Origin of the sequence: Paenibacillus nuruki, from assembly GCF_963311185.1 — a bacterium.
Classification (GTDB): domain Bacteria; phylum Bacillota; class Bacilli; order Paenibacillales; family Paenibacillaceae; genus Saccharibacillus; species Saccharibacillus nuruki.
In genome coordinates this window covers 3875857-3933527 of record NZ_OY725677.1, presented here as the reverse complement: position 1 = coordinate 3933527, position 57671 = coordinate 3875857, and the positions used below count along the sequence as shown (strand labels likewise).

Here is a 57671-nt window from a genome sequence, read left to right as displayed (position 1 = left end):
CCCAAGCTTGCACGAATGTTCAAAAATGGGATCAGTAATACATTGACGACGACGCTCAAGCCTTTAGAAGATGGAACTGTATTTGTGATTACAGGGGATATTCCAGCAATGTGGTTGCGGGATTCAGCAGCTCAGGTCAGACCTTATCTGATACTAGCGAATAAAGATGAAGCATTAAGCGATCTCGTTACTAATGTAGTCAAGCGGCAGATACATTATATTCATCTTGATCCGTATGCCAATGCTTTTAACGAAGAAGCTAATAACAATGGACATCAAGAAGACAAGACACAGATGACCGCATGGATCTGGGAACGTAAATATGAGATTGATTCGCTTTGCTACCCGATTCAGTTAGCTTATCTACTCTGGCGCACGACAGGAAGAACCGATCATTTCGATGAACATTTTCAAAAAGCTTGTCATATTATTATGACATTATGGCATACAGAACAGAGGCATAGTGAACAGTCACCCTACACCTTTGAACGTGTAGATTGCCCTGAATCAGATACGCTTCCACATGAAGGTAAAGGTAATCCAGTAGGATTTACAGGCATGACATGGTCAGGTTTTCGTCCAAGTGATGATGCTTGTCAGTACGGATATTTGATTCCTTCGAATATGTTTGCTGTCGTGGTACTCGGTTATATGGAACAGATCGCAAGCGAAGTGTATCAAGATCAGGAATGGGTCGTCAAAGCCTCTTTGTTAAAAGCACAGATTCAAGCAGGTATCGAGCAATATGGGATTGTAGATCATCCAGAATTCGGACGGATGTATGCGTATGAGACAGATGGTCTGGGCAATCACAATCTGATGGATGATGCGAACGTACCTAGCTTACTGTCACTTCCTTATCTAGGATATTGCACACTTGATGATCCACTGTATCAAAATACAAGAAAGTTTATACTCAGTCAGCACAATCCTTATTATTACAGCGGTACAGCTGCTCAAGGGATTGGTAGTCCTCACACTCCTCCTCATTATATATGGCATATTTCATTAGCGATGCAAGCTTTAACATCCCAAGATCAACAAGAAATTCTTTCTTTATTACACACGCTGGAACAGACAGATGCAGGTACTGATTTTTTACACGAAGGATTTCATATGGATCGACCGGAGGAATATACACGTGAATGGTTTTCATGGGCCAATTCGTTATTTAGCGAAGTGATCTTAACCTACTGCGGGTATACGGTGCCGAGCGGTAAAATTCAGTCATCCTAAATTAGATCAGCGATCAGTATCAAGCCATATTTCAAATTACACCTTAGATGTCACATGATGTTGTACCCAGAACCAACGATAAGGGAGCGATAACAATGGCAAAAGGCAAACGCAAATGGATAACAGGTTTATTGGTAAGTCTGACTGTTTTAACAGCAGCCTGTTCGAATAACAGTGCAGGAACGAGTGCTTCAGGTGGAGACTCTTCTAACAAAGTCGTCAAAGTCGCTTATGGAAAATGGAATGAAACGGATAACTGGGGCAAATGGCTAACCAGTGTGAAAACAGAATTTGAGAAAGCACATCCGGGTGTAACCGTTGAACTGCAACCGATTCAAGGAGCCCAATATGCGACTAAAATTCCTTTATTGATGTCTGATCCAAGTAGCGCTCCTGAAGTACTGGCTGAAGATTCTTTTATGATCAATGCAGATAGCGAAGCAGGATATTTGGAACCGCTTAAAGTAGATAGCTGGTCAGATTGGAGTAATTTTAACGAAGCGATCAAAGCCGCAGCGAAAGGAAAAGATGATAAAACGTATGGCGTCCCCTTTTCGACAGATGTACGTGGATTGTATTACAACAAAGAACTATTTAAAAAAGCAGGATTACCCGTACCGTGGGAACCTAAAAACTGGCAAGACATTTTGACAGCTTCCCAGACGATTCATGAGAAATTACCAGATATTATTCCGTTCTGGATGAACTCCGGTAAAGCTGGGCAAGAAGCTACAACGATGCAGACATTTGAAATGTTGTTATACGGTACAGCCAATCCATTATATGAAAATGGTAAATGGATCACACAAAGTCCGGGTATCTTAAGTTCACTTAACTTTATTAACAATATCTATTCCAATGGCTTTGGACCACCACTGTCTCAAGTACTGACTGCACAAGCAGGGCAAGTATTAGAAACGGATCTAATGCCAAATCAAAAAGTAGCTATTGCGCTAAATGGTAACTGGTTAACAGGAACATGGGCAGCTTCAGGAAGCAAACCATGGCCAGAAGCATTAGACGTCTATGATTTTGTAAAAATGCCAACCGAAAATGGACAAGCACCTGGATTCACTTCTATGTCCGGTGGATGGACACTTGCTGTAGGCGCCAAATCTGTTGAAAAAGAATTGGGTTGGGAATTTATCCAATTGGCGATCAATGAAAAGCACAATAAAGAATTTGCGATGTTAGACGGTGCTTTAACACCTCGCCTTGATGTAGCGAAAGACAAAGAGTATAGCGAGCAACCGGGCACATTGTATGCCAAAGCCGCAGATTTCATTACGTATACTCATGTTCGTCCAAGTACCGCTGATTATCCTGTCGTTTCTACAGCTATTCAAGAAATGGTTGAAAAAGTAGTTACCCAAGGAGCTAGCCCTCAAGACGCTATGACTCAATATGCGCAAAGTGTAGAACGTAGTGTAGGCGCAGATAAAACAGAGACCAAATAAAAGTAACCTATCAATTCATCTATCCGCTGGCAGATCAGGTTGAGTAACGGCAGAGTATAGCCGATCAGCCTGATCTGCTCGTGAGGATAGAAGGCTGTGTTTAAAGGAGGAATCCAGATGGAAGCGTCACATCCGCGTGTGTCCAAACCCAAACGCAACGGAGGTGGTGAGCAGTGGCGGGCAGCTTTATTTTTATCGCCTAGCTGGTTACTTTTGTTGCTGTTCTTTTTTGTACCGACGATTTTAACCTTTTATTTTGCATTTACGAATATGGCACTTACAGGTGCAACAGCAGCCAAAACGGAATTTATCGGGTTCGAGAACTTTAAATATATGTTTCAGGATGCTAACTTTCGGACTTCTGTGTGGAATACCCTTATCTTTCTAATCTTTTCCGCAGTGATCGGGCAACAGGTGATGGGCTTTATTATCGCTGTATTGATGAACGGTCGCAAACAGTGGTTCCGCAGTGTGATTGGTTCGATTGTTATTGCTGGTTGGGTCGCTCCCGAAGTGGTATGTGCGTTTGTATGGTTTGCTTTTTTGAACGATACAGGGACAGTCAATGCGGCAATTGAATCGTTAGGGATGAAGCCAGTTGCATGGTTGTATACATTTCCAATGGTATCGGTGATTGTCGCTAATATCTGGCATGGAACAGCCTTTTCTATGATGGTATTCCAAGCGGCATTAGGAGATGTCCCTAAAGAAGTCGAAGAATCAGCTATGATCGATGGTGCTTCGGCATGGCAACGTATGATTCGTATTACGTTACCGATGATTATCGGATCAGTGACTACCAATATGGTACTGGTTACGCTACAGACACTCGGTTCGTTTACATTAATCTATGCGTTGACCGGTGGTGGACCCGGCATGGCGACCGAGACGTTGCCAATCTATATGTATCATCAAGCTTTTGTAAATTATCAATTAGGTTATGGCACAGCAATCTCGCTAATGTTGCTAGTGATCGGGATTGTAGCCAGTCTACTGTACATGAGAATGTTGAAAGTGAAGTTATAAAGGAGGAGAGACCATGAGCAGTCTAAATCTTGGCAAACGGCGCAAAATGAATCGATTTGTGATCGCGCGCACGTTGCCTTATATTATTCTCTCTCTAATTGGTTTGTTATTTCTATTACCATTGTTATGGTTATTGTTTGCATCGCTTGATCAAAATGCAACATTAGCGCTCAAAATTCCAAGTGCATTGACGTTGGATAATTACGTTTCTACTGTTACTAATACCGATAATCAGAAATCATTTGGTAATGGATTAATACTGGCAGTAGGTCAAGCTTTGTTGGTTGTGGTGGTGGCTGGACTGGCTTCGTATCCATTGTCTCGCTATCAATTGAAGTACAAACGTTCATTTATGTATATTATTCTGTTCGCTACAGGTTTGCCGATTACAGCGGTAATGGTTCCTGTGTATCAATTTTTTATCTATTTTAGAATGCAGGATTCGCTCTTTTTTACCGTCTTATTTTTGACAGCATCGGCGCTTCCGTATTCGATCTGGATGATGAAGAATTTTATGGACTCTGTGCCTCTTGAACTGGAAGAAGCGGCATGGGTCGATGGAGCTTCAATCTGGACTACACTTCGGCTGGTTGTTGTACCGTTAATGTTACCCGGTATTTTTACCGTAGGTATTTTCGCTTTTGCAGGAAGCTGGGGAAATTTCCTTGTTCCGTTTATTTTATTGCAAAGTCCAGAAAAATTACCTGCCGCAGTTACGATTTATCAATACTTCGGGCAAAATGGTCTGGTACAATATGGTACGCTTGCTTCGTTCTCGATCATTTATACGATTCCAGCCGTAGCTTTATACATCATTGGACAGCGTTATATGTCTCAAGGATTTAGCTTTGGTGGGGCGAATAAAGGTTGATTATACGCATACGAAAAGTAGACAAAACATCTTCTATTTAGAAATAGAAGATGTTTTTTTATTAAGCTAATGTTTCCATCATAGTATAGAAATATTTATTGTCGCCTGTAGTGAAATAGGTATACCATGCTTCTAACGTTTGCTTTTTAAATACATCTAGCAAGGCAATCACTTCACGTGCTAACAAAATACCACCTGCGGCACTCGTAGTAATAAGATTACCATCTACAACGATTTTTTCGTCTCTATAATGGGCAGCTCCTCTATAATCAGGACAGAACATAGTCAAATACTCCAACCCGTTGCTTGTGTGTGCACGATCATCTAATAGACCTGAATCGGCAAGCGCTGTGGTCGCTCCACATATTGCAGCAACATTGCCACCTTTATCTAGCAATTGTTTTGCTTTTTCGATCATCGGTAAGTGTATGGGGTCTTTCCATGTATCTGCTCCAGGTAGAAGTAGTATGGCTGAAGTATCATGTGTGATATCTTCTACAAGTAGATCAGGAACAATAGTCATCCCTCCTTTTGTCTTGATCGAATGTTTGGAGGCTCCTACCAATTTAACAGGAATACGACTTCCTTTATCTTTAAAATATTGACCTGAGTTAAGTTCAGCTATCACATAACCAAGTTCCCAATCTGCCATCGAATCGAGTATATAAGCATAAGCGTATTTCATTTTTTCCTCCTAGTAATCTATGTTTTCTTAATTCATCATAGCTTTCTAATACTGACAACAGTATGTCAGTGATTTTTGTATGTATTCATTAGATTCTAAAAGATTGTTAGAGTGTTTACATAAAATTTACTGAAATCACTTGGTACAACAGGATCAGGTATTGTATGATGTAGGTTGTGAAATCATCCTAATACTTATGAATGGACAAGGTGAATAAATACAATGAAACCAATAGATTTGCAATATAAGATGCCTGCGGAATGGGAACAACATGAACGTACATTATTATCATGGCCGATTTTGGATTCGATGGTCTATCCTGATGATTATGCTACAGTCTGTGATGGATATGAAGAATTAGTCAGTGCTATCGCTGAATTTGAGCCTGTTACACTGGTTGTTAATCCAGATGATCTAGAAAAAGTAAGTCAACGTTTTGAAGGTCAAGCGGTAGACTTTTTGCCACTTGAACATAATGATGCTTGGTTACGTGATAATGGACCTACGATTGTAGTGAATGATAAAGGTGAACGTGCAGGGGTAAATTGGCACTTTAACGCTTGGGGTGGCAAATACGAGCCGTGGGATCTGGACGATGCAGTGGCTCCAGCGATTCTCAAACATCTTAATATTCGTCAATTCGATGCACCACTTGTGCTTGAAGGCGGTTCAATTCACGTCGATGGTGAAGGAACAATGTTAACGACAGAAGAATGTCTGCTGAATACGAACCGTAACCCTGATCTAACGCGCGCAGAAATTGAACAACATGTTAAAGATTTTACGAATGTGGAGCAAATCATCTGGCTTAATCGCGGACTTGCTGGAGATGAGACAGACGGACATGTAGATAATGTGGCTTGTTTTGCAGCTCCGGGTAAAGTGATTATTCAAGTGTGTCATGATCCTGCCGATGATAATTATGAGATTACGCAAGAAAATCTACGTATCTTAAATGATGCTGTCGATGCTCAAGGGCGCAAATTAGAAATTATCGAAATTCAACAACCACCAATGGTTATGCATGGTGAACAGCGTTTGACACTAAGCTATTTGAATTTCTATTTCGTCAATGGTGGTATTATTCTACCAGTATTCGGGGGCACAGCAGAAGAAGCAGATCAACATGCGATGAATGTATTACAAGCGACATTCCCGGATCGTAAGATTCGTGCGATTAATGGTATGGCTGTTATTCGTGAAGGCGGTAATGTTCACTGTACAACGCAACAAATTCCAGCTCAAGCTTAATAGCATAATCAATAACCTTATTATAGAAAGGATGACTACAATATCATGAGAAATGTAAAAGTAGCAGCTACTCAAATGAGCTGTACTTGGGATATCGATGACAACATCCGCAAAGCAGACAAATTGGTTCGTGAAGCGGCAGCACAAGGTGCACAGATTATTTTGCTACAAGAATTGTTCGAGACTCCATATTTCTGCCAGAAAGAAAAAGCAGAATATTATCAATATGCGACTGAACTTGAGCAAAACAAAGCGATCAACCATTTCCGTCTAGTGGCTAAAGAGTTAGATGTCGTTTTACCAATTAGCTTTTATGAAAAGAAAAATTATGCTCGTTATAATTCACTTGCTGTGATCGATGCAGATGGTGAGATTCTTGGTAAATATCGTAAAAGTCATATTCCAGATGGCCCAGGATATGAAGAGAAATTTTACTTCAACCCGGGAGATACTGGATTCCAAGTATGGGATACCAAATATGCCAAAATCGGCGTAGGTATTTGCTGGGATCAATGGTACCCTGAAGCGGCACGCTGTATGGCATTGATGGGTGCAGAATTATTATTTTACCCGACAGCTATCGGTTCTGAGCCACAAGATACATCGATCGATTCCAAAGATCACTGGCAAGCATGTATGCTAGGCCATGCAGGAGCGAACTTGATTCCTGTGATCGCATCGAACCGAATCGGTAAAGAAGAAGACGAAGATTCTTCAATCAACTTCTATGGTTCTTCCTTTATTGCAGGAGCACAAGGGAACAAAATTCAAGAAGCAGATCGTAACAGCGAAGGCGTATTGGTTGCTGAATTTGATCTGGATCAATTGGAAACACAACGTCTGGAATGGGGTATTTTCCGTGATCGTCGTCCTGAATTGTACGGTATTATCGGTACGTACGATGGCGAGAAAAAACTGTAATTCACTTATAGATGTAATGATGTAAAGCAATTTAAAGTATTAGCTGATACTAGCACCTTGTGATCTTTGTAGATCACAAGGTGTTTTTTTGTGCTATCCAGACTTTGATATGGGGCATAACTCTTTTTATAATAGATGCCAAGTCAATGAATTGTTCTTAATACCTCAATAACGGTTAATAATAAATTAAAGTGAACAGACTGCTAAGGAGGATTACAGATGACCCACAAACGACAAATTACACTTAAAGATGGAACCGTTCTACCTGCAATCGGACAAGGCACATGGAATATGGGCGATGATTCTTCTCGCAGACAAGAAGAGATCGACGCGTTGAAATATGGTGTAGAGTTAGGCATGACGGTGATCGACACCGCAGAAATGTATGGTGAAGGACGTTCCGAGTTGTTAGTCGGTGAAGCGATTCAAGGGATAAGAGATCAAGTATTTCTAGTATCCAAAGTCTATCCTCACAATGCAGGGGGAGATTCTCTGATTCGTAGCTGTGAACAAAGCTTGAATCGACTGGGTACCGATGTTCTAGACTTGTATCTATTGCACTGGCGTGGACGTATTCCTCTGGAAGATACGATTCAAGGAATGGAAAAGCTAGTGCAAGATGGTAAGATTCGCCGTTGGGGTGTATCTAATCTAGACACGAAAGAAATGCAGGAACTGATCAAATTACCTAATGGAGATCATTGTGCTACCAATCAGGTATTGTATCATTTGGGATCACGAGGTATTGAAGTAGATTTGTTACCGTGGCAACAAGAGCAAGGAATGCCTGTTATGGCGTATTCTCCATTAGCTCAAGCAGGATCATTACGAAGTGAACTGACGACCGATGCTACGGTACAACAGATTGCAGAACAACATGGAGTTCACCCTTTCCAAGTGTTACTATCATGGTGTATTCGCGATGGCAATGTACTGGCGATTCCCAAAGCATCTAGTCGTAGTCATGTGGAAAGCAATGCGCAAGCAGCAGAGTTGATGTTAAGTGAAGATGAGATCAACCAGTTGAATCAAGCTTTCCCGGCTCCAGATCACAAAGTTTCTTTGGATATTATTTAAGAATATGCTCTTTAACTACGTCAGGTTTTTGATCCATCAGCTCCAATAATCTTGAAGCAGAACCATTAGGGCTATTGGTGCCTTTTTCCCAAGCTTCAATTGTTTTGACAGATACTCCAATAGTTTGAGCAAATGTTTTTTGAGTGAGTGTCATATTTAAGCGAATACGTTTGATATCTTCTTTACTATAAGATTCTAAAGGTTTAACACTAATGGTTTGTTGACGGGCTGATTTCGTATTTCCTTGTTCATATTCTATAGCTTGTTCCAAACCTAATTTAATTTCATCAAAAAATGAAAGATTTTGTTTAGTCATAATTACACCACCTTATAAATAGATTACAGATATATACTTTTTAGTTGAGCTACTAAAGATTTAAGTATGTTTTTTTCTTGTTGTGTAAGATTAGCTTGTTCATTTTTACCAAATACAGCGATTAGAATGATTTTTGACTGGGAAGGCATATCTAAATAAAGAATACGAGCATCGCCACTTTTGCCTCTTCCTTCGCGAGCGTATCTTAATTTACGGAGTCCGCCAGTCCCCTAAATCACATCGCCTTTGGAGGGAGAAGTCAACAAATCATTTTGTAAAGCTTTAAGGTCTGTATCATATAGATCAAGACTTGCAAACTTTTTATCAAACTGAGCGGTCATTATAAATATTCTTTGCATAGAGGCCTCTCTTATATAGAGCATGAATGATTAAACAAATTATAGAAAGTATAACTTTATAATACCCTATTGAATAGGGTACTTCAATGATATAAATAATATATTTCTTCTAAATATGATGGGAGATAACTTATGTACCACTATCGGTTTACCAGTAGCTGGAAGATGGAGACGCCAAGAGCAAAATTATGGGAACTTGTAGATCATTTCGAAGATATCGATTTCTGGCAAGGCGTCACTTTTGCTAAAGTAAAGCAAACCGATGATGCACAGGGAATAGGGGATGAGTACGAATGTACTTTTCGGACTAAAATGCTATTCAAGCTCAAAATTTTTCTGAAAGTCGTGGATAAAAGTAAACCAACTACGTTTAAATTAAGGGTTGAAGGCCCTCTGGCTGGAGAAGGTACCTGTTATTTGGAAGAATTAGATGATGGACGTGCGACATTGATTCGTTGTATCTGGGAAGTACGTCTGGATCATTCGATGTTACGAGTGACCAATCCTGTGATGCGCCCTGTCTATGTATGGAGTCATAATAAAGTAATGGATGAAGGAGTAGCAGGAGTAGGTCGCCATTTACAAGCCCATGTATCTGAAGCTTCTCATACAACCAAAATCTATCGTTGATTATGTAATCATTTTTGCACACAGGGGGCATCACTATGGGGAAATACCAATTTACAGAAAGCTGGTTATTGGAAGCGAGTAGACACGAAGTGTGGAATTTGATTAAAGACTTTGAACAACTTCGTTGCTGGCAAGGGGTCTCCTTTCAACGTTTACAAGAAGGCACAAACAAAAATGGAATAGGCGATAAATACAGAATGAATATGAGAACCAAGCTATGGTACACTATTTCGCTTGATTTCGTTGTGACTGAAAAGCAAGAAGAGACACTGATTTGTCTGGAAGCGTATGGCGATTTGAGCGGACAGGGCGTATTTCGTTTGCAAGAAAGCGGAGCATACACTCGCTTACATTACAACTGGCAAGTACACACCAACAAACCATGGATGCAACGTTGGGAACCGTTGTTGCGTCCTCTCTTTATCTGGAATCATAATCGTGTTATGGGGGAAGCTGTGCGCGGTATATCTAATCAATTGGGCGCGCGTCTGATATAAATAAAGTCTGTAAATCATTATATTTAGATTTGCAGATTGTACATATCTAAAAAGAAGTCCTGTTATGTCAGTTGTTGAATAACTTTTTTAAGATAAATTCAACTTTAATTATTTATTCTTTAATCCTTGCTTATATAAGGTTTAACTTAGAAACAAGCGGGTAAGTTGTAGATAAGCAATACACACAAGGAATCAAATGAAATTAACGTATATATTGAATAGAATGAAGGAGGAAATGAAAATGACTGGAAGAAAAGCGTTATGGAGTGCAATCGGAATGGGTGCAGCTTATCTGATGCGTAATAAAAGTGCACGTGATAAAGTAATTTCTCAAGTGCGTCGTGTAGCAACATCAATGCGCGACAAAAAATCAGGTAATTCATCCAATACAACAAATAACAATTACTAAGATATCATTGAAATAAATAGAACTGAAACGCCGATGACGTATGCTACATACGAGGTTGGCGTTTTTTTATTGACAAATACCAAGTTATCGGATAGGATTTAAAAATAAACCGACTGACGAGTCAATCAAGGGGTTGATCGTATCGATAATACAACATTAAGTGCTCGTGAACAGGATGCTATCGAGAAGCGAGAAAAGTTAATGCAGATTGCGCTCAAGCAATTTGTAGAGTCTGGTTATCATGCTACAAAAGTTTCAGATATTGTAGCTGAAGCAGGCGTTGCGCAAGGAACGTTTTACTGGTATTTCAAAAGCAAAGAAAGTGTTGCGCTCGAAATTGTAGAGCAAGGTAGACAACAATTATTAGAAGTAATCGGTGTTGGTTATCGCACACATTCTGGTACAGCCGATGATATGGTACAAGCTTCTGAGAAATTACTATATCAATTATTTCAATTTGCAGAACAACATACTCATTTGATGCGGATGTTGTTAGATGGTACAGGATTTAGTGAAGCTGTACGTGAGCAGATTATGCTCACTCGTTCACAGATGGAGCAAGGATTTGTACACAATATTCAGCGGGCGGTAGAGTTAGAGATGTTACCAGCACAGACAGAACCTTCTGTACGTGCAGCTTTTCTAATGAGTCTGATCGAAGGTGTTGTTGTCCGTTGGTTGTTTAGCACCGCTAATGGTTCATCTTCTGGTCTGGTGAATCATAGTGCTGAACAATTGGCCAAAGAAACAGCACGTTTTGAATTTTATGGTCTGCTAGGCAGAACCGATTAAAGGAGAATAATAGAATGAAATTATTGCGTCGTACGTCTACACCGATGGCTTTGGCTATGTTGCTTATGGTTGTACTGGTATTGAGTGCTTGTGGTAATGCCACTCCACGTTCAGCAGATACGAATACAGCAAGTAATACCACTTCAGAAAGCACAGCAACAACAGCTTCAGGAAATGAACTCGAAAATATTAAATCTGCCGGTGTACTTAAAGTCGGTCTGATGGGTACGTATGCACCTTATAACTTTTTGAATGCAAACAAAGAAGTCGACGGATTCGATGCAGACATCGCCAAAGAAGTTGCCAAACGTCTAGGGGTAAAAGCTGAATTTACAACACAAGCATTCTCCGGTCTAATTCCAAGTCTACAAGCAGGCAAATTCGATGCGATTATCAGTCAGGTTACAATTACAGATGAGCGTAAGCAACAACTGGATTTCTCTGATCCTTATATTACCAATCAGGTGAAAATCATCGTCAACGAAAATAATAACGAGATTACCAAGCTAGCTGATTTTAAAGATAAAAATATCGGTGTAGGTCTTGGAACGAATGATGAAACGTATCTTCGTACCGAAGTATTGCCACAAGTCGGTAACTTCAATATCAAAACATATAATGATGTGATTACTTCATTACAAGATTTGAATGTAGGACGTATTGATGCCACGATCAACAATATTTATGCACTCCAACCGATCGTTGAAGAAAATGGATTCAAAATCAAAGCTGTCGGTGATGCGATCAAATCCGACCAAGCTGGTATAGCTATTCGTAAAGACAATCCTGAACTATTAGAAGCATTGAATAAAGCAGTAACTGATATGAAAGCAGACGGCACGTATGAGACTATTTTTGTCAAATGGTTTGGCGAAAAGCCTGCTGCTGAATAATAGTAAAGATGAAAGCTTGATCAGGACTGCGTTCACTACGGTGCGCAGTCTTCTGTTTTACCGTGATCAAGAAGGGAGATTATACGTATGCAATTAGTATGGGATAACCTACCTTTTCTTTTAAAAGGTGCAGGTTATACATTGTTGATTACGATCATATCTATGTTTTTTGGATTGATTATCGGTGTGATTGTCGCGATTGCACGTATGCAAGGCAATCGTCCGATTCGCTGGATTGCGAGATTCTATGTCTCTATTATTCGAGGGACACCTGTTCTCGTTCAACTGGTTATCGTGTATTACGGACTGACCGATTATGGCATTACACTGGATGCTATTCCAGCGGCTTGTATCGCATTAAGTATTAATATTGGTGCATATTTATCAGAGACCTTTCGTGGAGCGATTTTGTCGATTCCCAAAGGTCAGACAGAAGCAGCCTATGCAACAGGGATGACTTCAGCGCAGACGATGTGGCGTATTGTTTTACCACAAGCAGCACGTACCGCTATTCCACCGATGGGCAATACCTTTATCGGCATGCTTAAAGAAACATCGTTGGTATCTGTCATTACAGTAACCGATCTATTGCGATCGGCTGATTTGTTGATTGCTCAATATTATGTTTATATGCCTTTTTATATCGGAATTGCGATTATGTACTGGATCATGAGTACGATTTTTTCAACGATATTAGAACGTATCGAACGACGATTGGCTAAAGCATACTAAAACGAATGTGAGGGAAGTATTATGATCCAAACTCGTGGATTGTCCAAAACATTTGGCACACATACCGTATTACATGAGATTGATCTGAATATACAAGCAGGCGAGATTGTGGTATTGCTAGGTCCCAGTGGTTCAGGGAAAAGTACATTGTTACGTTGCTTGAACGGATTAGAAGATCTGAGTGCAGGTTCTATCGAAGTGAACAGTATCGAAGTAACAAGCACTATGAAGCTGAAAGAACGTCAACAACGTATGCTTCAAATTCGCAGACAGACCGGTATGGTTTTTCAACAATTTAATTTGTATCCGCACAAAACGGCTTTGGGCAATGTCACGGAATCGTTGCGTATGGTCAAAAAGTTAGAACGTACACATGCTCGTCATGTTGGCGAACGAATGCTGAGCCGTGTAGGGTTATTGGAGAAGAAAGATCAGTATCCTTCTCGTCTATCTGGTGGACAACAGCAACGTGTAGGTATAGCACGTGCACTGGCGATGGAGCCTGAAATTATTTTATTTGACGAACCGACATCTGCACTTGATCCTGAATTGGTCGGTGAAGTGTTGGATGTGATGAAATCGCTGGCGCAAGAAGGGATGACAATGATTGTAGTCACCCATGAGATGAAATTTGCCCGTCAGGTGGCGAATAAAGTTATTTTTATGGATGAAGGACGTATTATAGAACAGTCTGATCCAGAATCCTTTTTTGAACGACCAGCGACAGAAAGAGCCCAACGTTTTCTTAGTAAAGTGATGGATTATTAATTTCAAATAAACGAATGAGAGCAGGTAGACATAATGAATGTAACAACAGTATGGAATGGTAAAAGAGCTTTTGAAGCTGTAGGGCCTTCGGGTTATCCGATCGGGATGGATGCTACGGCTGCGTATGGCGGAGATGGCAAAGGCGCAACACCAATGGAGTTATTACTTGCAGGTCTAGCAGGTTGTATCGGTATTGATATAACAATGATTTTGGATACATTTTTGCATAATATTCATAAGATTGAAATTGAGACAGAAGGAACGCGCAGAGAAGCTATGCCTAAAGGGTTCACAGCGATCGATCTTATTTTCAAAGTCGATGGTGATATTCCAGATTACCGTGTATGGAAAGCAATCCAGATGGGAAAAGAAAAATACTGTGCCGTATCCGATTCATTGAGTGCAGATATTCATTATCGACTCATTCTGAACGGCGAAGAAGTTATACAACCTGCTTAATTAGAAAGAGATATCTTGTTCATTAGACAAGATATCTCTTTTTTGATATCAACAGAATAATTTCAAAGGAATATACGTGAAAAATTATACATAATAAAGATCGCCAATGCCTATTCGTTAAACGTATTAAAGGGTAGTTTATAGATATAGAAGATTTCCAATTCGAAATCGTGAGAGTGTGTACGGCAACATGGAGGGGAATACAGTGATTAACCATTCAGAACAAAACCAAATTATTTACGAACATATATATCGTATGTCTCCTTTCGGGATTGCTGTGATTTCACCAAGCGATGGAGCATGGCTACAGGTGAATCCTGCTTTTTGCAACATGCTGGGGTACTCTGAAGAAGAAATGTGCCGCATGCGTGAAGAGAATATTACCCGTTTAGAAGATCAATTCCAAGCAGGATATCAAAGTATATATACACAAATGAAAGAAAGTTCATCGGAATTGTATCATACAGAACATCGTTATTTACATCATAAAGGTCATTTGATCTGGACATCTGTTGATGTGTCTTTGATTCGAGATGTGGATCAGCAACCTTTATATTATATTGCTCAATTCCAGGATATTACGTCCCAGAAAGAGCATGAAATGATTATTGCTGAGAATGAAGATTTGTATAATTTAATTACAGAGAATGCACGGGATTTAATTTCATATAGTACGCCAGAGGGAATACTACGCTATGTCTCGGATTCATTTTATACGGTACTCGGGTATCATCCTGAGGAAATGATCGGACAAGATCGGATGCAATATTACCATCCTGATGATGCATTACAAATGAAAAATAGCGGTAACACCTATCTGGAATGGGGTACAATGACCCGCCGTCTCAAGCATAAAAAAGGGCATTATTTATGGTTTGAGATTTTATTTCAAGTGGTGCGTAATGAGCAAGGTGAGATTGAGAAGGTATTAGGTGTTGGACGGGATGTACATGAACGCAAAAAGAATGAAGATCGCTTAGCTGAAGCACAACGGATTGCTCATATTGGAGCATGGGATTGGGATATTATCAATAAGTCATTTAGCTTTGCTGAAGAGACCAGACGTTTATTCGGATATGTGTTTAAGTCTGAAGAGCCATATAGTGAAGATGTTTTGAAAATGATTCATCCAGAAGACCTGTCTGATTTCCGTAAAGCGATTCGCTATACGTTACTTACAGGTGAAGGCGGAGAGCATGTGTATCGGATCGTGCTAGCCGATGGGACGATGAAATATCTACAATCGCATTGGAGTGCCGCTCTGGATGACCAAGGGCAACCGATTCATCTGATCGGGATGACGCAAGATATTACAGAGCGTACACGTATGGAAGAGCGACTGAAAGATAGCGAGCGTAATTATCGCTTGATCTCTGAGCAGTCACTTGATTTTATTTCACGTAATTCTGTTGAAGATACGACCTATTTATATTGCTCACCTGCGTGTTATTCGATTCTAGGCTATCAACCGGAAGAATTAGAAGGTACACCGGCAATTCATTATATTCATCCAGATGATGTTGATAACGTCAAAGAATATATGACTCTTAATTTGCAAGGGGAACAGCCTCAACCGATCACTTACCGCCAACGTCACAAATCAGGCAGCTATGTATGGATGGAGTTGTCCGGTCGTTATGTATATGATGACCAAGGTCATATTCAAGAAATGGTGTCGATTGCGCGTGATATTAATGAACGCAAACAAGCGGCTTTATTGATCGAAGAAAGTGAACAACGCTACAAGTCATTATTTCAATATAATCCAGCCGGTGTGTTTTCATTTGATGTTAACGGTAGGTATACCACAGTTAATTCCAATATGGAAAAATTGTTAGAACGTACAGAAGCCGAATTGATCGGCATGCCTTTTGAACCGTTAGTGGCTCCTGAAGATATCTATGATACCGCAGAACATTTTGAACTGGCTTTAAAAGGAAAACCGCAGACGTATGAATCTCAAATTATTTTGAAAAATGGGGATCGGCGTGCGATAAGCCTTGTAAATGTACCCATCGTGGTCGACAAGCAAATTGTGGGTGTGTATGGGATTGCTACCGATATCACTGAAATGAGAAGATATATCGAGCAGATTGAGAAATTAAGCAACGAGTATACGCTTATTTTGAATTCAGTATCAGAAGGTATTTTTGGACTGGATAATGAAGGAATTGCTACATTTATTAATCCGGCAGCGACTCGTATGTTAGGGTATCATGCACGTGAATTAATTGGTAAGCATTTATTGGATATGTTCCAGTTGGCTCATCCTGATGGCGGCCCTTATGTCGCTAAGGAGAACCCGATCTATGTAGCACTGCTAGAAGGCTGTTTTCACGAAGAACAGGAAGCTATTTTCTGGCGTAAAGATGGATCAAGCTTTCTGGTGTCTTATCGTATCACACCCATCTGGGATCGTGGCAAACGCAAAGGTGCTGTTATTGTTTTTAATGATATTACGAATGAAAAGCAAATTATTCGTGCCAAAGAACTTGCAGAACGTGCCGATCGTGCGAAATCAGAGTTTTTGGCGATTATGAGTCATGAGATTCGTACACCGATGAATGGGATTATCGGAATGGCTGGATTGCTTGCAGATACACCGCTTGATGAAGAACAACTTAGCTACACCGAAATTATCAAAGATAGCAGTGATGCCTTACTGCATATTCTAAATGAGATTCTCGATTTCAGTAAAATAGAAGCTGGTAAAATGGTACTTGATCATGAACCGATTGATCTGATTGTTCTAGTGGATAGTGTACTTGATCTCTTTACTTCACGGGCAGCCGAAAAAGATATACAGCTGACGTACCATGTGGATCATCGAGTCCCTTCTTCTGTGGTAGGCGATGCATCGAGATTGCGACAGGTATTGGTTAACTTGATTAGTAATGCGATTAAATTCACTGATCAAGGAAGTGTACGTCTATCAATTTCGTTGTTAGATATACGACCTACAGGAGAAAGTATTTTGGAATTTGAGATCAAAGATACCGGAATCGGTATCTCATCCGACAAACAGGATAAATTATTCCAATCGTTCTCTCAACTTCATCCTGCCATTAATCGTAAATATGGCGGTACAGGTCTAGGACTGGCTATTTGCAAAAAGTTGATCGAATTGATGGGTGGTTCTATTGATGTGGATAGTGAAGAAGGACAAGGGGCTACCTTCTGCTTTGTAGTTCCTTTTCAACCTTTTGAAGAATCTATGGATAGAGTGATCCAAATAGGAGCGAGTAGTCATTACAAAGATCACTATCTCACACCTGAATTCAAATATGGTCCTTTACGGATTCTTTTGGCAGAAGATCATCCGGTGAATCAGAGATTAATGGTAGAAATTTTGAAAAAAATCGGCTATCAAGCTGATGTCGCTAATAATGGACGGGAAGCATTATCGGCAGCGATTGCTCATCCGTATGATATTATTTTTATGGATATCCAAATGCCTGAAATGGATGGAATCGAAGCGACTCGTAATATTCGAGCACGTCTGACAGAACAAGAGCAACCTGTGATTATCGCAGTGACTGCTTTTGCTCGTATGGAAGATCGGCAGATGTGTCTGGATGCAGGAATGCAAGATTTTATCAGCAAGCCATTACGTTTCCCTGAGATTGATCGTGCACTACAACAATACGCTAAATACATTCAGTCATCCGAATAAAGGAGGGATCACATGAAGCGCAAACTATTAATAACAGGTGCGAGTGGTGTGATTGGAAGCAGTCTTTATCGAGGCTTACAACAAGAATATGATGTACTAGCAACAGATATTGAAGCCGATGCTGATCAAGGAATCGAATCGTTAGATATTACAAATGCACAGCAGATTAAAGAAAAAACAATCGGGATGGATACGATACTGCATATCGCCTGGCAAAAAGATGAAAATGATTTTCTAGGAGTAGCTTTACCTGTAAATGTAACCGGTGCTTATCACTTATTTGAAGCTGCCAAAGAAAATGGAGTACAACGGATCATTTTCGCAAGTTCAAATCATTCCACAGGCTTCTACAAAGTAGGAGAAGATATTGATGTGAATGATCCTTATCGTCCGGATAGCATTTATGGATTAAGTAAGTGTTATATTGAATTGTTAGGTCGATTGTATAGTGATCAACATCAACTGTCTTCATTTAATATTCGGATTGGTAACTTTCCCGGTGATGATCGTCCTCATTCTGAGCGTGCGACTCATATCTGGATCTCTGAACGCGATCTTGTTCAGTTGGTCAAATGCTGTATCGAAGCGCCAGCCGATCGCAAGTATATGAATCTGTATGGTACATCAGCCAATACAGATAATTATTATAATATTGATTATCTCGCCGAAGAGATCGGATATCGTCCTCAAGATAATGCCGCCGAAGTATTAGCGGCTGAGAATACCCACAAAGAACAGCTTCCTCAAGATGAGACTGCTTTTCAAGGCGGGCAACACGAATAATTTGAACCATCCATAAAAAGCCAGTTATCTCCGAATCCGATCTTAGATCAGAAGCGAAGATGACTGGCTTTTGTCTGGGTTAAAGCGTATCGAATAGAAGCTACTTATACTTTAAATACAGAAGCAGCAATATTCAATTCTTCAGCAAGGTTGGCTAAAGAATGTGAGGTCGCGGCTGTTTCTTCAGAAGCGGCAGCTGATTCTTGACTAGCCGCAGCGATGGATTCAACAGCAAACATCACTTCATTGGCTTGAGCGGCTTCTTCTTCACAAGCGGCAGCAATCTCATTAACTTTAATCGCCGAATCATTCACCACATGAACAATTTTTTGAAAAGCTTCTTCTGTCTGTACCGATTGGGTCACACTTTCAGTAACAGCTTTGACGCTCGTTTGTGTATTTTTTTGCATCACTTTGATAATCGTAGAAATTTGTTTGGTAGCATCTATACTACGTTCAGCCAGTTTGCGGACTTCATCAGCAACGACAGCGAATCCTTTACCTTGATCGCCTGCACGAGCGGCTTCAATAGCTGCATTTAGCGCAAGAAGGTTAGTCTGATTCGCAATATCGTCAATAACGCTAATAATATCACCGATACGTTGAGAATCTTCTTCTAATTTGTTCATGGATTGACTGACTTCATGCATAGATGCTTTAGATTCACTTACAATCTGTCCACCTTGCTGTGCCATATCTACAGTCAGATTAGATAATTCAGCGGCTCCGCTTGCGCTAACGGCTACAGAATCAATTGCAGCAGATAGCTCTTTAAATAATTCAGTAATCATTGAAGCAGATTCTGCTTGTGTATTACTGGTATTTGCAATTTGTTCTGTACTTGCTGATATTTCTTGAGAAGAAGCGGCTACATTTTCAGAAGATACTGTAATGCGTGTAATCAACTGACGTAGGTTATCAGCCATGATATGAACCGATGTAGACAATTGTCCAACTTCGTCTTTGTTATGATTTTCTAAGCTCTGGCTAAGATCGCCTTTGGCATAGTTAGAGATGAGATCTGTAAGCTTACGTAGAGGAGACGAGATACTACGTGAGATAAGAGAACCTAGCAAAATACTAAATAATGTTACTAGAATAAGAGAAACGATAGTGATTTTGACACAAGCTGCATAACTTTGCTCAATTTCCTGACTGGCTTGTAGAGCAAGATTCGAGTTATTATCAATCATACCAGAGATACTATCTGCCACCTGATCGCCAGCAGGCTTAAGGGTATTGTCTTTATATTCGTTAAATGCAGCTAAGTTATTGGCTCTTGCCAAACGAGTAGCTTCTTCATACAGCGTTAAGTAATCGTTATACGCTTGATTAAATTGATCAAATTCTTGCTTTTCATTTGTGGTGGTGATGGAATTACCATACGTTTGAGCCAAAGTTTCCATATTTTTTTGAAAGTCTGTCATTTTAGTAAGTAATGTTTGTTCTTTTTCTGGATTCTGTGCTGTACTCAAATCACGAACAGCTACTCGTAAGCGTTGATAATAGACTTCCACTTCGGACAAATCTTTAACCGCTATAAGATTATGGCTATACATATTTTTAGCCTTAGTATTCAGATCTTTTAGATTTTGCAAACTGTATAATCCGAAAGCAACAAAGATTAAGGTAATAATTAAAAAAGCAGAAATAATTTTGACTGATGTCCTCAAATTCCGAAACCACTGCATACCCAAACCTCCCAAGTGCATAATGTAAACATGATATATATTTCGACACTATTTGATAATTCTTAATAGAAAATTAAAACTTTTGTACCAAAATTTAAAAAAATTAATATTTTGCAAATATTTAGTTAAAATATGCACGATATGGCGTTGATAGCAGACTTGTTTCTGGACTAGTAATAAAGGTGATAAAACAATAAGAGGAAGTAAATCCAAACACATTTGCAGATTCATGCAAAAAAGGAGATTGTACAGATGGAAAAAGTAATCGAGACAGAACAAGGACTTGCTCTACAAATAGATGGAGAAACCAAAGCTGAAATCGGATTTAGTGATTATGATGAGCAATCAATGATTATTGATCATACTTTTGTATCAGAAGAGTTACGTGGTCAGAAAGTAGGGCAAGATCTGGTGAAGCGTGCTGTCGATATCGCACGTGAACAAGGGAAAACAGTTGTGCCTGCTTGTTCCTATGCATTAGCCCTATTCAAACGCAATAAAGATTATCACGATATTTGGCGTAAAGACGTTTAAAATCCAAACAACTTTGAAATGTTCAAACTGTTGTCACCAAAGTGCTTACCCTCAACTCCAATATAAAACTATAATGAGAGTATGAACTTGAAAGATGGGGAGCGTTTGCATGGATAAAAATACACAACCTAATGTGGTAACACCAAAAACGAATAAAAACTTTGCCGGAACGATTATTACAGTATCGGTGATTGCTAACGTTATTATTCTGCTGTTATTTTTCTCACCAGCGATTGGTTACAAAGGGACAGTCGGTTTTGATATTACAATGTTGCCACGGATGAATGCCATTTTTAACAGTTTTACGTTTATTTTTCTAGTTGCAGCATTGATTGCTATTTTGAAAAAGAATATTAAAGTCCATCGTGGATTTATTTTAGCTGCTTTTTCATCGACGTTATTGTTTCTAGTGACGTATCTGACGTTTCACTATTTATCACCAGAAACAGCTAAATTCGGTGGTGTAGGTATTATTCGTCCTATTTATTTCTTTATTCTGATTACTCATAGTTTTCTGGCTGCTATTATTGTTCCACTTGCTCTTTTTGCTCTGGTATGGGGATGGACAATGCAGATTGCCAAACACAAAAAGATTGTACGTTGGACGATGCCTATCTGGTTATATGTAAGTTCTACTGGTGTTATCGTATATCTAATGATGGCGCCGTATTATTGAATCATATAGAATACACAAAAAAACCGCAGCGATCCGGGCTGCGGTTTTTTGATATGAAGCGATAATTAAGTTATCGTAAAAAGCGTATTTTATACGATTCCGTCTTTATAATTGTTCTGCCAGTGTTTGTCACCTTTGTGAGTGAAGTCTTCTACTGTTCTTTCCAATGTTTCTACCAATTGTGCTTTGATCTCAGCGATCGTATCACGGTATACGCGTTCTTCGTTACCATTGATTCTGTCACCATAGATTGCAAGTGAAGCAGTATATTGGCGGTGTTTTTCAACCAATTCATCAATAGATTCTAATGCGTGCTCTACATACCGAGTAATAGATTGTTGGTCTTTTGGAAGCATATCACGAAGTTGTTGTACTTTACTTGTATTTGTCATTTTCGGTCACCTCTTATTATTAATTGTAAATTTACATTAACACTTTTTCACATTAATTACCTTAAATTCGGATTAAATTTTGACGAATTTATGAACAAACTATAACGACAGTCCAATAAAAGTGTTGATACATAAGGGAAAACTATATATATGATCAAGACCTTTGAATTAGATCTAAGGTCATTGTTTACTGAAAAATGATGTGTCCAATGTGTGTCTGTTAATGTCTATACTATCATTTCGGTAGAATTATTTTCAAATGTTATAGCAAATACGACTTTAGTCACAATTTGTCGATAAATAGGAACTATGTCCTACTTATATTCCTAGTCACACTAAGAAAGGTCATTTTCTAGTACTATTCTAGTATAAATTTTTATACACAGTATAAATTTACATATAAATCTATGATATACATTATAACCTCTTTTCCAAATAATCAACCTGTGATACAGTAACCGTCAGATTGTCTATACTTAAAAGCACATCGGAAAAGGGACAATCTCGTTAGTAGAATACATATTCAATATCCGAACAACGGTGTAAAGAAGATTATAATGTCTATGATCAACAGCACATCGAACACATCTTAATAACGAGGACGGTGAATGTATGGAAATACAATCGCTACGACAGGTCGAAAAACTAGCACTCGAAAAAAATCGGATCTACAAACAAAGCAAGCTTCGTTATTTATCGCGTTCGATGCTTGCCAGTATGTTTATCGGGTTTGGCGTTATTGTTGCTTTTAAAACAGGGAACTTCTTTTATGCAGTAGAATCCCCGATGGCGTATCCAATGGCTGCGTTAACGTTCGGAGCGGCGATCATATTGATCTCTTACGGCGGTGGAGATCTATTTACAGGAGATACATTCTATTACTCCTATGCTGCGATACGGCGCAAGCTGAGGTGGTTAGATGTGATACGAATGTGGATTACCAGTTACTTCGGCAATATACTGGGGGCGTGTGCATTTGCGCTACTGATTTTCTTAACCGGCTTATATGCAGATCATTCGGTAAATGCTTTTCTGTTAAATGTCGTTCAGCATAAAATGGAAGCGCCTACGATGCAATTATTTTTCCGTGCGATATTGTGTAATTGGCTCGTCTGTCTCGCCTTCTTTATTCCGATGGGCTTAAAAGGCGACGGCGCCAAACTATTTGCAATGATGTTATTTGTATTCTGTTTCTTTATTTCTGGATATGAACATAGTATTGCTAATATGTGTACTTTTGCGATTGCGTTAGTGGTCGATCATCCAGCGAATATTAATTTTGCGGGTGTTATTCATAATCTTATTCCTGTTACGCTTGGGAATCTGATCGGTGGAGCAGTCTTTATGTCTACCATGTACTACTATGTCAACAAACCGTTTATGGATGAAGAACATGAAGCGTAAAAAGATTAATGTATCTCATAAAAAATAAGCAAAAAAACCAGCCCAGTGATGACTATGGCTGGTTTTTTTGCTTGCCTAGGCTTAAAGAACTAAAAATATTTTTAAATTTTATATAAATGTGTGTTTATTCGACAAAATATTGGTTATAATTATATAGTAGTAAGACTTATTACATGTGTCCAACACAAAGGGAGAGCCAACATGAGTGTTTATCAATTTTCTGCAAAAGCTATGAGTGGTAGAGACGTTTCACTGGAACAATATAAAGATCAGGTAATTTTAGTCGTGAATACAGCCAGTCAATGTGGTTTCACTTTCCAATATGAAGATTTACAAAAGCTATATGATCGTTATAAAGAAAAAGGTTTGGTGATCTTAGGCTTCCCTTGTAATCAATTTGCAGATCAAGAACCTGATGGTAATGACAAAGTAGAAGCATTCTGTATGTTAAATTATGGCGTATCGTTCCCAATGTTCCAAAAAGTAGATGTACGTGATCAAAATGCTCATCCACTATTTAAATATTTAGTAGAAGCGAAGTCATTTGAAGGATTTAATATGAATCACTCGGTATCTAAATTGATGGTACAATTGCTGAACGAGAAACATCCAGAGTATTTGCCAGGCGATTCAATCAAATGGAATTTTACCAAATTCTTGATCGATCGTAATGGAGAAGTGGTTAAACGTTTTGAATCGACAACAGATCCGTTGGATATGGAAGAAGATATCGAAGCATTGTTGTAGAATATAGTCGTCGTCCTATGTATTGATAAAGTCATCCATTTATTGGAGTCGAATATAATAAAAAGCCTGTGAGGAGTTAGTCCTTACAGGCTTTTTGATGTTTCATAAAGATGTATGCTGATAAACCACTTCTATATACATAAAAGTCTATACACATAAAAAAACCGATATCTTCACCTTTGAAGTATCGGCCTTGAGGAACAGATCGTGGTCATAGATTCAACCATTCTAATCTTCCTTATATATAGTATAACAAGATCATCCATATGATCTTTATTCTCAGTAAAAGGGATATATTTTGGTTCTCAACAACTATGCGCGAGTTCTAGAAGGAGTCTGGCTATGTTTCATATATTCTAATTTACGAATAATTTCTTTTTGCCATTTTAGATCGCCAATACGCACGGCAAGATTGAGAAGATCCAGATAATCGTCTGTTTGTAGTGAAGTTTTCTGTGTCATTACGTTCATCGAGATTCCGGCTCCTTTAAAGTCAAAATAGTATATTTTTCAAAAACATTTTTTATATTATCACTTCATTATCAGTTGACTAGGAATGATAATCATTATCATAGTTTTATTGTAAACATTAACGCAGTCAATTGCAAATGAATTATTCAATTTTTCTTAAAAATAAGTATTTATTTCGATATGTTCACATGATGTCCATACGTGAGATATGTCATAATCCTCCACAAACACGTACAATAGTGATCGCAAAGAGCAATTTTTACGTAATTAAAGGAGAGTTATATGTCATATACCAAAATCAAATGGATCATTTTATTTTTACCAACAGTGACGATCGGGTTGTGGGAATATATTCGGCATCAATTTCTAATGCCTTATCTTTCAATGGAAGTGGGTAACTGGTTATCGCCAGTTATTATTTATGTGGTTAGTGTAACGTTACTACGCCAGCTATTTGATATGCTTGAAAATACACGAGCAGCGCTGGATCAAGAGCGTATTGTCAAAGGAAAATTAGAAGAACGCCAATTGCTAGCAGGAGAACTTCATGATGGAGTGGCGCAATCTTTATTTTTGTTAGGGGTAAAGTTAGATCGAGCGAAGCGAATGTATGATGATCCACAAGTCCAAGAAACGCTGAATGATATCAGTCGCACAGTGAGCGAAGCCAATCATGATGTAAGGCAGGCGATCGCTGATCTCAAGCATGTGCCACGGAGCGGAGAAACAGAAGAAGTCTCGCTGGCTTATCGTGTCTGGGAAATGATTCCGCTAGCAGGTGTACAGACTCAATTGGATTGGAAGCTAGACGATCAATATATCCAGCCTGAAGAACAAGCAGAATTATTAGCTTGTATCCGAGAAGGATTATTAAATATTCACAAACATGCGCGTGCAAGTCAGGTATGGATACATAGCGAAGGAAATCCAACAGGGTGGCAGATTGTGATTGAAGATGATGGCGAAGGATTTCATGAACAGTCTTTGCAATTGCCCGGTCGATTTGGATTGAAAATAACAGCCGAACGTGCACAGTGGAGAGGATGGACATTTGCTTTGCAACGTGAACAAGAGCGAACTTTATTTATCATCAAAGGAGGTCAACATGATGAATAGTGTACGTGTCTTAATTGTTGATGATCATGCTCATGCACGCGAAGCGACGCGTGTTATTTTATCAGAAGATCCGATGTTCAATATTGTGGGTACGGCAATGAGTGGTCAAGAAGCGCTAGAGTTCACTGAACAATGGATGCCTGATCTGATTCTGATGGATATCTCGATGAAAGGGATGGATGGCTTAGAAACGACACGCCTCATTAAGCTAAGATTCCCATATATCAAAATTATTATGATGACAGTATCCGATGATGCCGCCCATTTATTTGAAGCAATCAAGCAAGGTGCACAAGGTTATATTCTCAAAAGCTTACCGCCTTCGATGTGGTTGGAGTATTTGCGTAGTGTGGTGCTTGATGAAGCAGGGCTTAGCCAAGAAATTGCATTGCGTATTTTGCAACAATTTCCAGCAACCAAAGCGCATAACGATCCAGTTGCGAATACGCTAACACCGCGTGAACGAGAAATTTTACACTGGGTATCTTCCGGGCTAACTAATCGGGATATCGCAGCAGAACTCAATATTTCAGAACAAACTGTCAAAAATCATCTCAAAAATCTGTTACACAAATTACAATTGGAAAATCGAGTACAATTAACAAGATATGCGATTGAGCATGGATTAGCGTCTGATCAGCTCCATCGTCCATAATTTTTTCAAATTTAAGCCATATTTAGAATAGATATAGCCCTATATAGTCATGTTCAGGATGAAGACACTTCTATAGTATAGAAATTGTGACTGCATACAACAGACTTCATAGAAGGCATCTCACATAAAGTAGGTGGAGCGTATTTATAGTTATTCTCATTTTTTAATCAGAAAGCAGCGTTTTTTGTTACCAGTATTACTGATGATAGTGAGTATCTGTGGCGGATTATTTTTTCCACAAAGTACTTCTGCTCATTCGTATGTTCAAGAATCTTCTCCAGCTCAAAATGAAGTACTAGATAAAGCACCTGATAAAATTACATTGTTATTCAATGAATCGATACAACCTGCTTATTATCAGATTATATTGATGGATTCCTCCGGTAAAAAAATTGATGGAGTCAAAGCTGTTATTGATAGTAAAAATGCGGCTCTGTTAGAAGCAGCTATTCCTGTGAAGCTTCCTGACGATATTTACAATATTTCATGGAAAGCGGTCTCAGGAGATGGACATCCCGTAGAAGGTGGGATTGTATTTCAAGTAGGAGACGGTGCTGGCAAAAAGATGTCTGATGCGGCAACTACAACACCCGATAGTAAATCGGTGAACCCATTATTGATTCTGATGCGCTGGTTGCAATATACCGGTCAATCTTTGGTACTGGGATTACTTGCTTTATCATTATTCTTACTCCCTGCCAAATTACGTACACCTGAGGCGACAACATGGATGCGTCAACGTCGTTATACTCTATTTTTATGGATAGGTATGGCAGTAACTGTGATTGCATTGCTGATTCAATTGCCTTTGCGGATCGCTTGGAATGCAGATATACCGATCATGCAGACCACGACTGAATTCGCTAATACATTCCGTGAAACGACTTTCGGACAGGTATGGTTGATCCAGATTATTACCGCTGTACTGATAGTTATCGTATTGGCTTTATATGCTCATAGCAAACTGTCTTCCTCGGCGAAGCGAACTGTTGGTATCATTGCTGTGGTGCTGATGATTGTACAGTTACTTGCCAAGTCGCTTGATGGACACGCTTATGCAGAACCGTATGCAGGCATAGCGATCGCAGCTGATTTTATTCACTTGGTCTCTGCTCTCGTCTGGAGTGGTGCACTGGTAGCGATGGCTGTGTTTATCCCACGTATTGTGGCTCCGTTTGCAGGAGATGAACGCAAAGTCGTATATTGGAGTATTGTTCGCCGATTCTCATGGTGGGCGATTATATCAGTAGCGGCATTATTAGTAACAGGTATCTATGGAAGTATTATTTATTTGCCTAGTCTCAAAGCACTGTTCAATACCGCTTATGGCTTAACGCTATTATCTAAAATGTTGTTATTCTTGGTTATGGCAGCATTTGGCGCTATGAATTATGTAAAAGGTCGACAGCAAAAAGAAGAACTGGGCAAAGACTTGATGTGGGAAGTATTGACTGGCTTTGTGATCTTGATGCTAGCGGCGGCACTGGTTCATTTATCCCCACAAGCAGGGCCGATCAGTAATGGAGCCACACCGAAGCAGACCGTACAGACACAAGAAGTGGATGGATATGAGATTAAGTTAGAAGTACCTAGCGCACAGATGGGTAGCAATAACTTTATCGTATCGGTCAAAAATAAAAATGAAGCCAAACCTGTAGATGTGGAACAGATCACTTTAACCATGAATCATATGGATATGGCGATGGCACCTACTGAAATCTTACTGACTGCAAGTGATGGAAAAGACGGCGTGTATCAGAAATCAGGTATGGTGAGTATGAATGGGAACTGGAATGTGAAAGTTCATATTTTGACCAAATCTTTGGATACAATCGACACTGAGTTTACATTACGAGTAGGTTCATAACTTGTTCAAAAACAGGTAATTTACTATCTGCCTGTCTTTATATATACATGACAAAGGGGCGTATACAGAATGAAAACAAATTCAGTATTTACCAAAATGATCACAATCGGTTCCGCAGTAATGGTAGCAGGATTCCTTACATTTAGCAGTATTGCTAGTGCTCATGTAACGGTTAAGCCTGCTCAGTCCATGCCTTCCGCATGGGAGACGTATACGATCAAAGTACCTTCTGAAAAAGACTTGCCAACGACTAAAGTAACTTTAAAAGTACCGGAAAATTTATCGTTCAAACAATATCAACCTGTACCGGGTTGGAAAACAACCACTGAGAAAAATGATGCTGATGAGATTACATCGATCACTTGGGAAGCTGAAAGTGGCGGTATCGAAGCAGGTCAATTTCAACAGTTCGTATTTGTAGGTGAAAATCCAGCCAAAGATGGCGAATTGACTTGGGATGCTTATCAATACTATAGTGATGGTAGCGTAGTGGAATGGACAGGCAAAGAAGGCAGCGAACTTCCACACTCGATTACAACGATTACTGAAAATGCAGCTACAGCCACACCAGCAGCGCCAACAACAGATGGACATGATGCAGCCGCAACAGAAGATACTGCAACAGCGACAGATGAAGCGACAGGCACAGATACAACAGCAACAACTCCAGCGACAGGTACAACAACAGATACAGCACCATCGACTGATATGAATACTATGCCAATGGAACAACCAGCGAGCAGTAATGGTCTTCAAGTGACGACATTGATTATTGCTATTATTGCCTTGGTTCTTGGTGGAGTTGCTGTGATGAATTCACGTAAACGCAAATAAATAGTTTATGTATACGTACAATAGAAACGTATGAATCAAATAACGGCAAAAGACCAAGAACGTCATCTTGGTCTTTTGCCGTTTTGTCTGCTTTTGTTGTAGCATTGATCACTTGCTTCTTTTTCACATAGAACTTGATATAATTAGAAAATACGTGGACGAACGAGTATGGATTGAGAATAGAGGAGGAACAAGCTTGGACAAAAAGCTTATTTCATTTAGCAATGGGATCAAATTATATTATATTCTTGTAGCAGCTGTATGGGTGTTCTTGATGATCCGCAAATCCAATCTGATGACACAAGGTGCCAGTACGGCTGATCAACAGTCTCTCTATATAGCTGTTGTTACAGTGGGAATACTTGCTATTGTTCCTGCGCTAATCTTGGCGTGGAGAGGGTTATATCGCTGGATAAGCAAAGCACCAGATGTGAGTGCTTCTATGCGCAATTTTCTTTTAGTAATTAGTATTCCTATGTTATTAGTGATTGGATATATGATCGAACTGGTATTAATTATGATTTTTGTTGGATTAGGCGGATAAATTCAGAAAAAGCTAGTGATGTAGCGGAGATATTGGCTCCTAATCACTAGCTTTTTTGATGTAGATTATTTTTTATTGTAGAGATTCGACTTCAAATACAGGAATAGTTACATTAGCATCCAGATTAGCAGGAGCGTCAGGTGTATCGACTCCATAATCTGGTTCTTGCATTAACCCTGTCTCATCGGTAGGTACTGTGTTTTCTTCTGTAGAAAAGTTATTTTCTGCTGAAGGATCAGTTTCATTGTTACCTGATGAAGATGTGAAAGGTTCAAATTCTCCTCGGAACACACCGGATACGAGGAACGTGCCTGTTGCCCAATTGAGCGCACCACGAAGGCGAATATATTGCTCACCTACTAATGCTATCGCACCCTGATCATCAACCGATACGATATTGGCTTCAAATGAAACAGGTTCATTGAGATAGCTAGTTAATGTAGCTCCATCAATCGAAGTATATTCATTCTGTGTCTCTGTACGTGTATACTCTCCGTCTTCATTACGTGTATAGATCGCTGTCTGTCCTTTAGGAAGATCAGATGGATTTTGCACCTGAATCGTTTGGTTATCACCGATGGTATATCCGTCAGCTTCTACTGAAAGCAGTGCACGAAAACCACTATTTTCTACAGCATAAAAAGAATAAAGAGCTGTACGATCTCCACTCGGCTCCGTTTGAATCTCAATAACAGGTTGATCGGGTGTTCCTAATGTATTCACAATAGCCAGCGTACGAATCTGACCAGCATTCTGTGCAATTTCTCCAGATAGAATACTGGTTGCTCCATCAGCAGTCATGCGACCAATATAGAGATGATTAGCAGAATCGGTTGCCAGTGCATATACATCTGCATTCAGCCCATTGGTGCCTCCGACCACATGTTGATACGTCACTGAAGGATTGGAACTTTGTAAAACATAGAGTGGATCACTAGAAGCCCATGCTAACTTGGTCTGCCCGATCAGCGTAGTCATATCTTGCACAGGTTGTAAGGCTTGATAAATATCAAGAGCTTGCTGATATTGGCCGGCTGTAACCAACGTATTTGCTTCACGAATTAACGAAGCAATCTCATTATTGATCGTTGTCGTTACAGGAGACGAACTTAAGTTCACAGTCGTTACCCATTGATTGAAGCTTTGAGCATGAGTCACAAAGTTACTGATCTGCTGACTTGTAATATCTTTGTTAAGAATCGTCGCTGCATTATTTTGAGCAATAGTCAGTACCCATGTTGCGCTCCAATTATGCTGGTGATACCCTTCCCAAGTGATCCGTGCTTGCTCTAGAAAAGCAGTAAAATCGCCAGCAGCAGCCAATCGTGTTAATTTGGTCTGATCATATGTTTTGAACAGTGTATTCAAGTAAGCTTGACGTGTACCTTTGACCGCTAAATATTTCTCTGGAATCATTAATAGATTCCATTTGTCGGATTCATCGGTATAATTGCGCTTTTGTATATTATGTTGCAGACCGGCTTCAAACAGTTCACGGAATGCTTGGAAATCAGTCTTGAGTTGCTCATTGATCTTCGATTCATTGGTAATCTGTTTATACTGTACGGTGTATCTTTGATCTGCTTGTTGTTGCTCACTGATCCGCTGTTGCCATAATTTATAACCATTCATATAAGCTTGAAATTGCTGGGTGCTAGCGGCAGATTGAAGCTGTTGTTGACTGGAAATTACCGTCTGTTTCCAATCGGTAATAGGTAATAATTGAAGTAACCGATTCGCAATATGTTCATTTTGATAGTGAATCGATGTGTTGGTGTTGGCTTTTTGATAAAAGGTTTCCGCTTCGACCCATTGTTGCTGTGCATAATAACGATCAGCTTCTTGCACCGCATGAATCTTTTGCGAAATCTGAATGCCTTTATAGATCGCTAGTCCAGCTGCAATAGCGCAGGCTACAATTAACAGATTGCGTAATGCAAATAAACGAATAATACTCATGAGATGCCTATTCCGGGAACAGCAGGCTCAAAATCCGAATCACCTTTATACAATTCCTGGCGGATATTCTCTAGATCGACAGCCATCGTACTGTCTTTTTGTGCAGGATCATTTTGGATCATCCGGTATAGACGAAGAAAGCGATCTTTTGGCAAAAAGCGTGCGTAACGGCGAATAAATCCTGGATACATCGTGACATAACGCTTCATTCGTACCGCTGATGACGTAACACTGACCAAAATGTTCATGCCATTTTCCATTTTCAAAATTTGCGGTTCATGGGCAATCACATAGCGGATTGCGCGATCTTTCACCATTTCACGCTTAATCTTAGCGATTTCACCGATATATTCGGCTAATAACGGATCAAAATCATGTACGATCAATGAATCGAGATCTAGATCCATATCACTGCGTAACCGAAAATTTTGTAACAGGGATAATTGAGCTAATCGTAGTCGATCATTATGCACTACAACAGCTGCTTGGCGTAACATATGATATCCTTCTACATCTTCACCACTACGTACAACCGCTACTGCTGTCGATTGATCACGTACAGTACCTTCATAGATCGTTTTGCCTTCTGTTTTGAATAGTCGGGCTAACTGCCTTAATGTTTCTTTGGATAACATGCGACGTTGTACCAGAATTAAGGCGACGATCAATACGACACCTGTAATCACAGAGATTATGATTTCGGTCATCTCTTTAGATACAACAACCGCTATAATAGTAAGAAGAAGAGCAAACAGAATTTCATTGAGCATTTTGCGCTTGGCACGTAGGCTGGCTTGTCGCATCACAGGAACAAGAGCTTGTTTGCCACAATCTGGACAGGCGTCGCCCGGTAGAATAGTAAAGTTTCGACATTTACGACATATCCGTAAAGGATCATACACCCGCCGGGTGCGATGAAGCACAGGTAATTGAATCGATTTTTTAGTGGTTGTCATGGATTAAGATCACTCGCTATACATCGTATTTATAAATAACGTCAGGAGTCAGATAACAAGGAATTGGGCAAATCTGCGCATCCGTTAGCTTCTTTGGTTAATAGTAGATAGTAATTGCTTTTCTAATTCGTCTTCTGTCGGGACACGTTTGCGTTTAAATGCGTACATAGACAATCTTATGATAACAAAAAGAAACAAAACCGCGAGACATACGTATGCAAACATATGACATTCCTTTCTTAATCAGATTTATCGAGTTTAACTTTAATCTAAGGGAGGATCGTGATTGCTCGTTGAATTATAAAATGTTCAACAACCTCACTATACCTATATTTTAGCGCATAATCTATTACAGAATAGCGAAAATGGTGAGCAATATTCAACTTTTAGCCTATAGTCCAGTGGCTTCCCCCGTCTTAAGGTGGGGAAAATATTTGGGAATATGCGTTATAATGGTATCCGGCTTGTTATGATCAAAAGCTCATATGGGTTTGTGATTTATTCTCCAAAATGGAGTAAAATGGATATTGTAATTAGAATAGTATCAAATTTTTCACTTTATGATTTTTAAGGCATGTTAAGGTGAAATTAACCAGCGCTTAATGAAAATGTCGTAAGATGGTGTATCGTAGAGCCATCTATCTATCCAGTGAAGGAGTAGACTTATGTCCCGAAGAAATACAAGTTTTATGTATATCCTGCTGGCTTTGGTTCTGTGCCTGACACAGCTGCCTAGCACGATGTTCGCTGCTTCAGCGACAACGAGCCCCAATAATTCGACTACATCTGTTGATGCCGTATTGGTACTGGATGCAAGTAATTCAATGAAATCCAGTGATCCACAACAGCTTGGTAGTGAGGCGATGAAACTATTTATAGATATGCTACCATCGCAAGGCGATCGCGTAGGAATAGTATCGTATACAGACCGCATTGAACGTGAGAAAGCATTGACTGCTATTCAGTCTGCTGATGATAAAACAGAACTGAAATCGTTTATAGATGGACTTACCCGAGGAGCATATACCGATATCTCGGTAGGGATGAAAGAAGCCGTTACTATTTTACAGGATAATGCTCAACAAGGGCATGAACCGATGATTGTATTGTTCGCGGATGGTAACAATCAGTTGAATAGTAATTCCGGGCGTAGCAATAGCCAAGCCGATACGGATCTGAATACAGCGGTAGAACAAGCGAAAAAAGATGGCTATCCAGTCTATACAATTGGTCTAAATGCAGACGGCAAGCTGAATCAAGAAGCTTTGAAAAAAATTGCCGATGATACAGGTGGTAAATCTTTTGTAACAACTTCAGCAGAAGAATTGCCAGAGATTTTAAGTGAAATTTTTGCAGCTCATCAAGAAGTTAATGTTGTACCTGTCGATTCGATTACAGGTAATGGACAATTTCAAGACGTGAAAATTCATATTCCAAATGCCAACGTAAAAGAAGCGAACATCTCGATTATGTCTTCAGAAGCGGTTGAAGTGAAATTAGTCGATCCATCTGGAAACGCCGTAGCTGTGCCATCGGATAAAGTAAGCATGTCTACTTCTAAAAGTTATTCGCTAGTCAAATTACTATCTCCAGAGCAAGGAGATTGGACATTACAGGTTAAGGGTGTCGATCAAGATAAGATTGATATTAATCTGGTGTTCAATTATAACCTGGAATTAGCACTAGATCCTATTCCGACCAAAGCGTACAGTAAAGGCGATAAGATCGATATCGTTTCTTATTTAACAAGCGGTGGTCAGAAATTAACAGATAATTCGCAAGCTAGTAGTATGAAAGCTGTACTCAATGTGACGGATGTGGATACAGGAACCACCAGTCAAGTTCCTTTAACCACAGATGGTAGTGAATTTAAAGGTACCTTTGAAGTACCAGACAACCATGTCTATCAACTGGTTGCTCGTGCAGAAGAACAAAGCTTTTACCGTGAAACAGCGCCTGTAACGATTGATGCTAAAGGTGGAGTATCAGGTAGTGGTGAACAAGCAGGCTTAGGTTTGATGACATGGATCATTATTGCAGTCGTAGCATTATTGGTACTTGCAGGCTTGTGGTTCTTACTGAGTTTCTTGAAAAAAAGAAATCGTGGATTTGTCGGACAAATGGTTATCGAGATTCGTGATGAAAATACCAGCGAACGCTCATACCCACAATACAAAAAACTGACTACATTCCGTGGCAAGTTCAACCTGCACCAATTAGTCCAACTTGCACCTGAACTTAAAGAAACGGAAAATATCGTATTCACACCAAGCAGTAACGACCGCATTATGATTCGGAACAATGCCGATAATGTGATTGAAAAATCTGCTCGTGCGATCGATGCTTCTAAAGGCTTTGAACTCAAAAGCGGTGACCGCATCACGATTGGATTGCGTCAGGTCGATAAAACGATTTTGCTTGAATATCTAACATAATAGTGTACACAAACTATTCATATGACTGATGTATACTAAAAAATTATATAATTGCTTATTCGTCATCTAGTTCTTCTTTCCAAAATCTCATAATCATTCAGTATAATAGATTATTGAAACCAAAACCCGTACTTTAAAGTATGTATCTCATGACATATATCTTTATATAATCTATTGCTTATTCCATTCTTATAATTTGTAAATTATAACCCAGCACCGGATTGCAAATCCAAGCGCTTCAATCTTTCTTCTTCCTACTCAAGCGCTCCAAAGTGGAAGGATGCACAAGCGAAGGGGATGGAATAGTTCTGAAAGTCGCCTTTAAGACTCGGATATCGACCACTCCGTGGTCAAATCAAGATATCCGATCTTACCAGCGACGGCAAGAACTATCCACCCCGCAGCGCTTGTCCTCACCTCCACCTCACCAACCAACAAAACAAAGAAAATTTAATTCGCCCAAGGGGGATCATTCATGAAACCAATCGTTAGAGAACACATTCAACAACTGGACGTATCACTTGGCGGTGGTATTGTCAGTGATAAAATACGCGTCGACACGATCGACAACCCGATTTTGATTATTGGACTTGGGGGTACTGGTATTGATGCACTATTGCGTCTGAAATACCAGATCAACCGACGCTTTAAGCTTCCAGAAGATCCAATGACTAAGAAAAAGCAAGACAAACCGGATAATGTCGAATTTCTTGCTTTTGAAACGAACGAACAAGATCGCAATAAAAAATATAAAGGTATCGGACTTGATCCAATCAATGAGTTTGTATTGTTATCCAATGCAGAGATTGGTGGATTACTTCAAAACCGTAGCCTATTAGAACCGTATATCACGGAATGGTTATCTCCAGAACTAGGGATTACTGATGGTATGAACGGCGCGGCTGGTGTACGCCAAGCAGGACGATTGCTGTTATTTACCAAGATTAATCAAGTCGTACAAAGTATCGATAAAAAAATCAAAACGTTATCTGTCGGTACGAACAAAAAATTAATGGTCTTTCTACTGACAGGGCTATCGGGCGGTACAGGTAGTGGTTGTTTCTTAGATATTTCGTACATTGTGCGTGGTATTGTAGAACGTGATTATGGCGCAGCAGGAGTAGACCGTCTGAATATGCTAGGTTATCTATTTACACCAGACGTCAACTTATCCAATAAAAGCTTAAGCGAGCATACACGCGAATATATTCGCAAAAATGGATATGCTGCTCTAAAAGAGCTCGATTACTGGATGAATGTAGACAGTCGTGGGGAACGTTTTAAACAGCAATACGGCAGTATACTGAATGTCAATTCGCCACTGGCTCCATTTAATCTATGTCATTTGATCTCAGCGACGAATACTGAAGGTAAATTGCTTGAAAATGCATACGATTATTGTATGAATGTAACTGCTGAGAATATTACCAACTTTATGGCGAGTGAAGAAAAAGCATCTGGTGAAGAGTTTGCGATCCATGATTATATCAGTAATATTCGTACCAATATTGCACAGATGAACCGTGCGTATCCTGCGAACTATGAATATAACATTATCGGTGCATCTTCTGCGGTCTTGCCGATCGAAGAAATGACAACCTATCTTGCATATCGTCTGTTCCAGAAAATGGACAAAATGTTCGATCAAGCGCCAGATCAAGAAGCGGTAGAGAACTTCGCTCGCAAACTAGGTGTAGATGTCGAGACTATGACCAAAACATTCGAATCTCGTGTTCCAGAACCATTGCCTGGATTTGAAAATAGTGAACGTCTCAGCTTCAACAATGTAGTCAAAATGCAAGCTGTGAATATGGATACGGAACTTGAGCAAACATTCTTGATTCGTGCTCGTGAAGAATACATCAAAGCGAAGCAACAATTGCCAGGCGAGATTGTCGGACAATTTTCGGATCAGATTCGCCGTATGTTCTTGCATCCAGAACAAGGTCCTTTCTATGTATCACGTCTGTTGTACTCAGAAAAAGGATTCTCATTACTGAAAATGCTACTTTCGTATATCGAAACCTTGCGTGAAAGTCAGACTCGTATTCCTCGTGATATCGAATCAGCGGCTGATTATGCCAATGAACGTCTAGGCGATGCGAAAAGTGCTTTTGTATCCAAAGACAAAAAGAAAAATGTATATATTGAAGCTAAAATTGATGAATACTGGTTGCGCGCTGATGTAGAACGTACTCAACAAATGATCGAATTTTATGAAGATTTGTATGAAATGTTGAATCGTGAAAATAATCGTATTTATGGTGTATTTACCGAAGTACTGAATGCATTAAGCTCTATTTTCGAGAAAAATGGTGAGTTGTTGACCAATGCGAATGAACAAGAAGATCATCGTGGTAACAAAACGTACTATTGGAATCTAGTCAGCGTACCGGATATCTCTAAAGCGGTAAGCGATATTATGGATAGCAAAGATGGCGATGATCTCATTCGTGATTTCTCTGCACAATTGCTAGAGCATTCCGATCAATGGGTGAAAGAGCAAGAAGTTGATATTGTACGTTCGATCTCTGATTTCTTAAGCGACAAATTCGGTGATCTGATCACACGTTCGATGGAAGATTTCTTAGTGATGAAATACGGTCAAGATGAGCCGATCGAGAAATTTGTAGAACGTACCATTGCTAGTAAATTGGACGATGAAGCTGTACCGGTGTTCCATTTGAGCAATAGTGCAGGTAATCTTCATTTCCCTTCATGGGGATTCGTGTCTGTTCCTGTTCAAGCGCCGAGCATTTTGCGTGGTGTTCGTAACTTCCAGAATAATGCACTGGGTAAATCCCACTTTACGATTAAAGAAAGTAAAGTGAAAAATCGTATATTCTGGTTGAATACTCGTAACGGTGTACCATTGTTCGTGTATACACCACTGAAAGTGTATGAAGAGAACTATGAGCGTACGATTCTTGACCGTGAAGGTATTGGCCGACATTTGGTACAGACGGAGAAAGAAAACTGGACGTACTTGCCTTCACCGATCCCTGAACAATCATGGGGTGAAACGTACACTAATGCTCGTGTACAAAGTTACAATGCTCGTGTGCGTGCAGATTATGCTCGTGCGAAGCAACTAGGCATTATCGTTGAAAAAGATGCAGATCAAAACACCAGCAGTCGTTTTGCGGTTCATTTCACACAATCATTCGATCTACTTGCTGCATTAGCTAGTTATGATATGCGTCTGGATGCAGCTCGTCCGAATCTGGGTGAGGTTAAGCGCGCGCTAGCTGAATTGAGACGCTTAATGACAGAAGGATTGCCACATGAATCGACGAAAGATATTTTCGGTAGCTTTAACGAAGATCTAGCACGTGAAAACTTGATTCGTTCACCAAAAATGATCGAACGTGTACGTGCAGAACTGGCGAAGTATGAAAGTATTCAAGCTAAAATTGCCGAATTAGAAGGTATGTTAAGTCGTTATGAAGGTGAAGAAAAACTGACTGATCAGTTCTTACAAGCCCTTTATACCGATACAATTACCAAAAAAGGTGCATTGTACGTATATGATCGTGATCCAGAAGAAGAAGCATGGGATGCTTTTGCAAATCTGATGAAGAGCCGTAATTTTGTGGAATTTGAAGTGTTTGAACATTTCCGCAATCTCGATCAGAAAAACCGTGCGACATTGATGCGTAAAGCCGATCGCCGAGATAACGAGATGACTTCATCCGAAGATATCGCACCACTTCTTAACAAATTGGATGAATTGTATGAAGCGTATCTAGAAGCTAGAGATCGTCTGGAATACGAACGTGTTGAATTGGCTAATGGGGATGAAGCTTACCAATTTTACAAACAAATGGTTACGAAATTAAGCGATATTCGCCGGAAGTTGAAATAAGATGGACGTTCGGCTGAAACAATTCGCAGATGCATATGCTGCTGACGAGGAGAAAACAGCCGGGCAGGGAGATGGGCGGAGCAGTATTCACTACCCCGCCGTTTTCCTGTTTATCGGGGATCTGATTCAAGATGCTGTACGTCCTGTTATGCAGATTAATGCTCAGAAGTGGGATAATAGTGCTGGTGTCATGTATGTCGAAATTGCTCCTGAACCGACAGGAGAAGAGCAGCAAGCTAGACGTGCTAAAGAAGCTCGTTATGAGCAAGAACATGTTACTTCTATGCGTACAGGTCAGACTACAGATGCTTTAGAAGCGCAAAAAATTACGACTTTTTTATCCCGTCCTACTGTTAATGATCATCACAAAAAAACGCAACGCCCTGATTGGCATCATCATTTTCAAAAAGATGGCAAGCATCTGCTGGAACTGAATCGTACGTTCCGGCAGGCGGCTCGCCGTTTAGCTGAGTTCGGACGTATGTATTCTTCGTTTGATCGATTGCATGTCTCTGTGATTACACGTGTCGATGATCCGATGAATATCCTAGTTCCTGAGATATCATTGTTAGCTCGTTCGATTCTAGGACAGTCTTTCAAGTCTGTACAAATGGATATGTATGCGCTCATATATGAAGGTGATCAAGAAGAACTGTTCGGTTATTCCATTTCAGCAGGTGTTGCTTTTTTAAAAGAATTGGAACATATACAATCAGCAGATTATACACTGACTGCGCCGTTACAACGTACTGAAGACGAATTGGCCGTTATGGTACAACATTCGCCTTCTCCATTATTCGAACTGGCTTATGTATTATCTGATCGTAATGAACGAGGTATCTCGGTCAATGGTGGAATGGAAAGTAGCTACGATATTATTTGTCGGATCAGTCTGCTCAAAAACCGTCAGCGTCTGGAAACAGGTGGCGAATCTTCTGTTTATGGATCAGATTACAATAATAATGCGTTCAAAAATAATGTGCGTAATGGAGACGGCAATCAAGGCTTAGTGTCTGCTGGATTTGCTAGAGTCAGACGACCTGATCGAGCGATTGCTTTGACTGTGTTAGAGCAATTCTTTTACGGCATCATGAAGCGGATGAAGCATTCAACGATTGTGGGTAGCCGTGAGAAGTTCGAATTATTAGGTCTTGATGAACAGCGTATGGATGATCGAATAGATCATTTTGTACCTAATAGCAGTCGTCTAGAAGATATGAATGGTCTTATGACCCGAGCGACAAGCTTTAATCAGCTCAAATCAATGAGTCTTCGTGAAGCAGAACATGCTCTGTTCGAATATGGTGGCGAAAGCTTTTTCCGTGATAATTATGAGCAAGAAATGATTAAGCGGATCGAACAATGGGATGCTGGACGTGAACTGCAAGCGAATATCACAGAGATGCTTCGTCAACATTCTCATATCCATTTCTATCAGTTAGCAGAATGGACCGATGAATCAGGAGAACATAGCATCTGGCAGGATTATCATGCACGTACTCGCGATCTAATGAATACCTTAGAAAATGCACAAGCCGAACTGGATGAATGGTACAACAGTCGTGCAGACGATTTATCATTCCAGCGATTACCTTTTATGGAAAAGCACAATATTCGTGGACTTACCCGTGCATTGATTGATACGATTTATCCACGTAAATTGCATATTTTGCGTTTGCAAACTAGATTACGTTTGTATCGCCGTTTTGAAGAGCATCTGGCTACTGTTCATCGTGACAGTATGCAACAGGTGAAAAGTATGGATACGCTCGGTTCTAATTTACAAGTAGCTGCAACAGATAGTATTCGTACAGCAGATGATTATATCGGGCAAAATATCCATGATTACTACAGTCGTCTAACCGCTGAAGTTATGGATGAAATTGAAGAAAAACGTGGAGATGGTGCCTTTTTCGAAGAGCGAAGTGTAGGCGACGTAACGTTATGGTTACAGCAAGGAGCTTCTACTCTATTGGAACGTCTGATGGACGTGTGCCGTAAAGAATTATTAGCATCCCGAGCATTTACACAGACCTTTGAACAGGAATTATTAAATCGTGCTAATGTTACGATCGCATACGAGAATAAACAAGCGTTATCGCAAGAAGATTTGTTCAAAGAGTTGTATCGTACGCTTGAAGACCGAGCCGTTATTCATATTCGTCTGCTGGATTATACGCACAAACATCGTTATGAAGAAAAATATATGTTTGGTAATGCAAATGGTGAATTTGTACGGTATGCCGCAGGTGTCGATAATACAACTCGTATTTACAAAACAGGATTTGTCCATGAAGATCGCACCAGTGGTGTAGAAAAGCTGAATCTGATGGGTGGATTTACAATTGAAGACTTGATTTACTATCGTAATGGTAAAACATATTATGATACGTATATTGCAAATGGGTATGATTTTCATGTATAGCTTGTACGTTGGTTTGACCGCTTTGGGAAAAGAATCACTCTTGTCGTCGCTGTTCCAAATCGATCGCTTCGCTCTTTCAGAGTGATTCTTTTCCCTCCGCTCAGAGCGGGGAGTACATGCTAAAAATTCAATACAGTAGCATTTGCCTGGCAGGGTGGGGTAAGAAGAAAGAAAAGAACAAGTTACTTGAAAGTTGGTTTCTTGTTTTATTTAAGACACCATGTGATGAGTAAAAAATAAGGGATTTCTAAGCTTTTATATTTTTTAAAACTATGTAGCCACTTACCACGTAACGAAGAGGAAAAGGATCATCTTTTCCTCGAAGTGGTCAAACTTACATCCACTCTCTACATAGCTTTTTTATATCACCACCGCACTTTATTTAAGGTTGAAGTTTAATTCAGAAACTCCAACTACTCAAAGTCTATAAACGAAATTTCACCTACTCCAATGAAAGGGGAGATGCCACATATGCAACGCAAAGTGAATTGGCTTATGCTATTATTCAGTCTGATTGGAGGCGCGATTGGCTTTATTTTGGGAGAATGGTTGATCCATTCTTATTTTGATCGGATGCCGCGTGTGATTCTAATTGGATTATATTTCGGAATAATTAGTTTGTTTATTGGTGGGTTCTGTTTGTTAGCTGAAACGATTTCACCGAAATTAAGTGGGGCTTCATGGCGTCAACGTTATGCAGGGCTTTCCTGGAAACTATTTGTACCTGCTACATTGGTTCTTATGTTTCTGGGAGGTCTTGGAGGCGAAGCGATTTACCAGATCGGATTTAATGGAGTAAAGTCGATTCGTGATGTTGTCGTGGTAATTGATAACTCTGGTAGTATGCTAGAAACAGATGCACAAAATCAACGTTTTCAAGCGGTTAAAAATATGGTCAATTCAATGGATGATGATAAACGTGTAGGTATTATCGGATTCAGTGATCAAGCCAATGTGGTTTTGCCATTGACCGAAATTAATGATGCATCCAAACAGCAGATTACGACTACAATGGATGCAATGAAAACAGATAACGGAGGTACTAATTTTACAGGTGCTTTAGAAACAGCAATGCAACAGATTACAGCTCAAAATGACGACACTCATGGTACCGTAGTGATCATGTTGTCTGATGGATATAGTGCATTGGATTCTTCAGCACTGGCTCCTTATCAAGCTAAAGGAATCTCGATTAATACAGTAGGGTTGAATTTGACAGATGCAGGTGGAACCAATCTACTGACAGATATTGCTAGTCAGACAGGCGGTAACTACTATAATGTATCTGATGCTTCTCAATTACCACAGACGTTCCAACAAATCTACGATACATTAGATAAACGTACACTGGTCACAGAACGTAGTGAACCGTTTTACAGCAATCTCTACTATGTTATTCTACACGTGATCCTTGTTATGTTATTAGGAGCATTAATGGGTGTCGGTATGGGATTAATGTTTGATAACCGTTTTCTGGCACGTAGCTTTGGAATTGGTGGTGGAGTCGCCGGTCTGCTGGCAGGCTGGTTACTGGAATGGGGTATCGGCAAAACGGATTGGACGGATGGAGTCGTACGCTTTTTAGCAGTGATGATTCTAGCGTTTATTATCGCTATATTTACACTGGTGGTACCTATTGGTGAAAATAGCAAACGAATGATCAAACGCAGTTCTACACCAACGCCACCTACACCTTCTGAAGGCCCACGTCGCCGCCGGGGAACAAGTAGTGGTACATTCCAACGTTAATTCTAACTTTTTAAAATATAATTCAAGCTATAGATAGATGCAGACCAGGAAAGGGGATCTTTACATGCTGTATACCGAACTGAAAACCAATCAAGGGATTCATGGATTGACCGGACAAGCGCAAGACGGATTATGTACATTGCGATGGTTATGGCCACGTGATGCTGAAGCTGTCTATATCGAAAAAGTAACGCAGATGTCCGCAGTTGGCGAAGAAGAGTATAGTCAGTCGGATCAGCCAGATTCTGCTCCTGCCAGTCTGCGTCTATACACTAAAGAAGAATATAAAGCGAATAATGGCTCTTATACAGAACGAGTCGATCATTTTGGCAGAATGACTTATACCGTCTATCTCACGTATGAAGAACAAGGAGAAACGGTACTGGTGCGTCAACCTGACGGTCAAAATACGATAGAACTCAGTGCAGGAAAAGCTAAAATTTACTATTCGATCAAACAACAAGGAACATGGTTTGGTAAACGTAAAACAGTTCGGATCGAAGTTCATGCAGAAGTTCCTATTCCCAAAGAAGTATTATGTTATGTGAAAAAAGAAGGCGGCTATGCTACAAACAAAGATGATGGCATTATTTATCCTTTTGCAGCTCCTTTTCAAGCAGGACGTAACGAATTGCCAGCGATTGAAGTAGGCAAAAATGAATATGTAAGACTCTTTTTTACCGATGGACGTACATATGGACAGATGTACGAATTGATTTTGGAGTAGGGGGAAGATAGTTGATATGAATATCTTCGATTGGTTCAAAAAGAAACCGGAAGCCGCACCTAGACCGTTATTTTATGATATCGTATGCCCGTTTTGTTTTAACAAATTTTCACCGGAAGATGTAGAGTTCCGTGCTTCGCATCACCGTGAAGATGATGAAGATTATGGACTCGGTGAAGATGCAAAGTTAAACAAGTACCGCTCTCGCTTCGGACTTGATACTGTGCATGATATGGAAGCTGTATTGCTTCCGACGGATGTCCCTGAAGAGCAACGTATTTATTCGGATCATGTATTGGTTGGGCTAAATGATCGTTATGGTGAAATTACACGTCGTCGATTGTGTCCTCATTGTCATAATGAATTACCTGTTACTTCAGGCAAAGTACCGAGTAATATTATTTCTATCGTTGGAGCTTCGCAAGTAGGGAAATCGGTCTATATGACAGCGCTGATCCATACCTTGCAAAATACAACAGCAGAGAACTTTGATGCCGCTTGTATGCCACTGACAACAGAGATTAGCCGCAAGTTCCGTATCAATTATGAAGAACCTTTATTTGAACGTGGGGATCTACTCGGTTCCACGCAAAAAGAACGGATGCAAGAACCGTTTATTTTCCAATTCGTATTCAAAGATGAATCTAAGCCACCTTTAACACTGGTGTTTTTTGATGTGGCTGGTGAAGGTATGGTCGATCAAGATTATCTAGGTTTACACGGTCAGCATATTAAAAATTCTGCGGGTATTTTATTTATGGTTGATCCGCTACAGATTCGCTCGATCCGTGACCGTATTCGGATTAAGCTGGGTGATGATAAAGGCGAATGGGTGTCCCGTTATGATGAACCTCGTGATGTGGTCTTAACCTTATTTAGCGACTTTATTGCTCATCAAGAAGATAGCAAAACCGATATCCCAACAGCTGTGGTACTCACGAAAAGCGATATGCTAGAGTCGTTACGTGGAGATGAAGGCGAGTATATCAAATCCAATAGTAATGTGTTCCATAATGTTATTCATCGTGATTATTTTGATTTGAACGAATTTGAAAATATAGATGGTGAAATCCGCCGCTTTATCGAACGTGTGGATCGTCCATTTAAAGGAACGATGGATGTGTATTTCAAAGACACTGCTTATTTTGCAGTGTCTGCATTAGGAAGTAATCCGATTGATCAGAAGCTACAAAGTGTAGTTAGCCCTATTCGTGTGGATGAGCCATTTATCTGGCTATTGTACAAACTGAATTATATCGAGGGGAGAGGGAAAGCTTGACTTTATTCTCGAATGCCCTGATCGATCAACAGATGTATACACGCGAGAAAAGTGGTATTTTCCGCTCCACTGAAGGTTATGATACGATCGCCAAATCTTCTGGATTGGATAACTCTTTTATTAAAAAGTATATTCATCCATTATGTGTATACGATGCACCAGCAGAATTGTTAGCTAAAGGTGAAAAAGAAGATGCATTATTCCCATCTGCCCTACAACTGGTACGACTGGAAACAGGCGATATGGTACTGGGAAATAGTCATTATGTAAATGCCGATTTTACAGGATTAAGAAGCACATTCTTTTCGCACAATTATGTGATTCCAGCAGTACGTGCTGAAGAATGGGTACATCAATATCATACATGGTTACAAGCCGATTTTCAGGAGCAATACAATGTCGATCAAGGACAAGACTTGCCACAATTACAAGATATCCCTTCGACTTCTGCTGCATTCAATCGGATAGCATTGTTAGAGCAATTAGGAATAGATGGTGCTGCTTTTCGTCAATTGATCGGAGCAGTGATGTCTGCAATTCATAAGCGGCGTAAAGTGTATATTTCGCTCAATGTACCGATCAGTGAATTATCGATCTATGCGAAGCAATTAACAGCAGTGATTACCGAAGCACTTCCATATGCTTTCCGTCGTCGACTAGGGTTTACTACGTATGCCAAAGAGCCGGAAAGTCGTAAAGGGATGCAACTGATGTTTGTCGAAAGTGGATCGATTCGTGCAGGTGATCGCAATATTGAGCGTGATTATCATTTTGATTGGAGTACAGGTCGTATTCATCCTGCTCAACCGGAAAAAGCAGGTCAAGTGTATACCGAATGGGTCTGGGAACATTTAGCACAACCGGATCAGTTGCGTGCATTGCAAGAATTTGCGGATAGCGGACAAGCTGGACGGGATGCTTCTACGGAAGAATTGCCTGATCCTGCTCAATATGATGAGTGGACCACGCTATTTCGTGTCGAAGCGGGAGACGAGCAATTGTACAGCGAACACCCTGCTTCCATCTTGCAGTCTTTGCTCAAACATCTACGTCCAGCAGGTGCATTAGATTCAGCGATACGTGTAAATGATTTATTTTTATCTCGTTTTGATCGTGAATTTGATGAAGTGCGAACAGGCGCTGTACCTGATATTGCGATTGCCGAATGTTTTGCCGAATATTACGGTATTGATGAAGTACATACCGGACGCAAAATCGTAGAGTATTTTATCTGGGCGACTCGTAATGCGGTAGCAGCAGGACAGACCGCAGCAAGTCAGGCTTTGTATATGATGATGGAGAAACACCCTGCTTTGAATGAGGCTTTTATCCATATGGCAGGGAGTCAGCCGACACTGGCTGTGATGTTATTGAACCCTTTAATAGAGCGCAAATTCCATCAAGCACAAACGGTTGAAGAAGTAATTCATCTGGCTGTCGAATGGGGCACAACCTATCCACAGTTATTAGAGATGGACGATTATTGTAATCGTGCAGGTCAGTCCTTTATGGAAGCATTACGTCATAGTGCAGACTTGATGATTGCGACAGGAACAGTATTTACATTATTAGACGAAGTAGATACAGGTTCGTTAAACGGAAAAACGATTCAACCGGAGGCTTGGATACAATCAGGTCTAGGTGATGATATGCGAGCTTCTGCTGAACGATTGTTATTGAATGACTTGGAATGGTCTTCGTTGACACGTGAAAAGTTATTAACCGCAGACTTCTTATCGCTTCCTTTACCAAGTGATGAATATCCTGAACGTGCGGAACGTCGTTTGAATGCGAAAAAGTTAGCTTTGCAACTGCTATATATCTGGTTTACCGAAAAAGAATTATCCGCAGAGTTAATGAATTTACTACATCAATTGCAACCGAATGAGAAAGATCAGGTTCAACAGTTAGGTCGGTTGTGGTTAGCTGAAGATATTCGAAAAGGTCAATTTGGTCGATTGGCAGCGGCGTTTAGCTATAGTGCTGAACCCAATGATTTGGATTATTCTGCAATGGTCGAAGCTGTTCGTCAGCATGCCTCTAGTCCTGAACAAATTTATCCATTTTTCCATTGGTCTGAAGGACGAGTAGAATTTATGCGACCAGATCTTCATCATTCGCAACCATCTACGTCTGATAACAGATTGACCAACGATAGAGCGAAGACAACAGACACGAACAAAAAAACGTCCAGTCGTCAGTCACAGCATCCCCAATTTGTACCTGCGTATGAGACAGCTATTTTGGCTTATTTTCGTCGACACGATCCAGAAGCATTCCGTAAAGGAACACTTGCTGCTCAAGCCAAAGCTGATTTTGCAAATGAAGGGCCTGCTTTACGGTCAGTATATGTTAAAGCGAGAGATGAACTAGCGACACCACTTTCCAAATGGTTTAAACGTAATCGAAAACGTATGCCCTTATTAGCGCTGCTAGCAGTGGTATTACTAGTAGCGATCGGTGGACTATCGTTTTATGGACTGAAAGTGTTTGGTGTGATTACAGTGGATCAGACGACACCTGTGGTAGAACCAACCCCAGAAGTAGTAGAACCACCAACAGAAACGGTTCAACTGCCTAAAGTAGTAGTTACCTTACAGACTCCAAATGCTTCTACAAGTACAACGTCAACAACAAGTACAGATAGCAATGCGACAGGATTAGCTTTCCATTTTGCTGATCGTGCGACTTGCGAAGCTTTTGCGCCTACCAAAGCTACTTTAATGATGGGGAATGGGCAAAAAGTAGACTATACTCAGTTAAATGCGAAGTCGATCTGTAAAGCACCAACAAGTAGTGGTAGTGATACCTCGTCAGAACCATCGATTAACGATTCTACAGCAACGAGTGATGACGATACAGCAAGTACAGTTGATGGTAATGATAGCTCTACTGTAACGATGGTATCTACAACGACTAATAATACAAATAATGGTACAAAAACATCTGAATCCACATCAGATTCAGGTACAACCGATCCAACGGACAGTACAGATACTGATGCAACAACAGAAACAGGAACAACAGATTCTTCGACATCAAGTACCACACCAACAGAAGAAGCCGAACCTGTATCTCAAGCACAACTATCTGAAAGTAATCCCTATACCGTAACGATCGATTTGCCTGCCAAAACAGATAGCCATAATATCAACAAAATCAAAATTGATAGTACCGAGTATGTTATCACATCTATCATGGATGATTCCGCAACAACAGAGACACCTTAATAGGTAGTACAATAAGAACGACTCGATAGACCATTTGATATGTAAAAGCTCGCTTTTCTGTTTCTAAGAAAGCGAGCTTTTACTATATGGAGTACGATACAATCATTGAAATAAAGAGTACCTTTATGTTGTAGATCAAAGGAGGTGTAGCTGTGACGATTCATTCTAATGGTTATCGGGATATTCATCATTGTGATGTATTGATTGTAGGAGCAGGACCTACAGGGCTGACGCTTGCGATTGAACTGGCGAGACGCGGCATCTCATATCGTATTATCGACAAATGTGCTCATCCTTCGATCTATTCCAAAGCGCTAGGTGTGATGGCACGGACATTAGAATTATTACATCAAGCAGAGGTAGCAGATACATTAATCGATCAAGGACATCAAGTCACCGGAATGCAAGCATCAAGCTATACCAAAGTACTCGCACAAGTCGAGTTCCCTTCATTGATCCAGAGCCCTTATCCTTATGTGCTGATGGTTCCGCAAAATATCACCGAACAGGTACTTATTGATCGCTTAACAGCACTAGGTGGCACTGTAGAACGGCAAACTGAATTAATATCATTACATCAGGATGATGAAGAACATTCTCAGGTACATGCTATCGTGCAACATATGGCAGGTGACGCTCAGTTAGAAGAAGAGATATCTGCACGCTGGATAGTAGGTTGTGATGGTGCTCATAGTACGGTTCGTCATCTGAGTGGAATTCCATTTGAAGGCGAATCGTTAGCTCAATTGTTTGCTTTGGCAGATGTAAAGATCGATTGGAAGCAAGATCATAACAAACTGCATGTGTATCTTAATAAAGGCTATCTGACTGCCTTTTTCCCGATGTTAAATCATCGACATCGAGTCATTATCGGGATGCCACCTGAGCATGTGATTTCTTCTTCCAAAGATCAATCGATATCATTAGCCGATATTCAAGCAGTACTGGATATTTGTCTGCCGATCAAAGTAAATATGTCTGATCCGATCTGGTTGGCAAAATTCGCTGTTCATCAGCGTAAAGTGAAAAACTATCGCACAGGATCTATTTTTCTAGCAGGGGATGCTGCTCATATTCATTCACCGATTGGTGGACAAGGGATGAATACCGGGATACAAGATGCTTTTAATCTAGGATGGAAATTAGCGCTAGTGTGTCAGGGTTATGCTGCGGAGAGTCTATTGGATAGTTATCATGCTGAACGTGAACCGATTGGACAGCAGTTGTTACGAGGTACATCATTATTCACCAAGCTAGCGACTACACGTCATTCTGTACCGATCGCTATTCGCAATACAGTCGCTCCGCTACTCTCTTCACGTAAAGTAATTCAAAAACGCTTATTCCGCTTACTTTCAGAAACAGGTATAGCATATGACCGTAGTCCAATCGTACAACAAGGCAAAGGCTGGCATCGCCCGATGCTTCATGCAGGAGAACGAGTACCTGATGGAGGATACGGACAATCGCCTCGACATACGCTACTTTTATTTGCAGGAGAACATCCTGTGATTCCAAGTCCTAAGCCACCAACACTCGAAGATGATATCGACGAACCGGATCACCGTTCTTTACTGACTCAAGTGGCTGTGAAATGGAAAGATATTATTGACGTGCATATTTGGTTACCGGATCATCCGTTAATGACTTCTTTACCGTTACCTTCTCATATTCATGTGGATGCAGACCATGATCTTCATCAGCGCTATGGCATGGGCAAAGCGGGATATGTACTGATTCGCCCGGATGGATATATCAGTTATATCGGAGGTCTGAGTGATGAAATGGATCTGATCGGTTGGGTACATCGCTCTTTTCAGATTCCAGCCAGATTATAAATTTGTAAGCAATTGTAGAAAAACTGTAGAAAATAAAAAGAAATAAACGAAAATATGTTCGTAACCTATACCATTCTCCCATCGGGTTCATGTATAATGGGATATTATGTTTACCAAACGGATTATCAATATTATTGAAGGAAAGGCAAGGAGTCTATTATGCATTCACCATCGCCAATATCCTATACAGATAGAACCTATACGGCATTATTAAGCTTCGAAGAAGATCGAGGCTTTTTCCTGCATATTTCGCGTGCAGATGGAGTCGTGGAAGAGGAACAAGCTGAGGAAGTACAGCAGATGGTTATGGGTAAAACACTTCGTAATGCTGATCATAGATGGCAACATTCTTCTTACGGGCATAGTGAATGTCTGCTCAAGCCAGAAGAAGCGCATAAATTATACACTCGATTAGCGCGATTAGTCCCGGGTACATTAGAGTTGTTTGACGGTACCCCTATTGATGCTAGTTATGATGGAAGTGCAGAAGCCGTCTTATCAGGAGGAAGCGAGCCTACCACAACGATAGCGATCTCGACTTCAGCTGAATCCAGTTATGCTGTCGATGATCTTGATCATTATTTAGAGGATACGGTGGATGAAGAAATCATTTATGGTATTGATCCTGCTTATGCACAAGATCAGAATTTTCAAGTGGCTGACGACTATATTCCTTATGCGGCTCCGGAAGAATTTACCGATGGGGTACATGTAGAAGCCAAATGGGTGTTAGAAGGTAGACGAGATGCCAAAAATGGTGTTGGACAAGTGACAGCAGCGCCGATGATCGAGATTAGTGGGATTCGTTATCCTGCGGTAGAATTGTCTCGTCGTCTTGGCGCATCTGGAACCTATGTGGGTCTTCATGAGCATGGACAGATTGAAGCCGATGTTCTACGAGAATTAGGGCTAGGACCGATGGGGAGAATGGCTGACGGAACATCGCTTGATAAAAATAGTAAATTAACATCGCAAGAGATTATTCAGCGTGGTTCTGAACGACTGAGCGGACCGTGGGAACAATTGCTGATTCCAGATTTGGTATTGCCGACAGAGCGTGATCTAGAACAGCATTTTGAGTTTTTGACACACTGGGGAATTTCAGGCGGCATCTTAGGTGGCGTGATGAGACACAGCGAGTCTTTACAGCATTTTCTGGAAGAATATATTCGTAAATTTCCAGCATGTAAGATTGCCATTATTGGGAAAAAGCCTCTACTGACTGGATTGCAAAAATTGTGGCAACCCACACTTGGTTCGTACTGGCAAGAAGCGTCTGAACTATCGAGCAAGACGAGTACTGCCAAAAATAAATCGACATTACCACTTATAGCTGTGCCTGCAAGTCTTTTGACTGGAAGAGCCGCCATTTTACCAGGTGGCGTCGATATTGCTATTTATTTAGAACCTGATGAATTAACAGATAGTGTGACAAGCAAAGTCTATAAAGCGATGAATAAGTTAACCACTCGCTTGCGTTTAGCGATCTATGCAGAAGGTCAACAGTTAGATGAACCTCATATGCGAACGGCTCAGACCAGTCTGCTCAAATTATTTCATTCGGTTGTGCGTGAATATGCGATTGTTGATCCTGACCATCCTTTGACTGAATTACCACCTGCTTTTCCAATGATGGTGAAGCGTGCACTTCAATCTGGATTGCCACAAGTGAGCGAACGTAAAGGTGGATTTGCTGAATTTGAGTGGGGAACCGAAGAACGTGGATTGCGTATCCCTGAGCGTCCAGCTGATATTTCTGTAGATACTACAGACACCACATTAGACGAAGATTGGAAAAAAGATCATATTATCTATGACCATCAAGGCTGGCTACAGTCTTTTCAATATAAAAAAGAAGATACTCCTTCTGTAAACCTCTCACCAGAGTCGATCTCAGAGCGACCTTCACGTGATCGTGATCCGGATGAGATCAGTGGTTATGAAATGGAGCTTCAACAACCAGCTACGTATAAAGTAGTGAATTCCAAGCAGCAGGCATCTTATATTCCTGTAGATTGTGCATCGATGTCTTCATGGAAGATTCCACCTATCGATGATGTTGAACATCAAGTGGTACACTCACAAGATGCTGTAGAGAACCCTGTAGCAGAAATAAATCTTGAGCTTCCCGATCATCGTATTCAACACGATCACGAAGAAGCTGCTACGATGAATACAGATCTAGCACCGGTATATGTTTCTTATGCTGAATCGTCCAATTCTATCTTAGTAGAAACCGATGAAGAACTACGTTCCAAGTCAGCGATTCAGACCGCAGAACACATTTTTGCCAAGCGTGCTCATGAAATGATTGAACATCGGGAAGAAGAAGCTGAATTTGTACCCTTTATGAGCTACTGGCCGACTTACGAAAGTATGACCTGGCGACAGAAAAGGTGGTATTTCTACTGGCGACAAGAAGTGCGTGAAGGTCGATATCCTGCAACCGATTTGTCTTATATTTTCTTAATGTGTTATGAGATTATTAATGGAGCAGGCTGGCAACAACCTTTAGAAGGACATCAATATTTAATGAATTTATGGCGTCAATATCGTAAAAAATTCATTAAATTAGATCGATATATTCCACAGTGGGTATTGGACTTTGGACAAGTACACGGACTGAATGAATCGTTAAGCGAATTGATGATTGCAGCGCCAGACCATTTACCAACCGAACTGGATGATCTGGAATGGGAGCGTATCTGGTCATCACAGCCTGTACAGATTCCATTTGAACTATTACATCGTTTACTGGATTACGATATTGAACGTAGTCGCTTTTATGTTGAAAAGGGTAGCGAATGGATTCAAGAATATGTGCCCAAAGTATTAGCGGCTGTCGATGCTTTTCTGGAAAAACAGCAGGGCGCACGTCTAATTCAAATTTTCCGTCCAACCGTCTATCGGGAAACAGAGCGCTATCTGTTCCGCAGTGCTGTCTATGACTCAACCATCTATGGTCGAACAGCTACTGTCAGACGATTACCTTTGTGCGAACATAAGCCTTTACGAGATTTTCTAACCAGTATCGTCAAATTAACTGAAAATGAACTACGTCGTCATCTCGAATTTAGTGGTCGACTGCGTATTAATCCACCAATTGAGCCTGAGATTGCTCGCTTGATTGAACGGTATATCAAGCGTATATTTACAGTGCAAGAAGAAGTGCCTGCACCAAGACAAGTGCAGATCGATACATCCGTATTAGAGCAATTACAAGCCGATTCGGATGTGGTTCGCCAAATGCTGACTTTACGGGAAGAAGAAAAGATCAGTAGTGAAGAAGAATGGACAACATGGATCGCTGAACATGCTGTAGCTGTTGATGCTCTTGTGCTCGAAGCGAAAGAACAATTAGAGCAAACTCAACAATCTGCACCAGAACCAACTATACAACAAGCAGAGCAAGTACAGGGAATCGAGCAATTACAGTCAACAGCACAAGTGGAAAACGAGGAACAACTTCCAGTGGCTTCACCGTCCTTGTCTAATATACAACCAACCGATTTATCGACAATCACTATTCTGTCTCCTTTGCCTGCTGAATGGGATGAAGCGTGGCAAGATTGGATCGATGGTCTACAACCGCATCATATTCAATTTTTGGCGGGATTATTGGATGAAGTTAGCGATTCTGTTTTACGTGATATTGCTAGTAAAGGTGGCACGATGCCAGCACTGCTAGTTGATGAAATTAATGATCTGGCGATGGATACAATCGGTGACCTTTTACTTGAAGAAGGTACGATTATGGAAGAATATAGAACAGTGCTTGATGCAATCATCATGAGGTGAGAAGAAAATGAATGAAGTGAAAATACCCAAACGTATCACCACCGCATTAGTGAATTCTTTTGCGGCAGGGGTTGTTCCCCGTATCGGTCTGGAACATGTAGCGGTTGGTCGTAAATATGAAGTGGAATCGATTCTACGTGAGCTGGATAATGTGGCCGATGGTGGAGCAGCGTTCAAATTGATTACAGGTCGTTATGGTAGTGGTAAAAGCTTTTTACTACAAATGATCCGCAATTATGCAATGGATCGTGGGTTTGTGGTAGCCGATGCCGATCTATCTCCGGAACGTCGTCTTACAGGATCGAAAGGTCAAGGACTTGGAACATACCGTGAACTGATGACCAATCTATCGACACGTACCCGTCCAGATGGCGGAGCTCTTGAGTCGATGTTACAGAAATGGATATCCACACTACAACAACAAGTAATGGAAGAAAATAATGTATCTGCCGATGATCCTTCGATCGGGATTGAAGTGCAACGTCGTATCCATTCGGTAACATCAGAAATGGAAGGCTGGGTACACGGATTTGATTTTGCCAAAGTGTTGTCGGCATACTGGCAAGGGATTCGCTTAGGGGAAGATACGCTCAAGCAATCGGCACTACGCTGGTTACGTGGCGAATATCCAACCCGTACTGAAGCCAGACGTGAACTGAATGTAGGCGTCATTATTGATGATGATGGCTGGTACGATTATATGAAATTATGGGCAGAATTTGCCGCTCGTATCGGTTATCAGGGGTTGCTATTATTTGTCGATGAAGGCGTGAATTTATACAAAATTTCCAATAGCGTCTCCCGTCAAAGTAATTATGAAAAGCTACTCACGATCTTCAATGATACGATGCAGGGTAAAGCAGGGCATCTGGGTGTATTTGTCGGTGGAACACCTCAATTTGTAGAAGACCCTCGTCGTGGATTATATAGCTATGAAGCGCTGCGTTCCCGTTTATCTGAAAGTCGGTTCGGTAGCAGTGGAACCAAAAATTTTGCCGGTCCTGTGATTCGCTTGGAAATGTTATCTCATGAAGAAATATTGTTAATGCTACAAAAGCTACGTGATATTCATAGTCAGCATCACAAATACCAATCGACATTAGAGCAACATCAACTGGTCGCTTTTATGCAAATTGCGGTTTCCCGGATGGGTGCAGAAGAATTGCTGACACCTCGTGAAGTAGTGCGTGATTTTGTAGATTTGCTGAATACTCTTCATTTCAATGAAGAATTATCATTCGATGAATTGTTAGGGCAGTTAGCGACAGCACCAACAAATTCACATAGTGGAGGATATGGTGCAGATCCAGATGTGGAACCTAATTCATCATCGAATCAACGTGCAACATCAAGCGGGACAGCTCCTCAACCGTCTGCACCTAAAGATGAAGTGGATGATTTTTTAGCGGAGTTTGATTTATGAGTAGAAATCATCCCTTTTACCGACTGGCTCCGTTTATACAAGAATACATGTATCGCAGTGGATGGAAAGAAATGCGTGAAGCACAGGTGGAAGCTTGTCGCGTCCTTCTGGACACACCTCATCATCTGCTTATCGCTTCAGGGACAGCTTCTGGTAAAACAGAGGCTGCTTTTTTTCCAGCGTTAACGGCTTTACATGAGCATCCGTCCAAATCGGTCGGTATTTTATATATAGGGCCGCTCAAAGCTTTAATTAACGATCAATTTGAACGGCTCAAAGGCGTATTGCGAGATTCAGATATTCCGGTCTGGCACTGGCATGGAGATGTCCCTCAGTCACAGAAGACCAAGCTGATGAAAAATCCTTCAGGTATTTTACAGATTACACCGGAATCACTGGAAGGATTGTTAATGAATCGTCCCAATTCGATTCCGGCATTATTTGGTGATCTGCGGTATATCGTTGTCGATGAAGTTCATGCTTTTATGGGAGCCGATCGTGGGATTCAGGTATTATCTCAATTATCCCGTATTGAGCGTATGGGTGGTTGTCGTCCGCAACGGATCGGATTATCTGCCACACTCAGTGATTATGAAAGTGCAACGCAGTGGTTAGCCGCAGGCACAGGGCAACCAGTTGAGATCGTATCACCTGAAGGCAATCGCAAGTTGCGTCTCAGTATCGAACACTTTTCATTTCCCAATGCTCGTAATGAAGAACAAGCGCAACAATTAGAATATGCTCAACAGGCGTATCATAACTTTATTTACGATCAGACTCATCATAAAAAAGCACTGATCTTCACTAATAGTCGCTCAGATGCTGAATACATTACACTGGAAATGAGAGCTGTCGCGGCTAATCGTCATGAACCTGATATTTTTCATGTGCATCATGGCAGTATCTCGGCATTGTTACGCGAAGAAGCCGAAGCCGCTTTACGTGAAGGATATGGGCCTGCTGTTGCCGCCGCTACGTTAACACTTGAACTCGGGATCGATTTAGGAGAACTTGAACGTGTGATCCAGTTAGGAGCACCTTATTCATGCTCCAGCTTTGTACAGCGCTTAGGACGTTCAGGAAGGCGTGAAGGTTCGGTCTCAGAAATGATCTTTGTCTGTCCAGAAGAAGAAGATGAAGAAGCGCAATTACCTGCGCGTATGCCGTGGATTATGTTGCGTGCGATTGCAGTCATCGAATTGTATGTGAAGCAGAAATGGGTGGAGCCTTTCAGTGCACGCAAATTACCGATCGGGATTCTGTATCACCAGACGATGAGTATTCTCAAAAGTATGGGCGAAGCTGAGCCTGCTGAATTAGCACGTGCTATTCTAACGTTACCGCCTTTTAGACATTTTAGTGCAGAGCAATATCAGTCTTTTCTACAATATCTACTGCAACTGGATCATCTTCAATATACCGAAGAAGGAACATTGATTATCGGTCTAGCAGGTGAAAAGATCGTAAACAATTTCCGTTTCTATGCGGTTTTCAAAGACGATGAAGAACATGCTGTCTACAATGGTTCTGAAGAAATTGGTTCGATTACTACTGTTCCGCCACCGGGGTACTGTTTTTCATTAGCAGGTAAGCTCTGGAAAGTAGAAGAGATTGATAGTCGTCACCGTGCTGTCTATGTGAAGTCATCCAAAGGTAAAGTCGATACGCTCTGGCTTGGTGCTGGTGGTGATATGGATACGATGATTATGCAGAAGATTCGTGAGATTCTGGCATCGAACGATCATTATCCGTATCTAGCTCCACAAGCTAAAGCACGATTAGAGCGAGCCCGTCGATTAGCGAGAGAAACCGATTTGCTCAAAAAAATCGTGTTACCTGCTGGAGGTGATTCCTGTTTTATTTTGCCATGGATTGGAAGCAAGCCTTTCCGTACACTGGAGCGTTTGCTCAAAAATAATCTGTCTGAGCGTCTAGGGTTACGATCAGTGACACCGCTAGAACCGTATTACTTCGTGGTATCTGGTCAAGCTGATGCCGCCGAGATTGCTGCTGAGATTATCGCAGAGTGTGAACGGATTGAGAATCCAGAGCAATTACTAGCAGAAGAAGAAGCTCCGTATTTAGGCAAATACGATGAATTTATTCAACCGATGCTTGTTCGGCAAGCCTTTGCTACAGATGGATTAGATATAGAAGGTCTTAAAAGTGGATTACATTCCCAGAAACCTCAAATTAATTTGTGATCTGCAACCGATAAAGA

Annotated in this window: 45 protein-coding genes and 1 pseudogene (1 of these 46 running past the window's edge); 37 read left to right on the top strand and 9 right to left on the bottom strand. The window is 40.5% G+C overall.

Features of this window, described 5'->3' with window-relative positions; all coding sequences use genetic code 11:
• The 4 genes from RCP16_RS17440 to RCP16_RS17425 form a co-directional block, all read left to right on the top strand.
• Nucleotides 1-1236: the 3' portion of a glycoside hydrolase family 125 protein gene (locus tag RCP16_RS17440; RefSeq protein ID WP_308640919.1), read on the top strand. It extends 81 nt beyond the left edge of the window; the window shows 1236 of its 1317 coding nt (coding positions 82-1317); its start codon lies beyond the left edge, outside the window; the stop codon is at nt 1234-1236.
• Nucleotides 1237-1331: 95 nt separating this feature from the next.
• Nucleotides 1332-2693 (top strand): extracellular solute-binding protein, encoded by a 1362-nt coding sequence (locus tag RCP16_RS17435; RefSeq protein ID WP_137224515.1) that lies wholly within the window; start codon nt 1332-1334, stop codon nt 2691-2693.
• Nucleotides 2694-2810: 117 nt separating this feature from the next.
• The gene (locus RCP16_RS17430; protein WP_069329652.1) at nt 2811-3719 is read left to right on the top strand and encodes a carbohydrate ABC transporter permease; all 909 of its coding nucleotides are present in this window, start codon (nt 2811-2813) and stop codon (nt 3717-3719) included.
• Nucleotides 3720-3732: 13 nt separating this feature from the next.
• Complete coding sequence (locus RCP16_RS17425; RefSeq protein WP_371748122.1) at nt 3733-4590, top strand: carbohydrate ABC transporter permease; 858 nt, start codon at nt 3733-3735, stop codon at nt 4588-4590.
• A gap of 61 nt (nt 4591-4651) precedes the next feature.
• Here the strand turns inward: RCP16_RS17425 and RCP16_RS17420 are convergent, their stop codons facing one another.
• Nucleotides 4652-5275, bottom strand: coding sequence for a DJ-1/PfpI family protein (locus RCP16_RS17420; protein ID WP_273592990.1), 624 nt, complete (start codon nt 5273-5275; stop codon nt 4652-4654).
• A gap of 222 nt (nt 5276-5497) precedes the next feature.
• Between RCP16_RS17420 and RCP16_RS17415 the strand changes: the two genes are divergently transcribed.
• The 3 genes from RCP16_RS17415 to RCP16_RS17405 all read left to right on the top strand — a co-directional run bounded on the left by RCP16_RS17415 (nt 5498) and on the right by RCP16_RS17405 (nt 8524).
• Entirely contained in the window at nt 5498-6526 is a 1029-nt protein-coding gene (locus tag RCP16_RS17415; RefSeq protein WP_137224509.1) for an agmatine deiminase family protein, read from the top strand.
• Between the two features lie 45 nt (nt 6527-6571).
• Complete coding sequence (gene aguB, locus RCP16_RS17410; protein WP_069329649.1) at nt 6572-7447, top strand: N-carbamoylputrescine amidase; 876 nt, start codon at nt 6572-6574, stop codon at nt 7445-7447.
• 219 nt (nt 7448-7666) lie between these two features.
• Nucleotides 7667-8524 (top strand): aldo/keto reductase, encoded by an 858-nt coding sequence (locus tag RCP16_RS17405; protein WP_308640918.1) that lies wholly within the window; start codon nt 7667-7669, stop codon nt 8522-8524.
• Here the strand turns inward: RCP16_RS17405 and nadS are convergent.
• The 3 genes and pseudogenes from nadS to RCP16_RS17395 form a co-directional block, all read right to left on the bottom strand.
• Nucleotides 8517-8840 (bottom strand): NadS family protein, encoded by a 324-nt coding sequence (gene nadS / locus RCP16_RS17400; protein WP_137224503.1) that lies wholly within the window; start codon nt 8838-8840, stop codon nt 8517-8519. The two genes, RCP16_RS17405 and nadS, sit on opposite strands and share 8 nt — an antisense overlap.
• 23 nt (nt 8841-8863) lie before the next feature.
• A pseudogene (locus RCP16_RS22520) lies at nt 8864-9052 on the bottom strand (type II toxin-antitoxin system RelE/ParE family toxin); the annotation flags it as partial.
• An 18-nt stretch (nt 9053-9070) separates the two neighbouring features.
• Nucleotides 9071-9199 carry a hypothetical protein gene (locus RCP16_RS17395; protein ID WP_308640917.1) on the bottom strand — a complete coding sequence of 43 codons (129 nt, stop codon included), beginning with the start codon at nt 9197-9199 and terminating at the stop codon, nt 9071-9073.
• A 132-nt stretch (nt 9200-9331) separates the two neighbouring features.
• Here RCP16_RS17395 and RCP16_RS17390 point away from each other — a divergent pair, with 132 nt between their 5' ends.
• From RCP16_RS17390 to RCP16_RS17345, 10 genes are all read left to right on the top strand, one after another.
• Nucleotides 9332-9829: an SRPBCC family protein gene (locus RCP16_RS17390; RefSeq protein ID WP_069329647.1), complete on the top strand. Its 498-nt coding sequence runs from the start codon at nt 9332-9334 to the stop codon at nt 9827-9829.
• Nucleotides 9830-9864: 35 nt separating this feature from the next.
• A complete protein-coding gene (locus RCP16_RS17385; RefSeq protein ID WP_308640916.1) occupies nt 9865-10326 on the top strand; it encodes an SRPBCC family protein in 462 nt (153 codons plus the stop codon).
• Between the two features lie 241 nt (nt 10327-10567).
• The gene (locus RCP16_RS17380; RefSeq protein ID WP_161594286.1) at nt 10568-10735 is read left to right on the top strand and encodes a hypothetical protein; all 168 of its coding nucleotides are present in this window, start codon (nt 10568-10570) and stop codon (nt 10733-10735) included.
• A gap of 201 nt (nt 10736-10936) precedes the next feature.
• Nucleotides 10937-11527: a TetR/AcrR family transcriptional regulator gene (locus RCP16_RS17375; RefSeq protein ID WP_137224495.1), complete on the top strand. Its 591-nt coding sequence runs from the start codon at nt 10937-10939 to the stop codon at nt 11525-11527.
• Nucleotides 11528-11541: 14 nt separating this feature from the next.
• The gene (locus tag RCP16_RS17370) at nt 11542-12420 is read left to right on the top strand and encodes a transporter substrate-binding domain-containing protein (RefSeq protein WP_308640915.1); all 879 of its coding nucleotides are present in this window, start codon (nt 11542-11544) and stop codon (nt 12418-12420) included.
• A gap of 87 nt (nt 12421-12507) precedes the next feature.
• Nucleotides 12508-13152, top strand: coding sequence for an amino acid ABC transporter permease (locus RCP16_RS17365; RefSeq protein ID WP_137224489.1), 645 nt, complete (start codon nt 12508-12510; stop codon nt 13150-13152).
• A 21-nt stretch (nt 13153-13173) separates the two neighbouring features.
• Nucleotides 13174-13920, top strand: coding sequence for an amino acid ABC transporter ATP-binding protein (locus RCP16_RS17360; protein ID WP_069329642.1), 747 nt, complete (start codon nt 13174-13176; stop codon nt 13918-13920).
• 33 nt (nt 13921-13953) lie between these two features.
• A complete protein-coding gene (locus tag RCP16_RS17355; RefSeq protein WP_069329641.1) occupies nt 13954-14379 on the top strand; it encodes an OsmC family protein in 426 nt (141 codons plus the stop codon).
• A 205-nt stretch (nt 14380-14584) separates the two neighbouring features.
• A complete protein-coding gene (locus tag RCP16_RS17350) occupies nt 14585-18052 on the top strand; it encodes a PAS domain S-box protein (protein WP_308640914.1) in 3468 nt (1155 codons plus the stop codon).
• A gap of 12 nt (nt 18053-18064) precedes the next feature.
• Nucleotides 18065-18835, top strand: coding sequence for an NAD-dependent epimerase/dehydratase family protein (locus tag RCP16_RS17345; RefSeq protein ID WP_308640913.1), 771 nt, complete (start codon nt 18065-18067; stop codon nt 18833-18835).
• A 104-nt stretch (nt 18836-18939) separates the two neighbouring features.
• On the opposite strand, the gene RCP16_RS17340 is transcribed toward RCP16_RS17345, so the two are convergent.
• On the bottom strand, nt 18940-20526 hold the full coding sequence (locus RCP16_RS17340) for a methyl-accepting chemotaxis protein (protein WP_308640912.1): 1587 nt from the start codon (nt 20524-20526) through the stop codon (nt 18940-18942).
• Nucleotides 20527-20778: 252 nt separating this feature from the next.
• On the opposite strand from RCP16_RS17340, the gene RCP16_RS17335 reads away from it, so the two are divergent.
• Together RCP16_RS17335 and RCP16_RS17330 are read left to right on the top strand one after the other, a co-directional pair.
• Nucleotides 20779-21060 (top strand): GNAT family N-acetyltransferase, encoded by a 282-nt coding sequence (locus tag RCP16_RS17335; RefSeq protein ID WP_069329638.1) that lies wholly within the window; start codon nt 20779-20781, stop codon nt 21058-21060.
• 109 nt (nt 21061-21169) lie between these two features.
• A complete protein-coding gene (locus RCP16_RS17330) occupies nt 21170-21736 on the top strand; it encodes a DUF420 domain-containing protein (protein ID WP_137224475.1) in 567 nt (188 codons plus the stop codon).
• Nucleotides 21737-21825: 89 nt separating this feature from the next.
• Here RCP16_RS17330 and RCP16_RS17325 read toward each other — a convergent pair whose 3' ends face one another.
• Complete coding sequence (locus tag RCP16_RS17325; RefSeq protein ID WP_069329636.1) at nt 21826-22128, bottom strand: hypothetical protein; 303 nt, start codon at nt 22126-22128, stop codon at nt 21826-21828.
• 612 nt (nt 22129-22740) lie between these two features.
• Here RCP16_RS17325 and RCP16_RS17320 point away from each other — a divergent pair.
• Nucleotides 22741-23532, top strand: coding sequence for a formate/nitrite transporter family protein (locus RCP16_RS17320; RefSeq protein WP_308640911.1), 792 nt, complete (start codon nt 22741-22743; stop codon nt 23530-23532).
• Between the two features lie 201 nt (nt 23533-23733).
• Complete coding sequence (locus RCP16_RS17315; RefSeq protein WP_069329634.1) at nt 23734-24279, top strand: glutathione peroxidase; 546 nt, start codon at nt 23734-23736, stop codon at nt 24277-24279.
• Between the two features lie 312 nt (nt 24280-24591).
• On the opposite strand, the gene RCP16_RS17310 is transcribed toward RCP16_RS17315, so the two are convergent.
• Nucleotides 24592-24750: a hypothetical protein gene (locus RCP16_RS17310; protein WP_175425245.1), complete on the bottom strand. Its 159-nt coding sequence runs from the start codon at nt 24748-24750 to the stop codon at nt 24592-24594.
• Between the two features lie 282 nt (nt 24751-25032).
• Between RCP16_RS17310 and RCP16_RS17305 the strand changes: the two genes are divergently transcribed.
• The 5 genes from RCP16_RS17305 to RCP16_RS17285 all read left to right on the top strand — a co-directional run bounded on the left by RCP16_RS17305 (nt 25033) and on the right by RCP16_RS17285 (nt 29766).
• Complete coding sequence (locus RCP16_RS17305) at nt 25033-25866, top strand: sensor histidine kinase (RefSeq protein ID WP_069329633.1); 834 nt, start codon at nt 25033-25035, stop codon at nt 25864-25866.
• A complete protein-coding gene (locus RCP16_RS17300) occupies nt 25859-26521 on the top strand; it encodes a response regulator (RefSeq protein WP_069329632.1) in 663 nt (220 codons plus the stop codon). Before RCP16_RS17305 ends, RCP16_RS17300 begins: the two co-directional genes overlap by 8 nt.
• 184 nt (nt 26522-26705) lie before the next feature.
• A complete protein-coding gene (locus RCP16_RS17295) occupies nt 26706-28388 on the top strand; it encodes a copper resistance CopC/CopD family protein (RefSeq protein WP_308640910.1) in 1683 nt (560 codons plus the stop codon).
• A gap of 69 nt (nt 28389-28457) precedes the next feature.
• A complete protein-coding gene (locus RCP16_RS17290; RefSeq protein ID WP_308640909.1) occupies nt 28458-29222 on the top strand; it encodes a YcnI family copper-binding membrane protein in 765 nt (254 codons plus the stop codon).
• 196 nt (nt 29223-29418) lie between these two features.
• Nucleotides 29419-29766, top strand: a complete 348-nt coding sequence (locus RCP16_RS17285) for a hypothetical protein (RefSeq protein ID WP_069329629.1) — start codon at nt 29419-29421, stop codon at nt 29764-29766.
• A gap of 72 nt (nt 29767-29838) precedes the next feature.
• Here the strand turns inward: RCP16_RS17285 and RCP16_RS17280 are convergent, their stop codons facing one another.
• Both RCP16_RS17280 and RCP16_RS17275 read right to left on the bottom strand, forming a co-directional pair.
• On the bottom strand, nt 29839-31725 hold the full coding sequence (locus RCP16_RS17280) for a hypothetical protein (protein ID WP_308640908.1): 1887 nt from the start codon (nt 31723-31725) through the stop codon (nt 29839-29841).
• The gene (locus RCP16_RS17275) at nt 31722-32681 is read right to left on the bottom strand and encodes a hypothetical protein (RefSeq protein ID WP_308640907.1); all 960 of its coding nucleotides are present in this window, start codon (nt 32679-32681) and stop codon (nt 31722-31724) included. The genes RCP16_RS17280 and RCP16_RS17275 overlap by 4 nt, the downstream gene beginning before the upstream one ends.
• A gap of 665 nt (nt 32682-33346) precedes the next feature.
• Here RCP16_RS17275 and RCP16_RS17270 point away from each other — a divergent pair.
• The 11 genes from RCP16_RS17270 to RCP16_RS17220 all read left to right on the top strand — a co-directional run bounded on the left by RCP16_RS17270 (nt 33347) and on the right by RCP16_RS17220 (nt 57654).
• Complete coding sequence (locus RCP16_RS17270) at nt 33347-35116, top strand: vWA domain-containing protein (RefSeq protein WP_308640906.1); 1770 nt, start codon at nt 33347-33349, stop codon at nt 35114-35116.
• Between the two features lie 475 nt (nt 35117-35591).
• Nucleotides 35592-38981: a tubulin-like doman-containing protein gene (locus RCP16_RS17265; RefSeq protein ID WP_308640905.1), complete on the top strand. Its 3390-nt coding sequence runs from the start codon at nt 35592-35594 to the stop codon at nt 38979-38981.
• 1 nt (nt 38982) lies between these two features.
• Nucleotides 38983-41406, top strand: coding sequence for a transcription initiation factor TFIID (locus RCP16_RS17260; RefSeq protein ID WP_308640904.1), 2424 nt, complete (start codon nt 38983-38985; stop codon nt 41404-41406).
• Between the two features lie 471 nt (nt 41407-41877).
• The gene (locus RCP16_RS17255; protein ID WP_308640903.1) at nt 41878-43155 is read left to right on the top strand and encodes a vWA domain-containing protein; all 1278 of its coding nucleotides are present in this window, start codon (nt 41878-41880) and stop codon (nt 43153-43155) included.
• Between the two features lie 64 nt (nt 43156-43219).
• A complete protein-coding gene (locus RCP16_RS17250) occupies nt 43220-43882 on the top strand; it encodes a beta-mannanase (protein WP_069329622.1) in 663 nt (220 codons plus the stop codon).
• 16 nt (nt 43883-43898) lie between these two features.
• On the top strand, nt 43899-45161 hold the full coding sequence (locus RCP16_RS17245) for a TRAFAC clade GTPase domain-containing protein (protein WP_308640902.1): 1263 nt from the start codon (nt 43899-43901) through the stop codon (nt 45159-45161).
• Entirely contained in the window at nt 45158-48391 is a 3234-nt protein-coding gene (locus RCP16_RS17240) for a GAP1-N2 domain-containing protein (protein ID WP_308640901.1), read from the top strand. Before RCP16_RS17245 ends, RCP16_RS17240 begins: the two co-directional genes overlap by 4 nt.
• Before the next feature lie 152 nt (nt 48392-48543).
• Nucleotides 48544-50229 (top strand): FAD-dependent monooxygenase, encoded by a 1686-nt coding sequence (locus RCP16_RS17235; protein ID WP_308640900.1) that lies wholly within the window; start codon nt 48544-48546, stop codon nt 50227-50229.
• A 159-nt stretch (nt 50230-50388) separates the two neighbouring features.
• On the top strand, nt 50389-54027 hold the full coding sequence (locus RCP16_RS17230) for a TerB N-terminal domain-containing protein (protein ID WP_308640899.1): 3639 nt from the start codon (nt 50389-50391) through the stop codon (nt 54025-54027).
• A 7-nt stretch (nt 54028-54034) separates the two neighbouring features.
• A complete protein-coding gene (locus tag RCP16_RS17225; RefSeq protein WP_308640898.1) occupies nt 54035-55450 on the top strand; it encodes an ATP-binding protein in 1416 nt (471 codons plus the stop codon).
• A complete protein-coding gene (locus RCP16_RS17220; RefSeq protein ID WP_137224444.1) occupies nt 55447-57654 on the top strand; it encodes a DEAD/DEAH box helicase in 2208 nt (735 codons plus the stop codon). Before RCP16_RS17225 ends, RCP16_RS17220 begins: the two co-directional genes overlap by 4 nt.
• Nucleotides 57655-57671 lie beyond the last annotated feature (17 nt).

Coding starts and splice junctions, on each gene's coding strand:
- RCP16_RS17380 (WP_161594286.1), top strand. CDS start 10,568: ATGACTGGAAGAAAAGCGTTATGGAGTGCAATCGGAATGGGTGCAGCT.
- RCP16_RS17260 (WP_308640904.1), top strand. CDS start 38,983: ATGGACGTTCGGCTGAAACAATTCGCAGATGCATATGCTGCTGACGAG.
- RCP16_RS17425 (WP_371748122.1), top strand. CDS start 3,733: ATGAGCAGTCTAAATCTTGGCAAACGGCGCAAAATGAATCGATTTGTG.
- RCP16_RS17385 (WP_308640916.1), top strand. CDS start 9,865: ATGGGGAAATACCAATTTACAGAAAGCTGGTTATTGGAAGCGAGTAGA.
- RCP16_RS17335 (WP_069329638.1), top strand. CDS start 20,779: ATGGAAAAAGTAATCGAGACAGAACAAGGACTTGCTCTACAAATAGAT.
- aguB (WP_069329649.1), top strand. CDS start 6,572: ATGAGAAATGTAAAAGTAGCAGCTACTCAAATGAGCTGTACTTGGGAT.
- RCP16_RS17405 (WP_308640918.1), top strand. CDS start 7,667: ATGACCCACAAACGACAAATTACACTTAAAGATGGAACCGTTCTACCT.
- RCP16_RS17375 (WP_137224495.1), top strand. CDS start 10,937: ATGCAGATTGCGCTCAAGCAATTTGTAGAGTCTGGTTATCATGCTACA.
- RCP16_RS17255 (WP_308640903.1), top strand. CDS start 41,878: ATGCAACGCAAAGTGAATTGGCTTATGCTATTATTCAGTCTGATTGGA.
- RCP16_RS17275 (WP_308640907.1), bottom strand. CDS start 32,681: ATGACAACCACTAAAAAATCGATTCAATTACCTGTGCTTCATCGCACC.
- RCP16_RS17310 (WP_175425245.1), bottom strand. CDS start 24,750: ATGAACGTAATGACACAGAAAACTTCACTACAAACAGACGATTATCTG.
- RCP16_RS17435 (WP_137224515.1), top strand. CDS start 1,332: ATGGCAAAAGGCAAACGCAAATGGATAACAGGTTTATTGGTAAGTCTG.
- RCP16_RS17220 (WP_137224444.1), top strand. CDS start 55,447: ATGAGTAGAAATCATCCCTTTTACCGACTGGCTCCGTTTATACAAGAA.
- RCP16_RS17290 (WP_308640909.1), top strand. CDS start 28,458: ATGAAAACAAATTCAGTATTTACCAAAATGATCACAATCGGTTCCGCA.
- RCP16_RS17325 (WP_069329636.1), bottom strand. CDS start 22,128: ATGACAAATACAAGTAAAGTACAACAACTTCGTGATATGCTTCCAAAA.
- RCP16_RS17270 (WP_308640906.1), top strand. CDS start 33,347: ATGTCCCGAAGAAATACAAGTTTTATGTATATCCTGCTGGCTTTGGTT.
- RCP16_RS17245 (WP_308640902.1), top strand. CDS start 43,899: ATGAATATCTTCGATTGGTTCAAAAAGAAACCGGAAGCCGCACCTAGA.
- RCP16_RS17250 (WP_069329622.1), top strand. CDS start 43,220: ATGCTGTATACCGAACTGAAAACCAATCAAGGGATTCATGGATTGACC.
- nadS (WP_137224503.1), bottom strand. CDS start 8,840: ATGACTAAACAAAATCTTTCATTTTTTGATGAAATTAAATTAGGTTTG.
- RCP16_RS17420 (WP_273592990.1), bottom strand. CDS start 5,275: ATGAAATACGCTTATGCTTATATACTCGATTCGATGGCAGATTGGGAA.
- RCP16_RS17265 (WP_308640905.1), top strand. CDS start 35,592: ATGAAACCAATCGTTAGAGAACACATTCAACAACTGGACGTATCACTT.
- RCP16_RS17415 (WP_137224509.1), top strand. CDS start 5,498: ATGAAACCAATAGATTTGCAATATAAGATGCCTGCGGAATGGGAACAA.
- RCP16_RS17360 (WP_069329642.1), top strand. CDS start 13,174: ATGATCCAAACTCGTGGATTGTCCAAAACATTTGGCACACATACCGTA.
- RCP16_RS17300 (WP_069329632.1), top strand. CDS start 25,859: ATGAATAGTGTACGTGTCTTAATTGTTGATGATCATGCTCATGCACGC.
- RCP16_RS17330 (WP_137224475.1), top strand. CDS start 21,170: ATGGATAAAAATACACAACCTAATGTGGTAACACCAAAAACGAATAAA.
- RCP16_RS17345 (WP_308640913.1), top strand. CDS start 18,065: ATGAAGCGCAAACTATTAATAACAGGTGCGAGTGGTGTGATTGGAAGC.
- RCP16_RS17340 (WP_308640912.1), bottom strand. CDS start 20,526: ATGCAGTGGTTTCGGAATTTGAGGACATCAGTCAAAATTATTTCTGCT.
- RCP16_RS17355 (WP_069329641.1), top strand. CDS start 13,954: ATGAATGTAACAACAGTATGGAATGGTAAAAGAGCTTTTGAAGCTGTA.
- RCP16_RS17280 (WP_308640908.1), bottom strand. CDS start 31,725: ATGAGTATTATTCGTTTATTTGCATTACGCAATCTGTTAATTGTAGCC.
- RCP16_RS17305 (WP_069329633.1), top strand. CDS start 25,033: ATGTCATATACCAAAATCAAATGGATCATTTTATTTTTACCAACAGTG.
- RCP16_RS17430 (WP_069329652.1), top strand. CDS start 2,811: ATGGAAGCGTCACATCCGCGTGTGTCCAAACCCAAACGCAACGGAGGT.
- RCP16_RS17225 (WP_308640898.1), top strand. CDS start 54,035: ATGAATGAAGTGAAAATACCCAAACGTATCACCACCGCATTAGTGAAT.
- RCP16_RS17395 (WP_308640917.1), bottom strand. CDS start 9,199: ATGCAAAGAATATTTATAATGACCGCTCAGTTTGATAAAAAGTTTGCA.
- RCP16_RS17315 (WP_069329634.1), top strand. CDS start 23,734: ATGAGTGTTTATCAATTTTCTGCAAAAGCTATGAGTGGTAGAGACGTT.
- RCP16_RS17230 (WP_308640899.1), top strand. CDS start 50,389: ATGCATTCACCATCGCCAATATCCTATACAGATAGAACCTATACGGCA.
- RCP16_RS17320 (WP_308640911.1), top strand. CDS start 22,741: ATGGAAATACAATCGCTACGACAGGTCGAAAAACTAGCACTCGAAAAA.
- RCP16_RS17390 (WP_069329647.1), top strand. CDS start 9,332: ATGTACCACTATCGGTTTACCAGTAGCTGGAAGATGGAGACGCCAAGA.
- RCP16_RS17370 (WP_308640915.1), top strand. CDS start 11,542: ATGAAATTATTGCGTCGTACGTCTACACCGATGGCTTTGGCTATGTTG.
- RCP16_RS17365 (WP_137224489.1), top strand. CDS start 12,508: ATGCAATTAGTATGGGATAACCTACCTTTTCTTTTAAAAGGTGCAGGT.